General features: G+C 41.5%; 58 protein-coding genes and 2 pseudogenes (1 of these 60 running past the window's edge). 17 read left to right on the forward strand and 43 right to left on the reverse strand.

Annotation, left to right across the window (positions count from 1 at the left end; translation table 11 throughout):
• Window positions 1-317: 317 nt before the first annotated feature.
• The gene (locus D0463_RS00785) at window positions 318-1,796 is read left to right on the forward strand and encodes an aminotransferase class I/II-fold pyridoxal phosphate-dependent enzyme (RefSeq protein ID WP_117304023.1); all 1,479 of its coding nucleotides are present in this window, start codon (window positions 318-320) and stop codon (window positions 1,794-1,796) included.
• A 112-nt stretch (window positions 1,797-1,908) separates the two neighbouring features.
• On the opposite strand, the gene D0463_RS00790 is transcribed toward D0463_RS00785, so the two are convergent.
• Both D0463_RS00790 and D0463_RS00795 read right to left on the reverse strand, forming a co-directional pair.
• Window positions 1,909-2,025 (reverse strand): GapA-binding peptide SR1P, encoded by a 117-nt coding sequence (locus D0463_RS00790; RefSeq protein ID WP_117304025.1) that lies wholly within the window; start codon window positions 2,023-2,025, stop codon window positions 1,909-1,911.
• 302 nt (window positions 2,026-2,327) lie between these two features.
• On the reverse strand, window positions 2,328-2,624 hold the full coding sequence (locus D0463_RS00795; RefSeq protein WP_117304027.1) for a DUF3055 domain-containing protein: 297 nt from the start codon (window positions 2,622-2,624) through the stop codon (window positions 2,328-2,330).
• Window positions 2,625-2,783: 159 nt separating this feature from the next.
• Here D0463_RS00795 and D0463_RS00800 point away from each other — a divergent pair, with 159 nt between their 5' ends.
• On the forward strand, window positions 2,784-3,218 hold the full coding sequence (locus D0463_RS00800) for a DUF1885 family protein (RefSeq protein ID WP_117304029.1): 435 nt from the start codon (window positions 2,784-2,786) through the stop codon (window positions 3,216-3,218).
• Between the two features lie 77 nt (window positions 3,219-3,295).
• Here D0463_RS00800 and D0463_RS00805 read toward each other — a convergent pair whose 3' ends face one another.
• The 6 genes from D0463_RS00805 to D0463_RS00835 all read right to left on the reverse strand — a co-directional run bounded on the left by D0463_RS00805 (window position 3,296) and on the right by D0463_RS00835 (window position 10,830).
• Window positions 3,296-4,150 carry a polysaccharide deacetylase family protein gene (locus D0463_RS00805; RefSeq protein ID WP_254052677.1) on the reverse strand — a complete coding sequence of 285 codons (855 nt, stop codon included), beginning with the start codon at window positions 4,148-4,150 and terminating at the stop codon, window positions 3,296-3,298.
• Window positions 4,151-4,676: 526 nt separating this feature from the next.
• The gene (gene lpdA, locus D0463_RS00815; protein ID WP_117304033.1) at window positions 4,677-6,086 is read right to left on the reverse strand and encodes a dihydrolipoyl dehydrogenase; all 1,410 of its coding nucleotides are present in this window, start codon (window positions 6,084-6,086) and stop codon (window positions 4,677-4,679) included.
• A 4-nt stretch (window positions 6,087-6,090) separates the two neighbouring features.
• Complete coding sequence (locus D0463_RS00820) at window positions 6,091-7,440, reverse strand: dihydrolipoamide acetyltransferase family protein (protein WP_117304035.1); 1,350 nt, start codon at window positions 7,438-7,440, stop codon at window positions 6,091-6,093.
• Window positions 7,441-7,544: 104 nt separating this feature from the next.
• Window positions 7,545-8,522 carry an alpha-ketoacid dehydrogenase subunit beta gene (locus D0463_RS00825; protein WP_117304037.1) on the reverse strand — a complete coding sequence of 326 codons (978 nt, stop codon included), beginning with the start codon at window positions 8,520-8,522 and terminating at the stop codon, window positions 7,545-7,547.
• Window positions 8,523-8,525: 3 nt separating this feature from the next.
• The gene (gene pdhA / locus D0463_RS00830) at window positions 8,526-9,641 is read right to left on the reverse strand and encodes a pyruvate dehydrogenase (acetyl-transferring) E1 component subunit alpha (protein WP_117304039.1); all 1,116 of its coding nucleotides are present in this window, start codon (window positions 9,639-9,641) and stop codon (window positions 8,526-8,528) included.
• Between the two features lie 535 nt (window positions 9,642-10,176).
• Window positions 10,177-10,830 carry a YkyA family protein gene (locus tag D0463_RS00835; RefSeq protein ID WP_117304041.1) on the reverse strand — a complete coding sequence of 218 codons (654 nt, stop codon included), beginning with the start codon at window positions 10,828-10,830 and terminating at the stop codon, window positions 10,177-10,179.
• Window positions 10,831-11,163: 333 nt separating this feature from the next.
• Here D0463_RS00835 and D0463_RS00840 point away from each other — a divergent pair.
• Both D0463_RS00840 and def read left to right on the forward strand, forming a co-directional pair.
• Window positions 11,164-11,268, forward strand: a pseudogene (locus tag D0463_RS00840) (YjcZ family sporulation protein); the annotation flags it as partial.
• A 177-nt stretch (window positions 11,269-11,445) separates the two neighbouring features.
• Window positions 11,446-12,000, forward strand: coding sequence for a peptide deformylase (def, locus tag D0463_RS00845; protein ID WP_117304043.1), 555 nt, complete (start codon window positions 11,446-11,448; stop codon window positions 11,998-12,000).
• Between the two features lie 35 nt (window positions 12,001-12,035).
• On the opposite strand, the gene D0463_RS00850 is transcribed toward def, so the two are convergent.
• Window positions 12,036-12,812, reverse strand: coding sequence for a Cof-type HAD-IIB family hydrolase (locus tag D0463_RS00850; protein WP_117304045.1), 777 nt, complete (start codon window positions 12,810-12,812; stop codon window positions 12,036-12,038).
• Between the two features lie 519 nt (window positions 12,813-13,331).
• On the opposite strand from D0463_RS00850, the gene D0463_RS00855 reads away from it, so the two are divergent.
• Both D0463_RS00855 and rnjA read left to right on the forward strand, forming a co-directional pair.
• Entirely contained in the window at window positions 13,332-13,544 is a 213-nt protein-coding gene (locus D0463_RS00855) for a DNA-dependent RNA polymerase subunit epsilon (protein ID WP_117304048.1), read from the forward strand.
• A 3-nt stretch (window positions 13,545-13,547) separates the two neighbouring features.
• Complete coding sequence (gene rnjA / locus D0463_RS00860; protein WP_117304050.1) at window positions 13,548-15,215, forward strand: ribonuclease J1; 1,668 nt, start codon at window positions 13,548-13,550, stop codon at window positions 15,213-15,215.
• A 1,421-nt stretch (window positions 15,216-16,636) separates the two neighbouring features.
• On the opposite strand, the gene D0463_RS00865 is transcribed toward rnjA, so the two are convergent.
• From D0463_RS00865 to D0463_RS00890, 6 genes are all read right to left on the reverse strand, one after another.
• Window positions 16,637-17,296, reverse strand: a complete 660-nt coding sequence (locus D0463_RS00865; RefSeq protein ID WP_117304053.1) for a potassium channel family protein — start codon at window positions 17,294-17,296, stop codon at window positions 16,637-16,639.
• 312 nt (window positions 17,297-17,608) lie between these two features.
• Window positions 17,609-18,064 (reverse strand): TlpA disulfide reductase family protein, encoded by a 456-nt coding sequence (locus tag D0463_RS00870; RefSeq protein ID WP_117304056.1) that lies wholly within the window; start codon window positions 18,062-18,064, stop codon window positions 17,609-17,611.
• 170 nt (window positions 18,065-18,234) lie between these two features.
• Window positions 18,235-18,777, reverse strand: a complete 543-nt coding sequence (locus D0463_RS00875; RefSeq protein ID WP_117304059.1) for a peroxiredoxin — start codon at window positions 18,775-18,777, stop codon at window positions 18,235-18,237.
• A gap of 138 nt (window positions 18,778-18,915) precedes the next feature.
• Window positions 18,916-20,043 (reverse strand): N-acetyldiaminopimelate deacetylase, encoded by a 1,128-nt coding sequence (locus tag D0463_RS00880; RefSeq protein WP_117304062.1) that lies wholly within the window; start codon window positions 20,041-20,043, stop codon window positions 18,916-18,918.
• A 107-nt stretch (window positions 20,044-20,150) separates the two neighbouring features.
• Entirely contained in the window at window positions 20,151-20,861 is a 711-nt protein-coding gene (dapD, locus tag D0463_RS00885; protein ID WP_117304065.1) for a 2,3,4,5-tetrahydropyridine-2,6-dicarboxylate N-acetyltransferase, read from the reverse strand.
• A gap of 101 nt (window positions 20,862-20,962) precedes the next feature.
• Complete coding sequence (locus D0463_RS00890; RefSeq protein WP_117304067.1) at window positions 20,963-21,841, reverse strand: transcriptional regulator CcpC; 879 nt, start codon at window positions 21,839-21,841, stop codon at window positions 20,963-20,965.
• Window positions 21,842-21,951: 110 nt separating this feature from the next.
• Here D0463_RS00890 and D0463_RS00895 point away from each other — a divergent pair, with 110 nt between their 5' ends.
• Window positions 21,952-22,698 (forward strand): sulfite exporter TauE/SafE family protein, encoded by a 747-nt coding sequence (locus D0463_RS00895; protein ID WP_117304070.1) that lies wholly within the window; start codon window positions 21,952-21,954, stop codon window positions 22,696-22,698.
• A 130-nt stretch (window positions 22,699-22,828) separates the two neighbouring features.
• Here the strand turns inward: D0463_RS00895 and D0463_RS00900 are convergent, their stop codons facing one another.
• From D0463_RS00900 to D0463_RS00910, 4 genes are all read right to left on the reverse strand, one after another.
• On the reverse strand, window positions 22,829-24,334 hold the full coding sequence (locus tag D0463_RS00900; protein ID WP_117304072.1) for an MDR family MFS transporter: 1,506 nt from the start codon (window positions 24,332-24,334) through the stop codon (window positions 22,829-22,831).
• A 39-nt stretch (window positions 24,335-24,373) separates the two neighbouring features.
• Window positions 24,374-24,829, reverse strand: coding sequence for a cyclic-di-AMP-binding protein CbpB (cbpB, locus tag D0463_RS00905; RefSeq protein WP_117304075.1), 456 nt, complete (start codon window positions 24,827-24,829; stop codon window positions 24,374-24,376).
• Between the two features lie 143 nt (window positions 24,830-24,972).
• On the reverse strand, window positions 24,973-25,125 hold the full coding sequence (locus D0463_RS19255) for a hypothetical protein (protein WP_160118336.1): 153 nt from the start codon (window positions 25,123-25,125) through the stop codon (window positions 24,973-24,975).
• Window positions 25,126-25,250: 125 nt separating this feature from the next.
• A complete protein-coding gene (locus D0463_RS00910) occupies window positions 25,251-25,487 on the reverse strand; it encodes a DUF1797 family protein (RefSeq protein WP_117304078.1) in 237 nt (78 codons plus the stop codon).
• 271 nt (window positions 25,488-25,758) lie between these two features.
• Between D0463_RS00910 and D0463_RS00915 the strand changes: the two genes are divergently transcribed.
• Together D0463_RS00915 and D0463_RS00920 are read left to right on the forward strand one after the other, a co-directional pair.
• Window positions 25,759-26,709 carry an MBL fold metallo-hydrolase gene (locus D0463_RS00915; RefSeq protein WP_117304080.1) on the forward strand — a complete coding sequence of 317 codons (951 nt, stop codon included), beginning with the start codon at window positions 25,759-25,761 and terminating at the stop codon, window positions 26,707-26,709.
• An 87-nt stretch (window positions 26,710-26,796) separates the two neighbouring features.
• Window positions 26,797-27,036: a glutaredoxin family protein gene (locus D0463_RS00920; RefSeq protein ID WP_117304082.1), complete on the forward strand. Its 240-nt coding sequence runs from the start codon at window positions 26,797-26,799 to the stop codon at window positions 27,034-27,036.
• An 85-nt stretch (window positions 27,037-27,121) separates the two neighbouring features.
• Here the strand turns inward: D0463_RS00920 and D0463_RS00925 are convergent, their stop codons facing one another.
• The 5 genes from D0463_RS00925 to D0463_RS00945 form a co-directional block, all read right to left on the reverse strand.
• Entirely contained in the window at window positions 27,122-27,787 is a 666-nt protein-coding gene (locus D0463_RS00925) for a DUF3993 domain-containing protein (protein ID WP_160118337.1), read from the reverse strand.
• A gap of 220 nt (window positions 27,788-28,007) precedes the next feature.
• Complete coding sequence (locus D0463_RS00930) at window positions 28,008-28,238, reverse strand: hypothetical protein (protein WP_230129280.1); 231 nt, start codon at window positions 28,236-28,238, stop codon at window positions 28,008-28,010.
• A gap of 67 nt (window positions 28,239-28,305) precedes the next feature.
• The gene (locus tag D0463_RS00935; protein WP_117304087.1) at window positions 28,306-29,502 is read right to left on the reverse strand and encodes an EAL domain-containing protein; all 1,197 of its coding nucleotides are present in this window, start codon (window positions 29,500-29,502) and stop codon (window positions 28,306-28,308) included.
• Window positions 29,503-29,656: 154 nt separating this feature from the next.
• Window positions 29,657-29,860 carry a hypothetical protein gene (locus D0463_RS00940; RefSeq protein WP_117304089.1) on the reverse strand — a complete coding sequence of 68 codons (204 nt, stop codon included), beginning with the start codon at window positions 29,858-29,860 and terminating at the stop codon, window positions 29,657-29,659.
• Between the two features lie 68 nt (window positions 29,861-29,928).
• A complete protein-coding gene (locus D0463_RS00945) occupies window positions 29,929-31,791 on the reverse strand; it encodes an SLC13 family permease (protein WP_117304091.1) in 1,863 nt (620 codons plus the stop codon).
• A 171-nt stretch (window positions 31,792-31,962) separates the two neighbouring features.
• On the opposite strand from D0463_RS00945, the gene D0463_RS00950 reads away from it, so the two are divergent.
• Window positions 31,963-32,823: a metallophosphoesterase gene (locus D0463_RS00950; RefSeq protein WP_117304093.1), complete on the forward strand. Its 861-nt coding sequence runs from the start codon at window positions 31,963-31,965 to the stop codon at window positions 32,821-32,823.
• 145 nt (window positions 32,824-32,968) lie between these two features.
• Entirely contained in the window at window positions 32,969-33,460 is a 492-nt protein-coding gene (locus D0463_RS00955; RefSeq protein WP_117304095.1) for a YkyB family protein, read from the forward strand.
• 87 nt (window positions 33,461-33,547) lie between these two features.
• Here the strand turns inward: D0463_RS00955 and D0463_RS00960 are convergent, their stop codons facing one another.
• From D0463_RS00960 to D0463_RS00970, 3 genes are all read right to left on the reverse strand, one after another.
• On the reverse strand, window positions 33,548-34,453 hold the full coding sequence (locus tag D0463_RS00960; protein ID WP_117304098.1) for a chemotaxis protein: 906 nt from the start codon (window positions 34,451-34,453) through the stop codon (window positions 33,548-33,550).
• Window positions 34,454-34,596: 143 nt separating this feature from the next.
• Window positions 34,597-35,481 carry a sensor histidine kinase gene (locus D0463_RS00965; protein ID WP_254052679.1) on the reverse strand — a complete coding sequence of 295 codons (885 nt, stop codon included), beginning with the start codon at window positions 35,479-35,481 and terminating at the stop codon, window positions 34,597-34,599.
• A 534-nt stretch (window positions 35,482-36,015) separates the two neighbouring features.
• Window positions 36,016-36,516 (reverse strand): RDD family protein, encoded by a 501-nt coding sequence (locus tag D0463_RS00970; protein ID WP_117304102.1) that lies wholly within the window; start codon window positions 36,514-36,516, stop codon window positions 36,016-36,018.
• A gap of 183 nt (window positions 36,517-36,699) precedes the next feature.
• Between D0463_RS00970 and D0463_RS00975 the strand changes: the two genes are divergently transcribed.
• Window positions 36,700-37,842 carry an aminotransferase A gene (locus D0463_RS00975; RefSeq protein WP_117304104.1) on the forward strand — a complete coding sequence of 381 codons (1,143 nt, stop codon included), beginning with the start codon at window positions 36,700-36,702 and terminating at the stop codon, window positions 37,840-37,842.
• Window positions 37,843-37,892: 50 nt separating this feature from the next.
• On the opposite strand, the gene D0463_RS00980 is transcribed toward D0463_RS00975, so the two are convergent.
• The 13 genes and pseudogenes from D0463_RS00980 to D0463_RS01040 form a co-directional block, all read right to left on the reverse strand.
• Window positions 37,893-38,780, reverse strand: a complete 888-nt coding sequence (locus D0463_RS00980) for an NAD(P)-dependent oxidoreductase (protein WP_117304106.1) — start codon at window positions 38,778-38,780, stop codon at window positions 37,893-37,895.
• Window positions 38,781-38,799: 19 nt separating this feature from the next.
• Window positions 38,800-39,585: an SDR family oxidoreductase gene (locus tag D0463_RS00985; protein ID WP_117304108.1), complete on the reverse strand. Its 786-nt coding sequence runs from the start codon at window positions 39,583-39,585 to the stop codon at window positions 38,800-38,802.
• Window positions 39,586-39,848: 263 nt separating this feature from the next.
• Window positions 39,849-41,284, reverse strand: a pseudogene (locus tag D0463_RS00990) (glycoside hydrolase family 1 protein).
• A gap of 175 nt (window positions 41,285-41,459) precedes the next feature.
• Window positions 41,460-42,788 carry a 6-phospho-beta-glucosidase gene (locus D0463_RS00995; RefSeq protein WP_117304110.1) on the reverse strand — a complete coding sequence of 443 codons (1,329 nt, stop codon included), beginning with the start codon at window positions 42,786-42,788 and terminating at the stop codon, window positions 41,460-41,462.
• On the reverse strand, window positions 42,785-43,114 hold the full coding sequence (locus tag D0463_RS01000) for a PTS lactose/cellobiose transporter subunit IIA (protein WP_117304112.1): 330 nt from the start codon (window positions 43,112-43,114) through the stop codon (window positions 42,785-42,787). The genes D0463_RS00995 and D0463_RS01000 overlap by 4 nt, the downstream gene beginning before the upstream one ends.
• A gap of 13 nt (window positions 43,115-43,127) precedes the next feature.
• Window positions 43,128-43,886: a chitin disaccharide deacetylase gene (chbG, locus tag D0463_RS01005; RefSeq protein WP_117304113.1), complete on the reverse strand. Its 759-nt coding sequence runs from the start codon at window positions 43,884-43,886 to the stop codon at window positions 43,128-43,130.
• Window positions 43,887-43,896: 10 nt separating this feature from the next.
• Entirely contained in the window at window positions 43,897-45,246 is a 1,350-nt protein-coding gene (gene celB / locus D0463_RS01010) for a PTS cellobiose transporter subunit IIC (RefSeq protein WP_117304115.1), read from the reverse strand.
• A gap of 14 nt (window positions 45,247-45,260) precedes the next feature.
• Window positions 45,261-45,566, reverse strand: a complete 306-nt coding sequence (locus D0463_RS01015) for a PTS sugar transporter subunit IIB (protein WP_117304118.1) — start codon at window positions 45,564-45,566, stop codon at window positions 45,261-45,263.
• Between the two features lie 163 nt (window positions 45,567-45,729).
• A complete protein-coding gene (locus D0463_RS01020) occupies window positions 45,730-47,646 on the reverse strand; it encodes a BglG family transcription antiterminator (RefSeq protein WP_117304120.1) in 1,917 nt (638 codons plus the stop codon).
• 139 nt (window positions 47,647-47,785) lie between these two features.
• The gene (ptsP, locus tag D0463_RS01025; RefSeq protein ID WP_117304122.1) at window positions 47,786-49,501 is read right to left on the reverse strand and encodes a phosphoenolpyruvate--protein phosphotransferase; all 1,716 of its coding nucleotides are present in this window, start codon (window positions 49,499-49,501) and stop codon (window positions 47,786-47,788) included.
• Window positions 49,501-49,767 (reverse strand): phosphocarrier protein HPr, encoded by a 267-nt coding sequence (locus D0463_RS01030; RefSeq protein ID WP_117304124.1) that lies wholly within the window; start codon window positions 49,765-49,767, stop codon window positions 49,501-49,503. The genes ptsP and D0463_RS01030 overlap by 1 nt, the downstream gene beginning before the upstream one ends.
• 323 nt (window positions 49,768-50,090) lie before the next feature.
• Complete coding sequence (locus D0463_RS01035) at window positions 50,091-50,876, reverse strand: ABC transporter permease (RefSeq protein WP_117304126.1); 786 nt, start codon at window positions 50,874-50,876, stop codon at window positions 50,091-50,093.
• 225 nt (window positions 50,877-51,101) lie between these two features.
• Window positions 51,102-51,722, reverse strand: a complete 621-nt coding sequence (locus D0463_RS01040; RefSeq protein WP_254052680.1) for an ABC transporter ATP-binding protein — start codon at window positions 51,720-51,722, stop codon at window positions 51,102-51,104.
• Window positions 51,723-51,860: 138 nt separating this feature from the next.
• Between D0463_RS01040 and D0463_RS01045 the strand changes: the two genes are divergently transcribed.
• Window positions 51,861-52,700, forward strand: a complete 840-nt coding sequence (locus D0463_RS01045) for a thermonuclease family protein (RefSeq protein ID WP_254052681.1) — start codon at window positions 51,861-51,863, stop codon at window positions 52,698-52,700.
• Between the two features lie 41 nt (window positions 52,701-52,741).
• On the opposite strand, the gene D0463_RS01050 is transcribed toward D0463_RS01045, so the two are convergent.
• A complete protein-coding gene (locus D0463_RS01050; RefSeq protein ID WP_174234269.1) occupies window positions 52,742-53,479 on the reverse strand; it encodes an SDR family NAD(P)-dependent oxidoreductase in 738 nt (245 codons plus the stop codon).
• A 290-nt stretch (window positions 53,480-53,769) separates the two neighbouring features.
• On the opposite strand from D0463_RS01050, the gene D0463_RS01055 reads away from it, so the two are divergent.
• Window positions 53,770-54,264: a sigma-70 family RNA polymerase sigma factor gene (locus D0463_RS01055; protein WP_117304131.1), complete on the forward strand. Its 495-nt coding sequence runs from the start codon at window positions 53,770-53,772 to the stop codon at window positions 54,262-54,264.
• 65 nt (window positions 54,265-54,329) lie between these two features.
• Here D0463_RS01055 and D0463_RS01060 read toward each other — a convergent pair whose 3' ends face one another.
• On the reverse strand, window positions 54,330-54,524 hold the full coding sequence (locus D0463_RS01060; protein ID WP_117304133.1) for a hypothetical protein: 195 nt from the start codon (window positions 54,522-54,524) through the stop codon (window positions 54,330-54,332).
• Between the two features lie 265 nt (window positions 54,525-54,789).
• Between D0463_RS01060 and D0463_RS01065 the strand changes: the two genes are divergently transcribed.
• Window positions 54,790-54,966 carry a YkvS family protein gene (locus D0463_RS01065; protein WP_117304206.1) on the forward strand — a complete coding sequence of 59 codons (177 nt, stop codon included), beginning with the start codon at window positions 54,790-54,792 and terminating at the stop codon, window positions 54,964-54,966.
• 150 nt (window positions 54,967-55,116) lie between these two features.
• Window positions 55,117-55,788 carry a hypothetical protein gene (locus D0463_RS01070; RefSeq protein ID WP_117304135.1) on the forward strand — a complete coding sequence of 224 codons (672 nt, stop codon included), beginning with the start codon at window positions 55,117-55,119 and terminating at the stop codon, window positions 55,786-55,788.
• 87 nt (window positions 55,789-55,875) lie between these two features.
• Here the strand turns inward: D0463_RS01070 and D0463_RS01075 are convergent, their stop codons facing one another.
• Entirely contained in the window at window positions 55,876-56,922 is a 1,047-nt protein-coding gene (locus tag D0463_RS01075; protein ID WP_117304137.1) for a YkvI family membrane protein, read from the reverse strand.
• A gap of 196 nt (window positions 56,923-57,118) precedes the next feature.
• Here D0463_RS01075 and D0463_RS01080 point away from each other — a divergent pair, with 196 nt between their 5' ends.
• Window positions 57,119-57,671: the 5' portion of a PAS domain S-box protein gene (locus D0463_RS01080; protein WP_117304139.1), read on the forward strand. 230 nt of this gene lie beyond the right edge of the window; the window shows 553 of its 783 coding nt (coding positions 1-553); the start codon lies at window positions 57,119-57,121; its stop codon lies off the right edge, out of view.

Consider the following 57,671-nt stretch of genomic DNA (forward strand, 5'->3'; position numbering starts at 1 on the left):
GCCACGTCCTTATGTCTTACGTCGACGCCAACACATCCTGTGTAAGTCCCGGAGGCGTGCCCTTTTCCGAGGAGGCTTCCGGACTGCCCGCGGAAAGCGAGCGCCTGGAGCGGAAATCAACGGATAATCAAAGCTTAAACCACTTCTTTTGGTGAAGAACCTTCCTTTTTTAGTTTAAAGAAATTCACCCAAGAAAACCAGAACTATACTTTCACACATTTTTTAAAGTAGAATGTAATTTCTTTGCAAACACTATAATAGATGCTATAATTCATTTGTTTTATGCTAATTTTTTTCAGAAGAGGTGTTATGAAGAATTGTCACAATATGATACACCCTTATTCACAGGTTTAATTCAACACGCCCAAAAAAATCCAGTCCAATTTCATATACCCGGACATAAAAAAGGGGCGGGCATTGATCCGGATTTTCGCGAATTCATAGGTGAAAATGCACTATCGATCGACTTGATCAATATCGCTCCATTAGACGATCTCCATCAACCAAAAGGAATGATTAAGCAAGCCCAAGATCTGGCGGCAGAAGCCTTTGGAGCAGATCATACTTTTTTTTCCGTCCAAGGGACAAGCGGCGCGATCATGACGATGGTGATGGCGGTTTGCGGACCTGGAGACAAGATTATTGTTCCAAGAAACGTTCATAAATCCGTTATGTCCGCTATCGTTTTCTCGGGAGCCGTACCGATATTTATCCATCCGGAGATTGATAAAAATCTCGGAATCTCCCACGGAATTACGACTGAATCAGTGGAACACGCGCTAGAGCAGCATCCTGATGCAAAAGGATTGCTTGTCATAAACCCAACGTATTTCGGGATTTCAGCTGACTTAAAGAAAATCGTTGAAATTGCCCATTCTTATGACGTTCCCGTACTCGTGGACGAAGCCCACGGAGTCCATATCCATTTTCATGAAGATTTGCCACTGTCAGCTATGCAGGCGGGTGCGGATATGGCAGCCACGAGCGTTCATAAGCTCGGAGGCTCCATGACACAAAGCTCGATCTTGAACGTCCGGGAAGGCCTTGTTTCAGCAAATCGGGTGCAATCGATCCTGAGCATGCTTACAACAACATCTACGTCATATTTGCTGTTGGCTTCTCTGGATGTAGCCAGAAAGCAGCTCGCCACCAAAGGCAGGGAATTGATTTCTCAAACGATATCTCTTGCTGACTATATACGCGGGGAAATCAACAAAATTTCAGACCTGCATTGCATTGGCAAGGAAATTCTCGGCAGCAAAGCAACTTTTGACCTAGACCCTACCAAGCTGATTATATCGGTGAAAGATCTTGGCATCTCCGGTTATGATGTAGAGAAATGGCTTCGTGAAAAGCATAATATCGAGGTGGAGATGTCCGATTTATACAACATCCTCTGTATCATTACACCTGGGGATACGAAGAAAGAGGCAGACATATTAATCCATGCACTCAAGGATATTTCTGAAGAATTCCGTAAATATACCGCGAAGGAAGGCAAAACGGAAACCGAAGTGTTGCTGCCTAATATTCCCACCCTCACCGTAACGCCGCGGGACGCTTTTTATGCAGATACCGAAATCGTACCAATCGACGAGTCAATCGGCCGGACCAGTGCCGAGTTTATCATGGTATATCCCCCAGGAATTCCGATTTTTATTCCAGGGGAAATTATTACGAAGGAAAACGTCGAATACATTAAGAAAAATATCGAAGTCGGTTTACCTGTTCAGGGACCTGAAGACAGCGAGTTAAAATTCCTCCGGGTCATTAAGGAATTCAAAGCAATAAAATAATGAAACAATCATGATAAAGAAAACTCGCCTCTGCCTTCGCTTTTTAAAGCGGAAGCAGAGGCGTAGTTGTACTTATGCAGATTGGTAACCTTGTTTTTACTTCTTTTTATAATTATTCTTCCGTGTGATCCTCTGACCCGCAGCCGCAATTTGAGTAAAGCACGTTCACTTTTTCATCCTCATAATGATCCATTGTGTTATTGCATTGTTGACAAACGATTGTTCCCATTTTTTCAATCCCCTTCCTAATGATTAGTTTTATTAGAAATTAAATGAAAACGCTTTAACTTTATAAATCTATAATAATATAACACAATTACTTTTTCAAGCTTTAATTGTATGTCACATTAAATATTTTTGCTATTTATTTTGGATCTTTTCAAATTTAATCCAAATATAGTATATCAGAATGAATCTTTATGGCCATCATTTAAAGAAAACTCATCGATTGACGAGACGTAAGGCGTGGATTAGACGTAGTTCTCCTGATGCAGAAAGGCGAAAAAAGAGCCAATACGGCTCTTTTAATTATTATTCATATTGGGATTGAAACGGAATCTCCGGCAGGGTTTCTTTAAAAAATTCGGCTAATTCAACAGCATGCGCGCGCTCTATTTTAAAAGCAGCCTGTAGATATTCCAAGTCTTGACTGTCCTTTAATTCCAGGAGGGTAGAACGGCCTGTTTGCATACATATTACCAACGGCTTTCCAAAGAACATATTCGTATAGACGATTCCAAAATCAAATCTGGTTTCACTAGCGGTAAATCCAACAAACCTGACCTTGACAGTTTCGTTCTCATCATATAGTTTTTCGAACAGTTCCATATTTACCTCCTCTTAAATAGTTGTTAGAATATTATTATAATTCAAATAACTTTATCTTTCAAGTGGAAACCCTTGTGAATGCTATTGTATAAATCTTTAATATAATGCTAGAATGAAAGCGAATACATAGTTAAACTCATTTTTAAGGAGTGAATGAGAATGGTCGAAAATGCGTATATAAAACTGGTTCCCGGTTCAGATAGGGAAACGGTAACGCTTGACGAAGTAAAAGAACTATTTTTGTATTATAAGGAGATTACATCTAAGACTGGTGCTCAATTAGCATGGAACTATGAAAGCCAGGCTTTTCCATATGAAATGAAAGAAACGCCTGACTCAAAAGGGGAATGGATGTATCTGCAATCGGCTTCAGACCGCTATAATGTCATTTTACTTGGAATTGATCAAGAGAAAATCATCGATGATTCAGACCATGAAAGAATCCAATCTTACATACAAGTGACACTTCCTGAATCAGCAACATACGGGGATAAAGGAAAAGCAAATGAGTTTTGCAAATTTCTCGCAAAAAAACTGAAAGGTGAGCTTCACTTATTCAACAACAGGATCATGTATTATTATCCTCGAAAGTAGGGGAACACCTCGGACACAGCTTGTGTTAGCTGCACATCATGAGTTAAGACATCAGGAATAACCTGATGTCTTTCATTTTAAGGGGTTTCTATCAATTTAGGGTCGAGCATTTCATAACCTTTTGCCTGCAGACCGGTAATGATGCCGGAGATAGCCTCGCTCGTCCATTCTCTGTCATGCATAAGCAAATTGGCTCCGTTTATCAGGTATGGTGAGTTCACCATAATTTGTGTCAGTGCCTCTTTCGTTTGATACTCCTTCTCCCAGTCGTAGCCATACGTCCAATTCATGACCAGCATTTTTTCCTCGGTTGCAAGTTTTTTGGAAAAATCGGTATTCATGCCAAACGGTGCGCGGAAAAACTTCGGCCGCTCCCCTATGATCGCTTCAACCGCATCATTCAGTTTCACGATTTCATTTTTTTGCTCTGGTTCAGACAAGTCCTTTAATGTAGCATGACTCTGTGTGTGGTTTCCGATCGCAAAGCCCATCTCATGAATTTGTTTTAGAACTGCCTTTTCTTCTTCACTGTCTATGAAATGTCCATTTACAAAGAAAATCGCGTTCACATTATGTGATTTGAGTGTTTTTGCGATCTGCAGGGAATATTTATCCGGCGCATCATCAAAAGTTAAAAGGACGACCTTTGCGTTGGCGTTAGAAATAGGATTGACAGACGAATTAGCTGGATTAAGACGGTATTGCGGTGTTGCACTTTTTACCACCTGCTCCGTCTCTTCAGCTTCAAGGTTACCTTTCTCCTCGTTCTCCTGTTTAGATGGCTCTTTTTGTTCATTCTTAATTTCTTTCTGTTCTGTTTCAGTTTGCTGTTTTTCTTTGCTTTCTATTTCCGAGGAAGCTTGGTTCCCGCCGCACCCGTTTAAAAGAAAGCAAAAGAAAACCGTACTTAGAAGTAGTCGTTTTTTTCTCAATGATGTACCCCCGCTCGATTCAATATGGCAGAAATTCTTTAAGAAGAAGCTGTAAGAAAGCATAGCTAATTAAACTGGTGCATGTAATAAGAATCGTGCTTCTATTTGACTTCAGAATCGCTTTTCCGATATAGGAGGCGAGATAGCAAAACACTAAAAACATCAATACCTTGAAAAGCATTCGGTCGTGATCCGATAACCACTCTACTACAGTATAACCGCTCCAGACGATTATTTGAAAGAGGAATACAATGTAATTTTTCAAAGTATTCAGCCTCACTTTAGTAAAATCCTTTATTTTTTTATAACCTTTTCAGAGGTTTTCAAACATGCTTCCGCTCTTTTAAAGACAGAAACTTGTCCATTATATCCAATTATATGGCTGAAAAACAAAAAAAGCACACTTACCAATAGGTAAGTGTACTTTTTTAGCAGAAAGGGAAAGTATATACTTACCTTCCTGCATAAGGGCAACTACGTCTAATCTCCGCCTTACGGCTCATCAATCGACGAGTTTTCTTTATCGTTACTTCATAATATGGATGGGGTTGCCTAAGGCTACTTCAGCAGCTTCCATAGTGATTTCACCCAATGTCGGATGAGCGTGAATCGTCATGGCAATATCTTCAGCAGTCATGCCCGCTTCAATAGCCAGGCCTAGTTCTGCAATCATGTCACTTGCTCCAGGCCCTGCAATTTGGGCGCCGATTACCAGCCCGTCTTCCTTGCGTGTTACGAGCTTCATGAAACCATCTGCATTATTTAAAGAAAGAGCACGTCCGTTAGCTGCAAATGGGAATTTCGCACCTGTTGCTTCAATGCCTTCATCCTTCGCTTGCTTTTCCGTATACCCTACAGAAGCAAGTTCCGGTTCAGAGAAAACAACGGCAGGAATAGCAAGATAGTCAATTTCAGAAGCATGTCCGGCAATCGCCTCAGCAGCAATCTTGCCTTCATATGAAGCTTTATGGGCAAGTGGTGGTCCCTGTACAATGTCCCCGATTGCGTAGATATTGCTGACGCTTGTACGGGCTTGTTTGTCGATTTCAACAAGGCCTCTTTCAGTCAATTTGACTCCAATTTGCTCAAGGCCTAGTTCGTCAGTGTTTGGACGGCGTCCAACGGTTACTAAGACATAATCAGCTTCGACTTTCTTTTCTTCGCCTTTTGCTTCATACGTGACAACAACGCCGTTCTCTGTCTCTTCCACACCTTTTGCGGTCGCTTTCGTAACGATTTCAGCACCTTTTTTCTTTAGGTTTCTCGCTACAAGTGAAGACATTTGCTTTTCAAAGCCCATAAGGATTTCATCGAGGCCTTCCAAAATGGTCACCTTGGTTCCGAAGTTGGCAAAAGCGCCGCCAAGTTCTGTTCCAATGTAACCGCCGCCGATTACAACCATGGAAGCCGGTATTTCTTCCAGAGCAAGAGCGCCGGTAGAGTTAATGACGCGCTTAGAATATTTAAACGCAGGCAACTCGATAGGAGTTGAGCCTGTTGCAATGATCGCATTTTTGAATGTATACGTTTGAGCGGAAGTTTCACTCATAACGCGAAGGGTATTGGCATCAACAAAGTAAGCTTCTCCACTGACTGTTTCAACCTTGTTTCCTTTCAGAAGTCCGGCAACACCGCCAGTCAGTTTATTGACGACAGAGCCTTTCCAAGCCTGAACTTTAGAAAAATCCACCTTCACATTCTCAGCTGTAATTCCCATATCCTCTGAATGCTGGGCTTCATGAAATCTGTGTCCCGCAGAAATTAAGGCTTTAGATGGGATGCAGCCAACATTAAGGCAAACTCCGCCTACCGTCCCTTTTTCTACAACTGTAACCTTTTGTCCAAGCTGGGCGGCACGGATAGCAGCAACATAACCGCCGGGGCCTGCACCAATTACTATAGTATCTGTTTCAATTGGGAAATCTCCTACTACCATTTTATTACGCCTCCATTAACAATAGTTCTGGATCGTTAAGCAATCTCTTGATGTGGTTTAATGCATTTTGTGCTGTGGCACCGTCAATGATTCGGTGGTCAAAGCTTAAAGATAATGCCAATACTGGAGCGGCTACAATTTCACCGTCGCGAACGATTGGCTTCTCAGCGATGCGGCCGATTCCAAGGATGGCCACTTCAGGATGATTGATTACAGGTGTGAACCATTGACCACCTGCGGAACCGATATTTGTGATCGTACAAGAAGCGCCCTTCATTTCATCTGGAGCCAATTTGCCGTCACGTGCTTTGCCTGCAAGTTCATTGATCTCGTTAGAAATAGCAAAGGTGGATTTACGGTCTGCATCCTTAACAACCGGAACAAGTAGTCCTCTATCAGTATCTGCAGCGATACCAATGTTGTAATAATGCTTCTGGATGATCTCGCCTGCTTCATCATCAATCGAAGTGTTTAAAGCAGGGAATTCACGCAATGCGCTTGTCAAAGCTTTAACAACGTAAGGAAGGAATGTAAGCTTGATTTCTTTTTGCGCTGCAATTTCCTTGAACTTCTTACGGTGAGCCACCAATTTGGTTACATCGATTTCATCCATTAATGTAACATGCGGCGCTGTGTGCTTAGAATTTACCATTGCTTTTGCAATCATTTTTCTTATCCCGCTCATTTTCTCACGAGTTTCAGGATACTGTCCAGCAGGAATTGCGGCAGCCGTTTTTTCGGTTGCTTCTTCTGCAGGTTGTCCAGCCTTCGCTTCCCCGGCATTATCAGGAATTGCGGCACCTCCGTTAAGGAAGCCATCTATATCATCTTTCATGATCCGTCCGTTGTCTCCGGAGCCTGCTACCTGGCGGATTTCAACGCCTTTTTCCCGCGCGTATTTACGAACAGAAGGCATCGCGATAATGCGACGGTTAGGATCCACTTCAACTTGTGGCTGAGCACCTGCGCCTGTTGCACCGGTTGCTGCTTGTCCAGGAGCTTGTTCTTTTTTCACTTCCTGTCCTGCTTCTGCAGTTGACTGGACTTGTGCTTCTGTCTTGCTTTCATCTTTAGCTTCCTCTTCATGATCGCCTTTGAACTGCAGGTTTTCATATCCTGGAGCATCTAATGTAACGAGCACATCTCCAACTGTTGCCACAGTACCTTCTTCAACCAGAATTTCTTCGACAGTTCCTTCAACAGGTGACGGAATTTCCACAACGGCTTTGTCGTTTTGAACCTCACAAAGCACATCGTCTTCTTGGACTTTATCACCTGGTTTAATAAACCACTTTACAATTTCCCCCTCGTGAATACCTTCTCCGATATCAGGGAGTCTAAATTGAAATGCCACTGTATTCAACCTCCTATTAGTCAATCATGTCATTAGTCCGGGCAGTCATTCAAGTAATCTGCCTAAAGGGTTTGGGAGCCTTTAAGCAGATAGTTTATACATGTTTAGAAGTTCAATACTTTCTTCGCAGTTTCGATAATATCTTTAAAGTTCGGAAGCCAGACCCCTTCTGCTTGGGAGAATGGATAAACAGTATCAGCAGCCGTTACACGCAATACCGGAGCTTCCAAGCTTAAGATTGCACGTTCATTGATTTCAGCGACAACATTTGCCGCTACGCCAGCCTGTCTTTGAGCTTCCTGCACAACAACCACACGGCCTGTTTTTTCAACAGATGCAATAATTGTTTCAATATCAAGCGGCTGGATTGTCCGCAAATCGACTACCTCAACTGAATAGCCTTCTTTCTCGAGCTCTTCGGCAGCTTTTAATGATTCATGGACCATTGCTCCATAAGTGATAATTGATAAATCGGATCCCTCACGCTTAACATCCGCCTTGCCAATTTCAATTGTGTATTCTTCTTCAGGAACTTCTGCACGGAATGCCCGATATAATTTCAAGTGTTCAAGGAAAATAACCGGATCATTGTCCCGGATTGCTGAGATTAGTAATCCTTTGGCATCATAAGGAGTAGATGGAACGACAACTTTAAGGCCAGGTGATTGAGTCATAAGTCCTTCTAAGCTATCTGAGTGCATTTCCGGAGTATGAACTCCTCCCCCAAATGGAGAGCGTACCGTAATGGGTTGGCTGTAACGGCCACCTGAACGATAGCGGGTACGCGCCATTTGGCCAACGATGGAATCCATTACTTCGAACACAAATCCGAAGAATTGGATTTCCATTACTGGACGGAAGCCTTGAAGCCCTAATCCAATAGCTAACCCACCTATACCGGACTCAGCAAGCGGAGTATCAAAAACACGGTCTTCGCCAAATTCTTTTTGCAATCCTTCTGTTGCACGGAAAACACCGCCGTTTGCGCCAATGTCTTCCCCGAACAGTAGCACGTTTTCGTTATTGCGAAGCTCTGTACGTAACGCATCCGTGATTGCTTGTATCATTGTCATTTGAGCCATAGCTTACTTCGACTCCTTTTCTTTGTATATTTCAAATTGTTCTTTTAAGTTATGAGGCATGTCCTCATACATATTTTCAATTAAATCAGTTACTTTTTGTTTTGGTGTTTCATCAGCAATTTTGATTGCTTCCTTAATATCTTCTTTCGCTTTTTCAATTGTGGAGTTTTCCAGCTCTTCGTTCCAGATTCCTTTCTTTTCAAGGAACTTGCGGAAACGCACAAGCGGATCTTTCTGCTCCCACTCGTTATCAAGGTCAGATGTGCGATACCGTGTCGGATCGTCACCTGCCATCGTATGCGGGCCATATCGGTATGTCAATGTTTCAATAAGCGTAAGGCCTTCGCCATTTATAGCCCGTTCACGCGCTTGCTTAACCGCTGCATAAACAGCTAACGGATCCATTCCATCCACTTGAATTCCCGGAATACCGGCTGCGACTGCTTTCTGGGCAATGGTCTGTGCTGCTGACTGTTTTTCAACAGGCGTCGAGATAGCAAAACGATTGTTTTGGACAACAAAGATCGCAGGAGCTTTGAAAGCGCCCGCAAAGTTCATGCCTTCATAGAAGTCACCCTGGGAAGCTCCTCCATCGCCTGTATAAGTAATGGCGACTGATTTAGCGCCTCTCTTCTTCATACCCAGCGCAACACCGGCAGCTTGTACATATTGCGCACCGATGATGATTTGTGGAGAAATAACATTTACGCCTTCTGGAATTTGATTCCCTTTAAAATGTCCTCTTGAAAATAAGAAAGCCTGTGATAACGGAAGACCGTGCCAAATCAATTGTGGTACATCCCGGTATCCAGGAAGAATAAAGTCTTCTTTTTCCAGGGCGAATTGAGAAGCCAATTGTGAAGCTTCCTGCCCAGCTGTAGGAGCATAGAACCCCAGTCTCCCCTGACGGTTCAAAGAGATGGATCGTTGGTCAAGAATACGCGTATATACCATCCTTCTCATCAATTCTTGTAATTGATCATTGCTTAAATCAGGCATTGCCGCTTCGTTAACAATTTCACCTTGTTCATTTAAAATCTGTAACGTTTGAAACTGCTCTGCAACTGCTTCAATCTGTGTTTTTATATCAAATTGAGCTTTTTTTGTTTTAGAAGCCATTTAAATCACCCCATCCTTCCATATATAAGGTTTCATATTTACCATAAAGCATTTTTTCATGTTGTCGATGTGCCCCCATGTTCATATCAGTGTTTATTTTCCACAATAAACAGCAGTGAAACATTCCTATACCAATGATAAACTGTACCAATCAAAATGACAAACAATATAATACAATGCTTTATTTAGTTTTAATTTTACATAACAACTTTTAATTCGTCAATTAGTTAGAACTACAACTTTACACCATTGATAGCGTTTTTATATGACTTATTACACATCACCTTTTTTGAAACTGTTATACAATAATTTTTAAGTCTGTATTATATAAAAATGTTTCTTCAGGCTTCCAGGCCTGCAAAGAATTAAGTTTATATAATTTTCAACTCTCGTCATAAAGGGTGTCCAATCGGATTTTGGTTTAATCATTATCTTTTTAACACGTCATATTATTATAGTGGAAAAGAATTTTTTCGCTTTTAATAATAACTGAGCGCCTACTAATAAAAAAGCAAGCTCATCTGAGCCTGCTTTTTTATTTAATATCTTTGGTTTCAATTCCGGCGTTTTCATAAAAAGCCTTCTTCTCTTGATTGTACTGCTCCGTTTCAGTATTGAACTTTTCGCTTGCTTCCAAGACCTTTTGATAGGCTACATTGATTTTATCAATTTGCGCCTGGAGCTCGTCCATCTTCAAGTCTTCTTTTTTGAATAGCCCATAAAGCTCTTTATCAAGAGCAATACTTTCTTTATAGGACTTGTACACGTCCTCGTGAGCTGCATAGCGGCTTTCCATGGTCGCTTTAAGCTCTTCAGCCTGCTCCTTGAGTTTTTGATCGTCGATATCTTTAATTTCATCAGCTATTTTACTGAACTCTTCCTTAGAATCTTTAATGCTAGTATGCTCTTTTTCTATCAGCTTCTCGCGTTCTTGAATATTTTTCAACGCCTCATCGGACAATTTGACAATTTGGTCGAATTCCTTCATGCCCAGTTTGATAATTTGATCATATAATTGCTTTTCCTTTTTTTCTGATTCTGTAATTGGCATTTGCTGCTCTTCAAATCCCCTCTCTTTTTCCACCGCTTCCTCAAGGATGGAATGGATTTGTTCTTCCGGTGCGCTGCATCCGGAAATTAAAACAGTTGAAAACAATATCACAGCGATACTACTAAAGCCCTTTAACACTACTAATCCCCCCAATTGATCACATTTTCTACTATACTGGATATCCGAAGGCTTTGACAATAGTAGACTATCCTCTGCCGTCTGGATAAATTTTCAAATAACCCGCGAAATTACCTTTTTAAGGGATACCAGACCATTATATGCCTTTGGAATTTATTTATGTACTAGGCTTTGGCCTATACAGAATCCAGCCGGGAGCATAGGCTGTAGTACATCGTTCCAAAAGGGATGATTAACAAAAAAATTCAGGAGGAATCCCGTATGTATCATGGAAGTCAAGGAAATGACATGTATAATGTATCACCTTATTCCGGCCAAGACTGTTGCTACCCTGTTGCCGGATATGGCTATGGCGACAATGGATGCGGCAATCATTTCGCCTTAATCGTCGTCTTGTTCATTTTGCTTATTATAGTAGGTGCATTCTGTAAATTTTAATCCTGGACCATCCCTAATATTTACCCATGATTAAGAATGATAAGCAAGTTATCCTGAGGTGATTGGATAGTGATTAAGTTCAATCACCTCTTTTAATCGGCATTGATTAACTTTTGCAACCTGTTTTGGTAGACTACATATTATATATAGATACTTAATTTAAATTGAGGTGCAATCATGATTACAATGAAAGATATTATTAAAGAGGGGCATCCTACTCTCCGCAAGACAGCCGAAGAGGTTACTCTCCCCGCTTCAAAGGAAGAGAAAGAAACCCTTGCCAGCTTGCTTGAGTATGTCAAAAACAGCCAGAATCCCGATATGGTTGAAGAATACGGGCTAAGACCCGGGATTGGCCTCGCTGCTCCGCAAATCAATGTTTCTAAACGGATGCTCGCCGTCCATCTTGCCGATGACGATGAGAAACCATTCAGTTATGCCTTATTTAATCCTAAAATCATCAGCCATTCCATCGAGAAAGCCTATTTAACCTCAGGTGAGGGATGCCTTTCTGTCGATCGGCAGGTCCCAGGGTTTGTTCCGCGTTACGCAAGAATTACCGTGACCGGAACAACGTTGGAAGGAGAAAAAATTACCATACGTCTAAAAGGTCTTCCTGCCATCGTTTTTCAGCACGAAATTGATCATTTAAACGGTATCATGTTTTACGATCATATCAATGAAGATGACCCCTTTGAAATCTTAGAGGAAGCAAAAGCAATTGAAAGATGAAAAACAGGAGCCCGGCTTGTGCCGGGCTCCTGTTTTTAGATTAAATTAAAATGCTTTAACCCCTTATAAATCCCATCATCGCTTACATCATCGGTTACATAATCGGCAAACGTCTTCACCTCATCCAAGGCGTTTCCCATCGCAATGCCATGGCCGACTGTCTCAAGCATTTCGACATCATTTAACCCATCGCCAAAAGCATAGACATCCTCAAGCTTAAATCCTGCCCTATCGATGAGAATCTTAATTCCTTGTGCCTTAGAACCGCCATTTGGCAAAACATCCAAGGAATATTCGTGCCAGCGGATGAAACGGAACTGTTCATATTTTCCTTCATACAGTTTTTGCTCTACATCCGTACAGAATAATAAGGATTGATAAATCTCCCTGTTCCGATAAAACGTATCATCCTTTTCCGGATGTGGGAAATGGAGGCTTCCCATTGCTTCTTCTATTCTTTTATGATGATCTACACTTGCTTTCATGGTCTTTTCGGTCATGAAAATCATCGGTGTGTTATTATTAGCCGCATCTTTATGGAGTTGCTCCAGCTGAGTCTCAGATAACGGATTTTTATAAATGACCTCGTTTTCAAATACAACATACTGCCCGTTATAGCTAACATATGTATCAATGTCTAGTTCATCCCGTAAATATTCAAACATAAAAGGAGCCCTGCCTGTTGAAATCGCAACGAAAGTTCCATTTTCCTGCAATGCCTTGATGCCCTCTTTCGTGGACGATGGAAGCTTTTTATCATCATCTAGCAATGTTCCATCTATATCAAAAAATACAATTTTCAATCTTTCCACATCCTTACTTTCAATACTGCTTTTATTTTACTGCCAAAAAAGCACAGAATATGTACCCATTTAACCCTTCACCACGACTTCTGTCAAGGCTTAGCTTCTCTGAAAACATTTTTCCAATATAAGTAACGGAATAATTTCTCCTAAATACATATGCTTATACTAAAATCACTAAATTTCCCGAAAATCAGCTTGTGTCTGCAAAACACGTATTTACTTTATTTTATATTCCTTTACAATAAAGATAAGGGGAGTGTGATCCACCATGTTAAAAAGACTGCGTAAGAGACTGCAAAAACAGTGGAACGGACTATTACGAAAAAAAACAATCGCATGATTTTGTTTATCGGGCCCTTCAAAACTTGCGAAGGGCTTCTTCCTTATTGTAAAGTCTTTTCATGCTACCTTTTACTAACATAAGAAATACATACTTCATTTAGCATGATCAGGTAACACATGAAAAAATTGTTGTTTTTATATATAATGAAAAAAGCAATTAAAAAGATGATAGGAGGAATAATAGTGATTTTTAAGGTATACTACCAGGGAGATGCATCAGAAGTAGCTGTTCGAGAGCATACTAAAACTATGTATGTTGAGGGAGAAACGGAGCGGGATATCCGTTTAAAGATTAAACATGAGCCTTTTAATATTGAATACATCCAACCTGTGACCGGGGCATATTTGGATTACGAAAAAGAACAAAATGAAGACTTTAAAGTATTGGAGCTATAGAATATGAAATTTGTTAAAAATGATCAAACAGCGGTTTTCGCTTTGGGCGGTTTAGGCGAAATCGGAAAAAACACCTATGCCGTACAATTCCAGGATGAAATCATTGTCATCGATGCTGGAATTAAATTTCCAGAGGATGAGCTTCTCGGGATCGATTATGTCATTCCTGATTACAGCTATTTAGCAAAAAATGTAGAAAAAATTAAAGGCCTGTTCATCACCCATGGCCATGAAGACCATATTGGTGGAATTCCTTACCTTTTAAGAGAAGTGAATATTCCTGTTTACGGTGGAAAGCTTGCCCTTGGATTATTAAGAAACAAACTCGAGGAGCATGGCCTACTTCGTCAGACTAAAATGATCGAATTTCAGGAAGATGATGTCATTAAGTTCAGAAAAACATCTGTATCCTTTTTCAGGACAACCCATAGTATTCCTGATTCCTATGGCATCGTGGTAAAGACACCTCCTGGCCAAATAGTCCACACCGGAGATTTCAAATTCGACTTTACTCCTGTCGGAGAACCGGCAAACCTGACTAAAATGGCTGAAATCGGCAAAGAAGGAGTGCTTTGCCTTCTATCCGATAGTACGAATAGTGAAGTGCCGCACTTTACAATGTCGGAAAGGCGGGTCGGCGACACTATCGACGATATTTTCCGCAAGGTGGATGGACGTATCATATTTGCCACTTTCGCATCAAATATCCACAGGCTGCAGCAGGTTGTTGAAGCAGCCGTAGTCAATGGACGTAAAGTTGCTGTTTTCGGCAGAAGCATGGAAGCTGCAATTAATATCGGTCTTGATCTCGGGTACATTAATGCACCAAAGGATACTTTCATAGAGGCAAATCAAATCAATAAACTGCCTGCTAACCGGGTGACGATCCTTTGTACCGGTAGCCAGGGAGAACCTATGGCCGCTTTATCAAGGATCGCCAACGGTACACATCGACAAATTCAAATTATTCCTGGAGACACGGTTGTCTTTTCTTCCTCTCCAATCCCTGGGAATACGATAAGTGTATCAAGAACAATCAATATGCTGTATCGTGCAGGGGCGGAAGTTATTGCAGGCAAATTAAGTGATATCCATACATCCGGTCACGGTGGACAGGAAGAACAAAAACTCATGCTTCGCCTGATAAAACCAAAATTTTTCATGCCTATACACGGGGAATACCGCATGCAGAAAATGCATACGAAGCATGCTATCGATTGCGGAGTCCCTGAAGAAAACTGCTTCATTATGGACAACGGAGAAGTTCTTGCACTAAGCGAGGATGCCGCGCAGGTTGCAGGAAAGATACCTTCTGGATCCGTTTATATCGATGGAAGCGGAATCGGCGATATCGGGAATATCGTTTTACGCGACCGCCGCATCCTCTCAGAAGAAGGGCTTGTCGTTGTCGTGGTCAGCATCAATATGAAGGATTTCAAAATTTCAGCGGGTCCTGACCTTATCTCCCGAGGCTTTGTTTATATGAGGGAGTCAGGCGACCTTATCAATGATGCCCAGACTTTAATTACAAAACATTTGAACAAAGTGATGGAAAGAAAAACGACACAATGGGCCGAAATCAAAAATGAAATTACAGACACGTTGGCGCCGTTCCTTTATGAGAAAACGAAACGCCGCCCAATGATTTTACCAATCATTATGGAAGTGTAAATAATAAAACCCGCTCCGGTTTCGGAGCGGGTTTTGTGTTTGTTTATAAAAAAATATCCTTTAGTAGCTTTGAAGTTTGGAGCATCAACTTACCATAGACCGTGCGTTCTTAGTCGGCCAGACACCCAAACTCATGAGCGGTGTTCTGAATTTATGAGCGATTATCCGAATATATGAGCGATCGCCTGAATTAACGAACAATTAACCGAATATATGAGCGGTGTCCTGAATTTATGAGAGATTATCCAAATATATGAGCGATCGTCCGAATTTACGAGCGATTATCCGATTATATGAGCGATGTCCTGAATTTACGAGCGATTATCCAAATATATGAGCGATCGCCGAATTTACGAGCGATTATCCGATTATATGAGCGATCGCCCGAATTTACGAGCGATTATCCAATTATATGAGCGATCGCCCGAATTTGCGAGCGATTATCCAAATATATGAGCGATCGCCCGAATTTATGAGCGATTATCCAATTATATGAGCGATCGCCAGAATTTACGAGCGATTATCCGATTATATGAGCGGTGTCCCGAATTTATGAGCGATTATCCAAATACATGAGCGATCGCCGAATTTACGAGCGATTATCCAATTATATGAGCGATCGCCCGAATTTACGAGCGATTATCCGATTATATGAGCGGTGTCCTGAATTTATGAGTGATTATCCAAATATATGAGCGATCGCCCGAATTTACGAGCGATTATCCAATTATATGAGCGATCGCCGAATTTACAAGCGATTATCTAAATATATGAGCGGTCGCCCAAATTTGCGAGCGATTATCCAAATATATGAGCGATCGCCCGAATTTATGAGCGATTATCCAATTATATGAGCGATCGCCAGAATTTACGAGCGATTATCCGATTATATGAGCGGTGTCCCGAATTTATGAGCGATTATCCAAATACATGAGCGATCGCCGAATTTACGAGCGATTATCCAATTATATGAGCGATCGCCCGAATTTACGAGCGATTATCCGATTATATGAGCGGTGTCCTGAATTTATGAGTGATTATCCAATTATATGAGCGATCGCCCGAATTTACGAGCGATTATCCAAATATATGAGCGATCGCCCGAATTTACGAACGATTATCCGATTATATGAGTGATGTCCTGAATTTACGAGCGATTATCCAAATATATGAGCGATCGCCCGAATTTACGAACGATTATCCGAATATACTGAGCGGTGTCCTGAATTTATGAGCGATTATCCAATTATATGAGCGATCGCCCGAATTTACGAGCGATTATCCGATTATATGAGCGGTGTCCTGAATTTATGAGCGATTATCCAAATATATGAGCGATCGCCCGAATTTACGAGCGATTATCCGATTATATGAGCGATAGCCGTAGGGTTAGCCAATGCACACTTCTTTAGCTATGATACTTATTCAATAACTTTTCTCTCAAAACGGGTAATATCGGTATCAGCCCCGATCACGATCAGGATGTCGCCTTTTATGATCTGGTCATTCGCCTGAGGAGAGACAATGATTTCATTTCCTCTTTTAATCGCTACTATATTAATGCCGTAACGGGCACGAACATCCATATCGATGATAGAGTTTCCATCAATTTTATCATTGGCTACGATCTCCACGATAGAATGCTCATCCGACAGTTCCAAATAATCAAGCACATTATTGGAGACTATACTATGTGCTATGCGCCGTCCCATGTCACGTTCAGGGTGGACAACATGGTCCGCGCCAATTTTACGAAGCACTTTTTCATGATAGTCATTTTGGGCTTTAGCGGTAATATTATTAACTCCAAGCTCTTTTAACATAAGTGTGGTTAAAATACTTGCCTGGATATTGTCACCGATTGCGACGATGACATGATCAAAATTCCGGATCCCAAGGCTTCTTAATACGGACTCATCCGTTGTATCGCCCACTACAGCATGTGAAGCAATCATCGCGAATTCGCTTACCCTGTCTTCATCCATATCAATTGCCAAAACTTCCATACCCTCTTCAGCCAGAGTCTTGCAAATGCTTCCGCCAAAACGGCCCAGTCCAATAACAGCAAACTCCTTTTTCACTGCAATACCTCCAGATTAGTTGAACTAACGCATTAATAAAATTGTATATTCTTGGATCATTCATGTGAAACTTTTGTTTCACATGCCTTTCAGCAAAGCTGAAAGGTTGCTCCAATTGCATAGGCTGAGGGGAAAGCTCGCTTTCCCCTCAGCCTATGCAATTGGGACTAATGATCCAAAAATATATTGCTGAACCAGCTTTATACTGATAAATTCAACTTTATATAATAAGTCATGCTCCTATTTTATCACAAAGCGATTATTTTTTTCATTATCGAAAAGAGCTGATGAAATCTTCATCAGCTCATCCGCTTATTCTGACTTTTCATTTTCGTCCAGCACACGATTTACGCGCTTTTCAAGCATTTTCATACCGCTGCCGCCCGCTTGGAAGTGACGGAGCTTTCCTTCCTTATCAAATACGTAATAAGCAGGTACGTATTGATTTTCGAAGGCATCGTTTAATTTTAATTCACTGTCAACAAAAATCGGCTGGATGATGCCATGTTCCTCCGCTACCTTTTTGATGTCATCGAGATTCAAATCGTCTTCAGAACGCGGCATATGAACGGCTACTACGTTTAACTTATCTTTGTAATTGTCTCTGAATTCATTGACCTGCGGCATAGCTTCCTTGCATAAATGGCAGCTAACAGACCAGAAATGAATCAAGGTAGGTTTTTCACCGACCAATTGATCTTTGGTAACTTGTTCGTTTATCCACGCAGTTTCACCAGTTAATTCCGGCATTAATTCACGTAATTTCACAGCTTATTCCTCCAAAGTTATTCAGGTTTTTAACTATTAGTAAAGAAAACTCGCCCATTGGCGAGCAGGCGTAGTTGTACCTATCTGATGAAAAAGTATATACTTTCCTATTTGCCAAAAAAGGCCTAACATGGAGTTAGGCCTTTTATTTAATTGCTTCTAAAATTAAATTAAAGAGTCTCTTGTCCAGGTCTCCAGTTAGCAGGGCAAAGTCCGCCTGTTTGAAGAGCTTGAAGTACACGAAGCGTTTCATCTACATCACGGCCAATGTTGTTGTGGTTAACAACGGAGTATTGCATTTCTCCTTCAGGATTGATGATGAATAATCCGCGAAGCGCAACTCCTTCTTCTTCAATTAACACGCCGTATTCACGGGAAACAACATGATTGGTATCAGCAGCTAATGGATAGTTAAGATCGCCAAGGCCGTTTTCCTTGCGGTCTGTATGTATCCAAGCTAAGTGCGTATGAATCGTATCGGTTGATACACCGATTACTTCCGCATCCAGATCATCGAACTCATCAAAGCGGTCGCTCATTGCAGTGATTTCTGTTGGACAAACGAAAGTGAAGTCCATTGGATAGAAAAATAAAACGGTCCATTTGTCGTTCTTCATGTTTTCTTCTAAGCTAACTTTACCAAACTCTTTGTTTGCCATAACAGCATCCATTTCAAAACGGGGTGCTTGTTTCCCTACCATACGCTCTGGCATGAAGTGATCCCTCCGATTGCATAATTTAATTGAGAATATTTGTCGAATCCTCAATCATTTTTTCAACACAATTCTCATTATAGACAAGCCTGAAAATGAAGTCAAACTATAATGAAACCTTATATAATGAAGGATTGATTATTGTTTAGCCGCGCTCTTAAATGTGAAATAATCCGACATGAGGGAAATAGCCGTTTCGATCGCCAACTCATCGGGGGTAAGCTTTGCATGATGTAAGCCATATTCGGAATCGACACCCAGCCAGAACATAAAGCCCGGAATTTCTTTCAGCATATAGCCGAAATCTTCCCCTGTCATCGCTTCGGTACATTCATGAACGGTTATTCCCTCTGTAGCTACGGCAAAGTCCATGAATTCGCGGGTGAGTGTTTCTTCGTTCTGTACCTGATGATACATGCTGCCGTAATCTATGGCTGCCTCACACTGGTAACCGATTCGGATTCCTTCGACAAGCTGTTCGATCCGCTGCTTCACTTTTTCCATGGATGTAACCGACAAGGTGCGGATGGTTCCTTCGAGCCGTGCATTTTCGGCAATGACATTTTGAACCGTCCCGCCGGTGATTTTCCCGATTGTGATCACAGCCGAGTCGAGCGGATTAACATTTCGGGAAACGATTGTCTGAAGCTGGCTAACCAGTGAGCACGCCGCAACGACCATATCTTTGGTTTCATGCGGGTATGCGGCATGGCCGCCTTTCCCCTTCAAGTCAATGAACAGCTCAGACGTATTGGCGAACAGCAGCCCTTCCTTAACGGCAATCGTTCCGACAGGATATTCCGGCGCGATATGCAGCGCAGTAATGATGTCAGGCTTCCATTCCTTCATGATATCAGTTTGCAGCATAAGCTCTGCTCCACCTGGTCCTTCCTCCGCCGGCTGGAAAATAAATAGCAAATGATCATCTATTGGGTTGTCGGTGAAATGGGTCAGTATTCCAAGGGCTATGCTCATATGAAAGTCATGGCCACATGCGTGCATAAACTGCTCATGCTCGGAGATAAATGGCAGACCGGTCTCCTCTTGGATCGGAAGGCCATCGATATCCGCCCGGTAACCGATTGTTTTTGTTGGATTTTCCCCATGGATTTTCACAAAAATACCGGTCCTCCACGTTTTGATTTCCAAACGATCAGCCGGAAGTGCATACAGATAGTCCAATAAATACTTCTGTGTCTTAAATTCCTGAAAACCGGGTTCGGGAATCTTATGCAAATCTCTTCTTATTGCCGCAAATTTCGCCATGCTTTGTTTCCCCCTATAGACAAGGCGTGGATCAGGAATCCACGCCTTGTCCAAAGTCTATAAAATTTGTAGCCCGCTCACTATAAAACACATCTAAATGCTGTTCTTTATAATTGGCGAAGCTCTTGTTTGATTTCTGTTTTGGACTTCGTTTTTTCATCAATTTCCTTGATAACTCTTGCAGGTGTTCCCGCAACGACTGTATATGGAGGTACATCATCAATGACAATTGCGCCTGCGGCAACGACTGCCCCTTTCCCGATTGTGACACCTTCCAGGACAACCGCATTCGCACCAACCATAACGTCGTCTTCTACAACTACCGGTTTTGCGGATGGCGGCTCGATGACTCCTGCCAAAACTGCGCCTGCACCGATGTGACAGTTCTTGCCTACCGTCGCTCTTCCGCCAAGGATTGCGTTCATATCAATCATCGTGCCTTCACCTATGACCGAACCAATATTAATAGACGCTCCCATCATAATAACGGCATTGTCGCCGATTTCCACTTGGTCACGGATAATTGCGCCAGGCTCGATTCTGGCCTTAATTCCTTTTAAGTCAAGCAACGGAATCGCGGAATTTCTGCGGTCGTTTTCTACGACATGGTCTTCGATTTTTGATTCATTGGCAGCAATGGCTTCGCTGATTTCAGCCCATTCACCAAATAGAACCCCTGTATTTCCTGTAATAAAGGTCTTCGTGTTTTCGCCAAAATTAATCCCTTCCAGCTGACCTTTCACATAAACTTTGACAGGCGTTGATTTTTTACTGTTTTGTATAAATGAGATAATTTCATTTGCATCCATCATTTTCATGAGTAGTTCCCCCTGCTATGTATAATTTGCTAGTCTTAAATTTACCAAACTAAAGGATGTAAAATCAAGTGAGAATCATCATTTTTTCTCTTCACTTGAACTTATGCCTTTTTATGGATATGTTCTTGGATCACTTCGGTAAAAGCCTGTACCTGCTTTAATTGGAACGATGATTCATAACCGCACAACCATGTATCTCTTTCGAGGGAATGATTATGTTCGTCATGTAACGGAATCTTAAAGATATTTTGATCTTTGTCATGCAGGGTGATTCCCGGTAAAATCGCATAGCCAATTCCGTTGAAGACCATCTGCTTGCAGGTTTCAATCTGGTCCACGACAATCGTATTCTTCGGCGAGGTTTTAAACTGGCGGAACCACCAATCCTGAATTGCCTGATAATAATTGGAATCGCTTTTAAATTGGATGAACGGTCGGTCTGTTTCGAGAATTTGTTCTAATTGGTTCATTTCCGTGTCGACTAAATAGAGCATATCTCTGAACAAATGCTTTTTAATTCCCTTCCAATCAGGAGCCCCTCTGATAATACCGATATGGACCTGACCATCATAAAGAGACTTCAATATCTCACTGCTCCATCCGGTTATCAAAGAGATTTTCGCATATGGATATTTCTGCACGAATTTTTTCAACACCTGAGGGAGCCAGTTTTGGCCAACGATCGAGGCGCAGGCAATTTTGAGTGTTCCATATACTTCATGCTCCATTGCCTGGATGCTTTCCCTCACCTTTTCTTCTTTTTGCAGCATTTCATTGGCAAACCTGATAACCGCTTCCCCCGCAGGGGTTAAAGAAAGTCCTTTTTGCGAGCGGAGGAACAGCTTTGTCCCCCATTCCTTTTCGATAGATTGCAGCCTTTGAGATAGGGCAGGCTGTGAAACAAACAATCTTTCCGCTGCCTTTCTCATATTCATTTCCTGAGCAAGCACTGATAAAAGCTGATATTCTGAGAACGACATTTACATCACGCCTTGATAATTTATTCTTATCGTAAAAGTTAGTTATTTACTCATTTAATTATCACCATATTCTTCGTATAATACAAGTGCAAAGAACAGGAGTGATGATGATGACAGCGCTATTGTTAATTCTCATTGGATTTACGGCTACATTTATCGGGACGCTGGCGGGTAGCGGCGGATTAATCGGAATGCCTTCGATGCTATTGATCGGGATCCCGATTCATAGTGTCATCGCAACTGCAAAGTTTTCAAATATGTTTTCATCCTTCTCAAGCTTCTATACTCTCTTGAAGCAAAAAGAATTAACGTGGAGAAACGTCTCGACATTAATTCCATTTGCATTATTCGGGGGACTTTCCGGTGGTTTTTTGGCAAATGCCTTTACGGAAAATACAATGAACATTGTGGCCATCATTCTACTCGGCACCGCATTTATGATCAGCTTCCTCAAAAAACCGAAGCCGTCCGCTGATGGAATCTGGAAGCTGCCGAAAAAAACGTATCCTTCACTTTTTGGGATTAGCGTATACGATGGCATGTTTGGTCCCGGGCAAGGGACTTTACTGATGTATACATACCTGCACCACGGGGCTTCTTATTTACAAGCTTTAGCTTTTACCAGATTCCAAACCTTTATCAGCTGTGCCGCTGCATTTGTCACGTATTTGTACGCAGGTCATTTCCAATGGGACACCGCTATTTATTATGCGATTGGTTCATTGGCCGGAGCCCAAACCGCCGTAAGAGCGGCCAGGCACATTTCCTCGAAGCATTTGAAGTATATCTTGCATGCAGTCACCGTAGCATTAATTCTTCAGCTGCTTTACAGGGTCTTGAAAGAAAACATCTTTTAGTTTAAGAAATTGGAACATTTTTTCTGCGACTCTTATGAATTTCAAGTTAAATCATTTTTGAAATTTTCAGCTGCGAAATCCGGAACTAGCTGCATAATGAGCACCCGCTACAAAAAACTTATAAACTAATTCATGCTTCCTTTTCTTTTTTCGGCAGCAGCAAAAGGAGCAGCAAGCTTACTACCGCAAATAGCAAAACGATCAGATAAACATTCTGGAGTGAGTAGCTGAGCCCATCCTGCAAGACTTCCACCGCTTCGGCAGGCATCCTGGCTCGCTCTTCACTGTTTAACAGTTGATTTGCTGAATCGATTGTTAGTTTTGTTCCTGAGTGATTATTCTCATCTAGATATGACTGAAGCCCCAAATTCATGATTCCGCCTAAAAGGGCAGCCCCGACGGTCGTGCCGAAGTTCCTCATGAACATATTTGAAGCAGTAGCGATACCTCTTCGTTCCCAGCTCACCGTGCTTTGGATCAATACGATGAACGATGTCGAGGTGAGCCCCATTCCGACACCGACAAAGAATGAACCAGCGGCGGCTGCCAGAGGTCCTGCTTCCGGTGGAAGAAACACTAAAATAAGACTGCCGGCAATCAGAGAGAGCCCTCCTAAAATAGAAGTAGCTTTAAAGCCGATTTTTGCTAACAGCCGCCCTGAAACGGCAGAGGCGATTGGCCAACCGATGGACATGGCTGTCAACGTGAATCCGGCAACCGTTGGAGAACGTTCCATCACTCCTTGGACAAAGGTCGGAAGAAAGGTGGATAGCCCGATCAGCATCACTCCAGTAGTCAGTGAAACGATATTGGCTATAAGAATCGACCGTTCCTGCCAAATTTCAAACGGCATCATCGGTTCAGCCGTTTTCTTTTCCTGTCTGATGAATAGGAACAGAGCTATTAAAGCAAACAGAACAAGTCCGATCACCTGCACCGAAGCCCACGGCCAATAAACTCCTCCTTCGACGAGGATTAGCATGATGGATGAGATTGCAAGCGTTAACAATATAGCACCCGGATAATCAATCTCTCGTTTTTTCTTTTCGATATTTTCATATAGAAAAAACCAGATTCCCGCTATGGACAACAGGCCAAGGGGAATGTTGATCCAGAATACAAGCTTCCATGTTACGGACTGGACGAGGATTCCGCCGAGAGCCGGTCCCAATACCGCGGAAATCCCCCATACGCTTGATAGATAACCTTGAATGCGGGCCCGTTCATGTTTTTCATAAATATCGCCGACAATGGTTGTAGCGACCGGTGCAATGGCGCCGGCACCGAATCCCTGAATAAAGCGATAGATGATCAGCTCATTCATAGTTTCAGCAAAGCCGCACAAAAGCGATCCTATTAAAAAAATAATGATCCCAATAATTAGGATCGGCTTGCGGCCAAATATGTCTGACAGCTTACCATAAATCAAAACGGTGACCGCGTTCATTAGTAAATAGCCTGAAAATACCCAGCTGTATAGGGAGAAGCCGCCGAGCTCGCTTACGATCGCCGGCATCGCTGTCGCGACAATCGTCCCCTCTATCGCCCCCATAAACATGGCGAGTATAATCGCAGCCAGGACAAAAGGCCGCTTTAAATTTTTGTTTTTAGGAATGTATTCACTCATTGTCCCCATTGCAACACACCACTCTTACTTTAAAACAAGACCGGAGGCTTATTTTGCAGATTTCTTTTCTCTTTCCACTCCGCCGTTGTATACCTCTTTCAAGATAGCCCTTCTTGTCAGGATCCCTTCAAAAACACCCTCTTCGTTTTCCACACAAACAAACGGATGATCAATCAATAGCTCAAGAGCCTTATTAAGCTTATCTTCGGTGTAGAGTCTAGGGATATTTATATTCATAATTTCTGATACTTTTTTATGTTTAAGCATTTCGAATTCTATTCTTTGCAATCCTAAAATGGAGTCAAGAATTACCGGCGTACTGATCAATCCATGAAGCTTATACATCGGATCCAATACAGGTATCGCCGTATAACCGCTTTTTGTCAATACAAGAAGCGCGTGCTCTAGATTATTGGTGACTTGAACATGCGCTACTCGCTCGGATGGTATTAAAAGATCTTTCACGCTTGTTTCCATTAAATCTCCGTCTCGTGTACCAATCATTTTAAAACTCCTTACCCTATGTTACATGTTTTTTTGTACCTTTCTAGTTTATCACAGGAAGGGCAAACTTGCTTCTTCGAGATAACCTATGGTTAACAAAAAAATGGGTTTCAGCGAACGTACTTAACCGAATCGGCTGTAACTTACCCTTTGCTCGTTTCAATATTTCTTTGTTGATACCCGCAATTCCGACAATCAAAAATAACATTTTGATTGGATTGTGATGTGAGTACAGAATTTAATGCATGCTCCGCCTTACAGCCCGGGCAAATCACAATAGGCATTTCCACATTCATTTCGCATCCCTCCATTCTTAGAATGCGTATGTACCCGGAATTCATGCAGTATCCATGAAACAGAGAATCATTCATTATTTAAAAAACCGCCTTACCAAAGATGGCAAGGCGGTCACACTTTCCTGTTATTGTAGCAGATCAAAAATCTCAATGGTAACCATATCAATGTTATCAAATTGATATTTTGAAGACTTGCCTTTATCACTAAACACTTCCAACTCGAACATATCCGTCTTGCTAAAATATGTAACCTGGCATTTCTTGATTCCATCTATTTCAAAAAAACGCTCCGCTGATTCCGCTTCTTTTGATTGTTCTTGTAGATTTTTCAACCTGGTAAGGATGCCTTGTAATTGAGACACACTACCTCCCCTTTCTAATTAAACCTATATCGATAGGTTTCACTATATCATATATTTCTATCCAATAACTACAATGAATTAATTTCAGAATCTTTTATACGTTTTCTTTACACAGATGAGATAACAGAATAGAATAATAATAATTTGAATGAAGAAAACTTGTGGAGCGGCGAGCCTTTTAAGCCGAAGATAGGTGTAGTCGTGCTCATGCAGACAGGCAAGTGTAACATGTCCTGTCTGCCAGGAATTAGTCAATAGAGGAGGGGTATTTTTGGGGAGTATCATTGAAATCGATAAGAGAATTTCATTAATTGACGGGAACGATCTACAGCGTAAGCTCCGAACTGGAACTTATGTGATAAAAGAGGAAGAAATCACGATTGTCGAGACATCGGCAAGTCCTTCGATTCCTTATGTACTTGAGGGCTTATCAGAAGCAGGAATTCAGCTTGAGGATATCAAATATATCATTTTGACCCATATTCACCTGGACCATGCCGGCGGGGCAGGATTGCTTCTGCAAAAATGTCCGAATGCCAAAGTAATCGTACATAAAAAAGGAGCAAGACATCTTGAGGATCCCACAAGGCTTATAGCCGGAGCCAAAGCTGTGTACGGGGATGACTTTGACAGACTATTTGATCCGATCCTTCCGATTCCTTCTGAAAGGATCATTATAAAGGAAGATCGGGAAATTCTCGCGATCTCAGACACATGCACCCTTACCTTTTACGATACACCGGGTCACGCCAACCACCACCTAAGCATTCATGACGATGTTTCTAACGGAATGTTTTCCGGTGACACAGTCGGCATTTATTATCGCGAGCTGGATCAGGATAACATTGAATTTTACCTGCCATCTACTTCACCGAACCAATTTAATCCTGAAGCAATGCTTGCATCGGCAGACCTATATGAGAGCTTGGGAATCGATCGGGTGTATTTCGGTCATTTTGGTGCTTCACACAATCCTCATCAGGTCTATCAGCAATTAAAATACTGGCTGCCGATTTTTGTGGAAACCGCCAAGAATGCCCATGCATGTAATCCAACCTTTGAAGAAAAGCTGTCTGCCCTATCCTCTGACTTGTATAAAACCGTTCGAGAGTACTTAGCACAAAAAGGAGTGCCCGACAATCACCCGGTGTATGAGATTTTAGCCCTGGATTTGCGGGTTTGCGCCATGGGGCTAATCGATTACTTAATGAAACAGGAGTAAAAGTAAACATTTCAAAGCAGCATTTATCCCTGTGATTGTTTTTTGAGGTATAATGCATAGGAACAATCAATGATCTGGAGGCCCGATATGCAGCAAATTACCGTATATACACAGCCGGATTGCCCACCATGCAAAATAGTCAAAATGTTTTTGCAGGAGTACAATCTCGAGTTCAATGAAAAAGATATTAAAGCTGACCATACAGCAAGAAAAGAATTGACGAATAAGTATGGTTCTTATTCAACTCCGACGGTTGTGATTGACGGAGAAGTTATCATCGGTTTCGATCAGGAGAAACTGATGAAGACCCTTCAAATAGAACACTAAAAAACAGGTCTTCCCCAGCGGAAGACCTGTTTGAATTTGGACTTATGGCGAAATGTATCTTGGAAACATAAGCATGGATTTTCTCCTATATATCGTACTTTTTCTCCTCTTGGACAGGTAGATCGTAAATATGTTCTATAAGCAAGATCCCAATACTGAATAAAGCCTGTTTCGGATTTTCTATAAATTCAACTGAAACCGGCTTATATGGCTGGTCATCGGCTGCTGATTGAGAAATATCCGCTGTCTCTGAAACTGTGCTTCCCTCTGCTTTTTCGTCATCATATAACACATCCGCTATTTTCCACGTTCCATCTTCCTTTACTAACACCACTGTTTCATAATGACTTTCGCTATTAACAGGCCCTTCCACTGAGCCCGGGAAATTTTCCTGGACAAACAACGTATCTGTATCTGATTCGTAAATCACTTCAGTGTTTTCGGAATAACTGAAGAACGGTATATAATAAAAAGCAAAATCCGTTCCTGCTGTCGCATAGCCTCCATCGGTTTTCACCACATTTTCATGGATAAACGTTTTTTTAAATGAATCAGTGAAATGGGTGTCCAATACCTCGTTTATCTCTTCAAGGGATCTGGATTCTTCACTGAGGGAAACCTGCTTTTGGAAAGCTTCCTCCAATAATCCATAAATCTGGCCTCTATGTAGGTCTTGTGCATCAACTTCAGATCCATAAGAAAATAGCAATAGTGAAAGTGTTCCTAGCATAGCTGTTATATATTTTTTCACTTTCATCTCTCCTCACTGTTGTAATGTTCCCCTTTACCCGAGGTTACACCGACAAATGATAGTGTGTACTTCTCTAGTACCCTTCCACAATTCAATAAAAACACAAATTACAACTGGTAAATAAAGGTTTATTGCGAGTGGACCCTACTTTCTTTTCCACAAATATGTTTAATCTAGCCCATAAAAAAGAGACTCCACTGTTTGGAATCTCACGAAATAATCATCGAAATGACAAGTATAAAATATATCCGACAACAAAAACAAAAAAAAAACCGATTGCCAGAAAAATAGGATTTCGTAAATAAGGATGATTTTGGACGTTTTCATTCAATTGCGAATCGAACTCGCCCTTCATCGCCTTTTGGGTTCTTCCTGCACTGATAGTATAGATTAGAGAAACGAGAATAATTCCAATGACGATAAGCATTAGAATCCAGATAAACGTGCTCAAGCTACTTCCCTCCAAGCCCTGTTTTGCTTAGCGTAACTCAAGCCGTATCGATTTATTCGGGGAAGCTTTAAAGAAGCTCGTCATGCTCATAAAGATAAGAATAAGAAAGATCCAAAAATAAATATTCTTCACTATTTAATGGATAGGAGAACGTACGGATTGATTCACCTGTATCAATATCACTGTATAAATCCGATAAAATCCCCTTTTTCTCATATTTCATCTTAATAATATTTTCCAAGAAATAAGGTCGCCAACTCCAGTTTTTATGTAGATATTCCTGTTGGGTGATCCATTCACCGTTTTGCTTCAGCACATTCGGCGATTTTTGGAAGCCCTCTTCGTCACAGATATACAAGCGAAAACACATAGATTCGAACGATTTTCCCAGAGCGCCAAGTAATGCTTCATACGTATCAAGCTTTTTATGCTTATTGAGGAAAGCGTGTATTTCATCATTAAATTGGACTGTTTTTTGATAGACTGTTTCCAACTTTTTCTTTTCATAGGAAATAAAATTGCGGGATTCACTCTGGAATTTCTCACGCAATAGATCTTTATCAATGAAATCCAGTTTAGGAGCCGCTAAATAAAACCCTTGATAATAACGTGCTCCGTTTTTCCAGGCGAATCTTAACTGATAATCCTGTTCGATATGCTCGAATAACAAATTGGCCCCTATTTTTCTGGCCAGCATGCCGAGCGAGAAAAGAATAACCTGGAAAGCATCTCCGCCGGTTTTTCTAAGTTTGTCCAAGTTAATCTTCAGTATATGCGGTGACATCTGCGCGATCCGGTCTAAATGACTTTCCTCACCGAGGTGATCAATCGCGATTTTAATTCCATAGGTTTTATAGTAAGCAAGCAGATGCTGCAATCGCTCAAGATTATGTGAGTAATCCGTGTCGGATAATTCCAGGACGACTCGCCCTATTTCACTCGGTTTCAAATATTTATGGATCATTTCCAAAAAGCTTTCACCCTGGTCAAAAAGCAAAAGATTCGGGTCACGGTTAATAAAAATCAAGAAATTTTCATCATTCTTGACGATTTGCTGCAACGCCTTCTCTAACAAAAGGTTATCCACATCAATCCTGTATTCTTCCGGTATTGTTTGGTCATGAAAAAAAGGGCCAAGACTTATGTCATGCTGAAACCGGCCAAGAATTTCATACCCGATAACACGATGTTCATCCGCGCTGAATATTGGTTGAAAAACCGGTTGAACCTTTTCCGGATTTGTTAAAATCTCCATCGCATCCATGAGTATATCCTCCTATCATGAAGCACTCCATGAAAGAATTATACCATTGCCTCATAAGCAGTGAAATGAAAACAGCCTGTCCCCCTATTTTTTGAAGACCGACGGCATTCCTGTGAAAGAATGCAAATAGTCTATTAGGGAACAGGCTGTTCTACTACTCAGCTATCATTTTATTAAGTTTGATAAACGTGTTGAGGATCATCCTTCTTTTGAAATAGCCTCTTTTTTTGACGACAAGGTCATTTAAAACGGCCACAACCTCCCCGGAATCTTCCAATGATTCAAATCCGGAAATATGAATCCTGATTAATCCCAGATTGGAAGGGATAAACAGTTTTTCACACGTACGGTTCTTCATGATGCCATTCCCTCACTTCTTTAAAGATGGCAGGGATGCTCTCCTAAGGTCCATCATGAGAAGCAAAATTAGAATGGGAAAAACAAAGGTATAACAACAATCATGATCAAACCGATGAATATTTGCAATAAAATTCCAATTAAGGCAAAGTCCTTATATTTATATTCGCCCGCTGTCATGACCAGTGCGTTCGTTGGCGAAGCAACGGGAGTCGAAAAGGCCATCGAGGCAGCAACAGCAACGCATAATAGAAATGGATAAGGACTGTGGTGCATCGTAACGGCGCTTAAGAAAGCGATGGGCGCTATTAAGAAAGCGGTGGCCGCATTCGAAATAAATTGGGCGAGTATCATCGTCAGTAAATAGAACCCCGAAAGAAGAGCGTATGGCCCGAACCCGCCAAGGACTTCGTTTATTCCATTGCTTATCAGCTTCGCTCCTCCTGTATTATTAAGAGCAATCGCCAGAGGAACCATCGCCGCAAGCAGGACAACAGACTCCCAATTTATTTGCTGATAGGCCTCTTCAATCGATCTGATGCATCCGGTTACGATCATCAAAAATGCCGCAGTTAAAACGGACAGGACCGGTGGCATGATATCGACAGCCAGTAGAATAAGCATGATTCCTATGATCCCAGCCGCAATCGGTGCTTTGCCTAATGGATCAGTGTGTTCCTTTTCTTCTGATTCACTGCCGATAACAATGACATCCTGCAGATCCGCGGATATCCTGTTTATATTGTCCCATTCACCATGAATTAAGAGAGCATCTCCAGACTGTAACTGTTCTGTACCCACATCTGCCTGAATGTATTCCCCTTTTCGATTGATCGCCAGCACATTGCACTGATATTTTTCCCGAAAATGGACATCTTTCAGTGTTTGGTTTTCATAATCGGAATGAGGAACGATAAGGATTTCAGTCAGGCCGAATTTGCTGCCAAGGAAATGCTTCTTTATCGCATCAGCATTAAACTTCTTCAGCTCCAGGTCATAATCCTCAGCCAATCTTTTTACGTACTCCTCTTCACCAAAAACAAGAATGATGTCATCCGGATGCAGAATTTCATCTGCTTTAGCAGAGAACGTTTGACTTTTTTGGCGCAACGATTTTTCTTTTATTTTTCTTGTAATTTCTATGACTGTAATTTCATACTTAATCGGCAAAATTAGACCGGAGAGCCTTTCACCGACTATATCTGATTCCTCGGGAATATTTAGATAAAACAATCGGTCATACACTTTGTACATGCCGGCCAGCTCCGAGGCAGAAATATCCTTCCCGCTGTTCCTAGTGGTTACCGCTTCATTCGGAAGCAGCTTCCTGCCTGCCGTAAGCATAAAGATGAGACCCGCCCCCAAAACGACAAGGCCAATCGGCGTAAAATCAAAAACATCAAATGTATCAAATTCATTCTTTCGCAATACATCATTGACAATCATATTAGGCGAATTAGAAATTAACATCAGAACTCCGCCAAGGCTGCTGGCATAGGCAAGCGGAAGCAGGAATCTCGATGGGCTTGTTTTCTGCTTAAGCGCCATGCTGGTCACGATCGGAAGCAACACAGCTACAGTCGCCGTCCCGCTGAACAGGCCGCTGAACAGGCCGCTGAACAGGCCGGCCGTAAGCATGACAATCACAAAAAGCTTCCGCTCACTATTGCCACTCAGGCTAAGAAAATAACTCCCGAGCCTTTCCGCAAGACCGCTGCCAAATGCCCCAGCGCTTACAATATATAATCCGGCAATCATGATCACGACTGGATTCGAGAAGCCTGAAAGGGCCTCTTCCATAGTAAGAATTCCCGTTATACTAAGCACTAATAGTGCGGTTAGGGCAACTAAATCAGCTCGGAATTTCCCTTGAATAAAGGTGGCTATCGTCACAACAATGATAATAAATGTAAAAAGCATGGACTGCGTCATTCGGTACCCCCAGGTAGATGTTCGCTCTTGAAGGATATTTGTCTCTATATTTTTTAATATCCTAATTCTTTTAAAAGCAATGAATAAAAGTATAATATATTCTTCTTTTTATGTATATTGTTTGTTAGTATGAGAAAGTAACACTTATTAGAACTAGATAGGTTGATCATAATGAAAAATAAGATAACCCGCAGATCGTTTCTAAAAAGATCACTTGCGGCCATTCTCGCTTTGTCCGGTCTTAGCGTAAGCGGCAAGTACTACACTCATGAAATTGAACCTAAATGGCTTGATATTAATACTATTTCCATAAATAATCCACTAATCCCGAAAGGATTTAACGGGTTTAGGATCGTTCAGTTCAGCGATACGCATTTAGGATTCCAATTCCAGCTTGCTGACCTGGAATCGATTATCGGAAAAATCAATGATTTGAAACCCGATTTGATCATTTTCACGGGTGACTTGATGGATCATCCCAATCAATACCCCTTTCAAAAGGAGACCATTCCGCTTTTACGGAAATTGCAAGCTCCGCATGGAAAGTTCTGTATATATGGCAACCATGACCATGGCGGGTATGGTTCAAAAATATACGATCATATTATGCGCCAGTCTGACTTTCACGTTCTGCTCAATGCCAATACCTCGATTTCTCTCTTAAATGGAGATGAATTGTTCATTGCAGGCCTTGATGATCCCGTGCTTGGAAATCCTGATTTTGCCGCAGCAACAGCAGGCATCCCGAAAAACAGCTACACGATTCTGCTCTCACATGCTCCCGATCTCGCTGATACAGCGGCAACATACGATATTCAACTGCAGCTGAGCGGCCATAGCCACGGCGGCCAAGTGCAAATCCCATTTGCCGGGGCTCTTATTACACCGCCTTTTGCAGAGAAGTATAAAGAAGGCACTTTTGATATAGACCAATTAAAACTTCATGTGAACAGAGGACTTGGAACAACCCGCCTTCCGTATCGCTTCTTGTCCAGACCGGAGATTACCGTGTTCGATTTAAAGTCTCACTAAATTATTATATCATTAGAGAGGACATGAAAAAACAGCTTTCAGAAATTACCTCTTATGTACGAACAGGCGCTTACTTCTTCTTACAAACAAATCCTAGAATGATATAATAAAAATAGACGGAAAGGTCTATGAAAGGAGTTACCATATGCGTCAAACAGAAGGACAGAGTTCCAGTGAAGATCATTCAGTAAATTTTCTTGCGCAATCACTCTTTGTGGTTAATAAACATGCAAAAACAGCACCAGAACCAAAGTACCTTTATAATTTAAAACGCGCCGCTATAAACAAAATGCTCACAGAAGGCAAAGCCGAGAAAAAAGGATTGCATTTCTCGGACAATCCTAGATTTTCTGCGCAACAATCAGATGTCATCATCGAATGTGGCGATTTTATTTTTCACTTACCCCCAACAAGGGATGATTTAAAAAATTTACCTCACCTAGGAAGCCGCACCGCTCATGTTCGGAATCCAAAGGCAACACTTTCCCTTTCCAAAGCAAAGCAAGTCCTGCAAGACTATGTGGGCAATCTCGAGGAATTAAATAAGGACAAGCCTAAAGGATCCAAGCAACATCAGAAAAATAATTTCCAAAATACGTTCCCGTCCTCATTTCTTGGTAAAGGATTTAAATATTGATTGAGCGCCTTTCTTAGGTGACGATATATACCATTCTATCTAAAAAACGGGTGCCAAAGCATTAGCTTTGGCACCCGTTTTCATTTGCTATAAAATATGCTGGTCTATCAACTGGATCAGCTCTGCAATTTCAGGTTTGCTGACCTGTGCATCAGCGCCTACTATCTGGCCTTTATGACGAAGGTCGTCAGTAATCAGCGAAGAGAAAATGATAACCGGCAATATTCCCAGACCTGCATCCCCTTTAATTCTTTTCGTTAAATGATGCCCATCCATTTGCGGCATTTCCACATCAGTAATGACCATTTGAATTTCTGAGCCAATATCTTTCCCGGAAGCAAGCAGCCCTTCCAGATATTGCAGGGCATCGAGGCCGTTCTCAAAAAATTCAAGGTTCTGAAAACCGGCTTCATTCAATGTATCATGCAGGAGCTTTCTTAAAAGAGGAGAATCTTCTGCGACAACAATCCTTTTATTGGAGCGCTCGCGCTTACCTAATTTCTTAACCTGCTGAATATTGATCCCTGACTCAGGGTTAATATCCACAACAATCTTTTCAAAATCAAGCAATAAAATCATCTCGCTGTTCAATTTAACAACGCCAATAATCTGGCTGTCAATTCCTTGATAGCTTTCAGAAGGCTTCTCAATCTCTCCCCAGGAAATCCGGTGGATTTGCGAAACATTATGAACATGGAAAACTATTTTTAATTGGTTAAATTCAGCAACGATGAATTTATCCAATGCCGGGTTCTCCGCAGGTGGGAAACCTAATGCCTGAGCAACATTGATTACTGGAAGCACTTCCCCGCGCAATTCAATAATGCCTTCCACATTTTGATGGGCGTGAGGCACCAGCGTAACTGGTATAGGATTAATGATTTCCTTAACCTTTATTACATTAATCCCGAATTTATTCTCTCCGATGCCGAACTCGACAATTTCCAATTCATTTGTGCCGCTTTCAAGCAGTATTCCTTTAACATTCTCCATTTAATTCGCCCTTCCTTCGTCTCCAAATCGATAATTAGTCGGACATATTGCAGTAAAAAATAGATATCCTCACAGATTTTTTCGGCAAATTAAATGAATTCTTAATAACAAAGCGATAATTAGATCAGGTTTAATTGCTTTTTTTAGTCTGTCTGCTCTTTATAGAGTGGAAGAGTCATGAATATCTCCGTGCCCTTGCCAGGTTCACTTTCATATTCAATCCCTCCATGATGACTTTCAATGATTGATTTCGTGACCATTACGCCTAAGCCCGTTCCGGTATCCTTTAGTGTAAAAAAGGGTTCACCTATTCTTTCAAGCTGCTGCTGATCCATTCCTATGCCATTATCGGTAATCGCGATCAACGCTTTCCCGTCATGCTTTGTTACATTGATCATCACCCTGCCATTTGTATGATTGATCGATTCTACCGAGTTTTTAATCAAATTATAGAAAACCTGCTTAAGCTTGCCCAAATCGCCGATCAATTTATAATCGTGATGAATGTAATAACTCAAGTCCACACCATTCATATTTGAATACGATTTCATGACATTCATAACATCTTTTATGAGGCTGGAAACTTGGAAGATCTCACGCTTTTCGGAATTTTGCTTCGCAAGATCCAAATAATCAGCAATGATGGACTCTGCCCTTGCCAATTCAGACAATACTAGCTGCATGTATTCTTTGTTCATCGCCGATTCATCATCCTTCATCAGTTGTATAAAGCCTCTAACGACGGTCAACGGGTTTCTAATCTCATGCGCCACACTGGCAGCCAATTCACTGACAACGTTCATCTTTTCTGAATTAATAATTTGTATTCTGAGCAAGTCGTTCTCTTCCATATATTCCTCATAGAAAACCATGGTCAACAGAACTACAGTATAACAAAGGCCACCCATTAGAACGGCCTGGAAAAAGGCATCCGTATAGAAGACGCTTTCGTTATCGCCTGCATTGAAAATAAGCATTGCACCATAAAATGTGAGCACGGATGCCGTGCCGGCCAAAAGCGCATACATATATTTTCGCTTCTTGGAAAACCCGCTCCAAAAATATGAAAAAATAAGAGGAAGTGCATATAAGAAAGGGATCATAATGAACGATGCCAACAATCCTTTGCTACCGAGAAAAATACGTAATAGACTTGTCAGAAGGATAAGTAGAAAAGCATAATTCCTTCCGCAATAAAAAAAGGCGAATATAATGACTAAAGAACGAAAATCATAGGAAACCCCGTTAACACCTGCTATAGGAAAAATCATACTTAATATCGCGGATATGGCCAAAAGCAAAAATCGATGAAATTGATTTCGTCTATTATTCGGGAAGTAATTCATTTTCCCCACAAAACCATGATAAAGAAATACCGGTAAAATAATGATTAATAAATGCAAAAAAACATTTTCCAAGTTTAACATTTTATCATTCCTTAAAAATGTTATAAAAGATAACTATACAACTCCCTTATCATCGGACGTTTAACAAGAAATTTTTACTGTTTAAAAAAACCGGATTCCACTTAACGAAACCCAGTAATAAGACGTCAGCTCTTATTATTTTTTCACAACCAATGTGCTGGCAATCATATCATGCAATCCCTGCTTTTTCTCCGTGAATGCAGCCATAATATAACCGATATAGAAAATTCCAGATAAATACATTGCCATTAATCTTCCAAAAGCTCTCCAAAAGGAAATACGTTCCCCATTTAGATCGGTCACTTTGATTCCAACCAGCTTTTTTCCTACCGTTGCCTGCCATTTTGATGAATGAAGCAAGGTAGAGTAAAGAACGGTTATGATTAACGTTATAACCATCATGACAAGAAAGAAAAACAAAAGTCTCAAGTCTTCTTCCGGTGAAGTATATCCTGTGTCGTTCACGGTTCCTTCAACATAGCCGGAGGTTCCGATAAGGAAAAATCCAATTAGATATAAAATAAAAGCAGGAATCCCTATAATTAACGAATCAATGAGATATGCACCAAAGCGAATCCAAAATCCCGCATATTCCTTCCTTTCTGTCTGAAAATCATTTGATATTACTTGCTCCATTATGTATGCCTCCCAAATATTACAATCAAATTACATTAACATTATAACAAGTTCTCTTATATCTCACCATTATCTGACATAATTCTTAGAACTGCCTTCAAAATTATGAAACATGGGAGGTTAGGTTTTTCCCTGGCACCCGATGTAGTGTAAAATAGATAACAGAAAGGGAGGAACACTGGAATGGAACATTTGCTTAACCCCCGGGTTAAAGATATTGAAATATCCGGAATCAGGAAATTTTATAATATGGTCGCCCATATAGACGATACCATTTCGCTTACGATCGGGCAGCCTGATTTTCCAACGCCGACTCATATTAAGGACTATGCTAAACAAGCAGTTGACGAAAATTTTACCGTTTACACACACAACGCTGGTTTCATCGAGCTTAGGGAAGCGGCGTCATCGTATTTTAACGAAAAGTACGGCTTGGATTATCAAGCGGAAGATGAAATTATCGTTACCGCAGGCGCCAGTGAAGCAATTGACATTATCTTTCGTACGATTTTAACGGCTGATACAGAAGTCATCCTTCCAGGACCTGTCTATCCCGGCTACGAACCGATTATCACGCTTTGCGGGGCGAAACCGGTATACGCGGACACAACCGGTAACGGATTCAAGCTTACGGCTGAGATTTTGGAAACGTACATAACCGAAAAAACAAGATGTATCGTACTGCCCTACCCTTCCAATCCTACGGGTGTATCCCTTACAGCCAAAGAGCTCATGGATATTGCGGAACTGGTAAAGGATAAAGATATATTTGTTCTTGCCGATGAGATATACAGTGAGTTGGTATACGATCAAAAACATATCTCTATTGCTTCTTTTATCAAGGAACAGACCATCGTGATTAACGGACTTTCGAAATCCCATTCGATGACCGGTTGGAGAATTGGATTCATTCTTGCTCCGGCAGCCATTTGTAAACATATCCTCAAAGTCCATCAATATAACGTAACCTGCGCTGCCTCCGTATCACAAAAGGCGGCTTATGCAGCCCTGACGGAAGGCATTGATGACGCAAGACCAATGAAAGAGGAATATGCAAAAAGAAGGGAGTATGTATATTATCGGCTGAATCAGATGAATTTACAGGTTGTTAAACCGGACGGGGCTTTTTATTTTTTCGTCAAGCTGCCGGATGGCTATAAAAGTTCACTGGATTTTTGCCTGGAGCTCGTGGAAAAAGCCAAGGTTGCCGTGGTGCCGGGTGATGCATTTTCACAGCTTGGCGAAGGGTATTTCCGTCTTTCCTATGCCTATTCAATGGACACACTTGCAACCGCCATGGACCGAATAGAAACATTTTTAAAGTGAACACTGAAAAAGCATATCCTCCTAATAAAGGGGGATATGCTTTTTCGAATTCATTCATTTCCTTGCCAGTATTTATAAAGCGCCTGGGTGCCGCTGTCTTCTTCTCCGGCTTCAGCCAGCCGGTCGTACAGCGCTTTTGCGAGCGAAAGGCCGGGCGCTTCCATTCCCAGCTTCTCCGCTTCCTGCAGGGCAATATTCATGTCTTTAATAAAATGCTTGATAAAAAAACCTGGTTCAAAATCACCCTCTACCATTTTCGGTGCAAGATTAGATAGAGACCAGCTCCCAGCGGCTCCTGATGAGATTGTTTGTAACACCTTTTCAGGATTCAAGCCTGCTTTTTTTGCATATACAACCGCTTCACTGACACCGATCATATTAGATGCGATCGCAATCTGGTTGCACATTTTCGTATGCTGTCCCGAACCGGCCGGACCCTGATAGACAATGTTGGTGCCGATTATTTTAAAAAGTGGCTTAACCGCCTCGAAATCGGTTTCATCCCCTCCGGCCATAATCGCCAGCCTCGCTTCTTTTGCGCCAATGTCTCCGCCGGAAACCGGAGCATCGATGGCATGCATGCCTTTATTCTTCGCCTCTGAAAAAATTTTGCCGGCAAGCGTCGGAGTGGATGTTGTCATATCTATTAAATACGTATTTTCACGTCCGTTTTTGATAATGCCCTCATCTCCCAGATAAATCTCTTCCACATCATGCGGATAGCCGACAATGGAAATGATCACATTCGCTTGCAGCGCCATTTCCTTTGGAGAATCAGCCCACTCTGCTCCATTTTCCAGCAATTCTTTCGCTTTTTCCTTCGTTCGGGTATATACGATCAGCCTGTAGCCTGCTTCAAGCAGATGGCCCGCCATGCTTTTTCCCATGACGCCAGTGCCGATGAAACCAATCGTTGTATCGTCCTTATTTAAAACCATTTGTTTCACTCCTACCTGATTATATCGACTTTATCATTCCGCCATCGACCAAAAAGGCGCTACCGGTCATGTACGTATTTGCGTCAGACACAAGGAAAGTGACCACCCTTGCAAACTCCTCCGGCTCCCCATATCTGCCCAGCGGAATATTACTTTTCACGTTTTTTTCCACTTCCTCAACCGAAATACCCTTTTTCTCCGCGTTCACCTCATCAAGGTGGCGGACGCGATCGGTTGCAATTCTGCCCGGCGCAACTGTATTTATAATAATTCCATTCGGAGCGAACTCTTCGGCGAGCGTTTTTGACAATCCGACGATCGCGGTCCGAAACGTGTTTGAAAGAATCAGCCCGGGAATCGGCTCTTTAATCGAAGAAGAGGCAATATTGATGATCTTTCCGCCTCGTTCTTTTAAGTAAGGCAGACATTCACGGATTGTTCGTATGTAGCTTAATAGATTGAGTTCAAAGGAATTTTGCCATTCATTATCCGTCATTTGCTCAAATGATCCTGCAGGGGGCCCCCCGGCATTATTAACGAGAATATCAATCCCACCAAATTCAGATGCCGCTTTCTCGACCATCTCTTTTATTTCTTCATAGTTCCTAACATCTGCCTGAGAATAGATAATCCTGCCTTCGCCTAATTCGGAAAGCTCGCTTTGAACGGCGGCTAGCTTATTTTCATCCCTGCTGACAATGAGCACATTCGCTCCCTCTTTCAGCAATTCCGCAGCGATTGCTTTACCTAGCCCTTTGCTGGATGCGACGACAATCGCATTTTTACCATGTAATTGATAATCCATTTTCCTCACTCCCTTTCTTCTTTCGAATGGTCATACATGTTTTCAGAAAATTGTTTCAATATCTTCATTATACATTTTTGAAGAGAAAACTGTATGAACTAGGCCTGAGAAAATTTAAACATAAAAAGGCCGGCTGAGCGAACTCAGACCGGCTTCAAAAGGGGGAAATGAGAATGTCAGCTGCTTTAATCGAGCTAAACCAACTGTACTTAGTAAACATATACCCGCCATAAAAGTTGATAAACCTCTTTTTTAAAAAAATTTCAAAGATTTTTCCCGTTTGTTTCGATCACCTGTTTATACCAGAAATAACTATCCTTCTTAATCCTGCGAAGATCGTGTTGTCCTTCTTCATGCTGATTCACGTATACAAAACCATAACGTTTTTGGAAGCCGTTCAACCAGCTCAGCAGATCCGTAAATGACCATGTACAATACCCCATCATTTCAACGCCATCTGTAATCGCTTCTTGAATCGCTTGAAGATGTGTACGAAGGTATTCAATTCGGTAATCATCATGTATGACATCATTTTCTTCCAGCTTGTCATATTCTCCAAGACCGTTTTCGCTGATCAGGATTGGAAGGCCATAGCGGCTTGTAATCCGCCGCAAACCAATGCGTAAACCGGTCGGATCAATATTCCAATCCCAGTTTGTTGTATCTAAATGAGGATTCTTGATCGTTTTATAAACACCAGGTATTCCTCTATCCTCTGATGCCCTTTCTTTCCGGAAGTATTAAAATGTCCCTCGGTTATTCCTTCCAACGGATTTAGTTCATATGTAGTTGTTTGATAGTAATTGACTCCCATAAAATCTGGTTTGCCTTCTTGCAATAACGCAAAATCGCCCGCTTCCACCTTAGGGGCAATTCCTTTGGACTCTAAATAATTCCACGCTGCTTTTGGATACTTGCCCCATGCATATACATCCATCCACCAATGATTCGTAAACTCCTCTGCATTTTCAGCTGCTAGGATATCGATTGGTTTCGAGGAAAATGTATAGGCAGGTGAGTAAGCAAAGCTTGGCCCGATTTTTCCATCGCTGACGTACTTTCTGAATTCCTTTATTGCGTTTGCATTAGCAAGGCTCGCATGATGGTTCACTTGATAAAAAAGTTTATCTTCCTTAACGCCTGGTGGATGGGCTGCCCATTGATAGCCAAGCATGGGGAAAATATTTTGTTCGTTTAAGCTGACCCAGTATTTCACCCGAGCCCCAAACCGCTTAAACAAAGTTATGCTATAGTTCGTAAAATCCTCAACGATTTGCCTTGATTCCCATCCGCCATACTCATCTTGCAGCACTTGTGGTAAATCCCAATGATAAAGCGTCAGTACAGGCTCGATATTATACTTAATTAATTGGTTAATTAAATCATCATAGAACGCTAACCCTTTTTCGTTGATTTCTCCTTTTCCTTTCGGGTAAATACGTGACCAGGCAACTGAAAAACGATAAGCCTTCATACCCATTTCTGCCATCAAGCGCACATCTTCCTCGTAGCGATGGTAATGGTCAACAGCCACATCCCCAGTCGTGCCTTTAAAGGTTTTACCAGGAATCCGGACAAAATTATCCCAAATGGAAGACCCTTTTCCATCTTCGTTCCAGGCCCCTTCAACTTGATAAGCAGCAGAGGCTGCACCCCATAAGAATTTTTCGGGAAATGGCTTTAACTCTTTATGTATCATCTTATTCACTCCTTAAGTCAGAACGCTTAAGTGATTTTTAGTTTCGTTTAAGTGGAGGAAGTTTTCGTTTAAATGGATCTGTTTCATGCTTACATCCTTTTATCCCTTTTCATAATGAATTCAAAAAAAACGATGGTCCTGGTGCATTGGCGGCACCAGAACCTATCATTCGTTATCATGCTTCTATCTTAGAAAAAAATTGTGGCAAATGTTCTTTATGCGCTTCCATCATTTCATCAAGAATTTGTTTACCAATCGTATCGGACGGTGTAAGTGGGTTAATGGTCATGGCAAGTAGTGCCGTGTTATAGTCACCCGTTACAGCCGCTTCTGCAGTCACTCTTTCAAATGATTTGATTTGCTGTACGAGACCGCGGACCGGGACAGGAAGGTCGCCCATCACAATCGGCTTAGGTCCATCTTTAGTAATGACACAGCTTACTTCAACAGCCGAATCGGCAGGAATGCTGGCGATTGCACCGTTGTTCATCGTATTAACCGGCTGAATATCACGCTTGTCATTATAAATGGAAGTGATTAAACGAACCGCTGCATCCGAATAGTATGCCCCTCCGCGTTGTTCTAATTGAGACGGCTTGATATCTAGATTTGGATCCTTATAAAGTTCGAATAGTTCTTTTTCTAATTTTTGGACCACTTCGGCACGAGTCCCGTCTTTATCAGCATTCTCCAGATCTTTATCAATCATTTCTTTCGTTTTGTAGTAGTACATATGATATGGGCAGGTAAGCACATTTAATGCTTTGACGAAGCCAGGCTCCCAGCCTAGTCCCTGAATGTTTTTAACAAAACTGCTGCTGTTTCGGTCTGTTAGCAGGTCGATCACTTTATCCTTCACACTTTCCCCGTCCACATAAACGTCCAATCCATAGACCATATGGTTAAGTCCGGCGAAATCGATACGTATCCGTGAGTGATCAACATCCAATAGCTTGGCGATGCCCATTTCCATCCCAATTGGAACATTGCATAAGCCAACTACTTTTTTAATAGAAGAGTAGCGTAATACCGCTTCAGTTACCATCCCTGCCGGATTTGTGAAATTAATGAGCCAGGCGTTTGGACATAATTCTTCCATATCCCGGCAAATATCCAAAATGACAGGGATCGTACGCAAACCTTTAAATAATCCACCTGGGCCGTTCGTTTCCTGGCCGAGAACCCCGTATTTTAACGGGATTCTTTCGTCCTTTGCACGGGCATCAAGAAAACCAACCCGGAATTGGGTGGTCACAAAGTCAGCATTTTTCAAGGCGGCCCTGCGATCAAGTGTCAGATTTACTTCAATCGGAACTCCAGCCTTTTCAATCATCCGTTTAGCAAGATTTCCTACAATCTCTAACTTTTCCTTTCCTGCCTCAATATCTACCAGCCATAGTTCACTTACTGGAAACTCTTCATATCTTTTAATAAATCCTTCAACAAGCTCTGGAGTATAACTGGATCCTCCGCCTATTGTAGCGATTTTGATGCCTTTTTTCATAATCTTATACCTCCTGATTGTTTGATACTTTCATATAAATCTACAAATTCAGTGGCTAGATCCTTCATTGTAATAGCGTTCATCAGGTGGTCTTGGGCATGAATCATTAAAAGGGATACCTCGTTTCTTTCACCTTTGACTTCTCTCTGAATCAAGGATGTCTGGATACGGTGGGCCTCGTTTAATGCATCTGCGGATTCTTTTAGCTTTTCTCTTGCCACTGCAAAGTTACCCTGTTTAGCCGCTGCAATTGCTTCCATAGCAGAGCTTTTTCCATTTCCCCCATGGAGGATAATTTGAAAAACAATTTGCTCTTGATTGTCCATTTGTCTCTCTCCTTTAAACAAAAAATTGATTGGCTACCTCCGTATATGTGACCAATTCAATTTTCTTGTCTGCAATTGCCTCTTGAACCCGTTTGTCAGTCAATATCGCGAGCTCTCTTACACGCTGAAGCGCATAGGAACTTCCGGTGAGAAGCGGCTCATCTATATAAGCTGGATGAGTCATAATTTCCGCCGTTTCATAAGGCAAAACGGTATCTAATAATCCAATGAAATACTCCAATGTTAACTCATCGCCGTAAAAATCATGATTAAAATATTGTGCGGTTTGCAATTTCACATTGCTCATATGTTGAGGATTAGCAGATACCTTGCGGATTGGAATACGATATTTTTCAGCTAGCCTTTCCACGGTTGGATAGATTTTTTGATGGCCATGAAGATGATGATGGCTATCGATATGTGTCGGCTTTAAGCCTAGTGCAAAAAAGCGTTCGATCTGAGAAGCATATTCATTTTCGATATCAGCAAGCTCGGCGAACTGTTCAATCCCGGCCATTTTGTGAAAGACTCCTTTTTCATTAACAAGAGAAGGAACATGATCACAAACCGGGGCTCCACAATCCAATACAAGATGGATACCTACCCCAAGGCCAGGATTTTCAAGTGCCAGAGCTGCAGCATGTGCAGCTCTTGGCATATTCGTCATCATGGTTGCCGAGGTTACCACTCCGTTTTGGTACGCTTCAATGATGCCCAGATTAACTCCTTTGGAATAACCAAAATCGTCTGCGTTAATGATTAGTTTTGTCACTTAAACCACCTCAGGCCGGAATTTCGTTATTTTTGTTGGCATCGACCGATGAAGTTCCACGTTCTTCCGCAAATTTTTGCTTATCCCATATTTTAAAGAAAGGATAATAGATCGCGAAGGCGACAGCAAAATTGACTAATTGCAGCACGGCACCGGAGATTTTTCCGCCTGTGGCAAGATAGCCTCCGATAATCGGCGGCATCGTCCAAGGGACAGCGATGCCTGCAGGCTTGGCAACCAAGCCGGTTTGCATGGCAAGATACGTTATGATAACCGTTACAAGTGGTGTTAATATGAATGGAACGATCATAATTGGATTCATGACAATCGGCATCCCGAACGTAATCGGTTCGTTAATATTAAAGATTCCGGGACCAATTGCCAATCTTCCCAATTGTTTCATCTGTTGGCTCTTCGCCAGGAACATCATCGTGAATACAAGCGCGAATGTCGCTCCGCTTCCCCCCATATGGATAAAGATTTCAAAAAATTGGGATGTGAAAATATTGGGCACTTCCTCCCCGGCCTGGAAGGCTATCCGGTTTTCATCCATCGCTGATAACCAAATCGGGCTCATAATGCCCCCTACGATTGTGGCACCATGTAACCCGGTAGACCATAGCAGGTGGATAAGAAACGCGGCCACTAAACTCCCGATCAGGCTGCTGCCCAATAAACCAAGCGGTTTCCCTAAAATTTCCCCGACAATGTTATGCAAGCTGGCGAAATCCGTCTGTTCTACAAGTAATCGCAATACCCATATTAATGTTATGATAAAAAATCCTGGAATCAGGGCAATAAATGATTTACTTACAGCAGGCGGAACCCCATCCGGCATTCTGATGACAATGTTCTTTTGGATGATGAAACGGTAAATCTCAGTAGAGAGTATAGCGATAAGCATCGCCACGAATAAACCTTTACTTCCCATCAATGCGGAAGGAATGACTCCTCCCACGATAACTTCTTCCGTTGCTCCTGCAGGCAAGAATGGAACTTGGTACGGAGTTGCCAGCAAGAAAGCCGCAACCGAAATAGCACCTGCCGATAATGCGTCCACATCATACTTTTCCGCTAACCGATAAGCAATCCCGAAGGCTGCGATCAGTGCCATAATATCAAAGGTTGCTCCGACTGGATAGGTTAGTTTCGATAGCCAGGCATCCCCAAACATACTGGCCATAAATTCTTCATAACCGGGAATTGGCAGGAAGCCTAGGATGAGGAATACGGAACCAACTATGATTAAAGGCATCGTTAAGATAATTCCATCGCGCAGAGCTTGTAAATGCCTTTGGCCGGCTATCCGGGCCGCTGCCGGCATTACTTTGTTTTCAAGGATATCGTTAAACCTGCTCATACCGTTCACTCCCCCTATTTAGCTGCTAATTGTTTAGCGAATTTTAATACCTCTGGACCATTGCACGTTCCGTAATGCACCGTATTGATGACATCAACCGGGATTCCTTTTTCGTCCCCTATCTTTTTTAACTGTGGCAGCATGTACCTGACCTGCGGACCAACAAGCAATACATCTGCTTGACCAATATGATTTCGCACCGCATCCCCGGGGACTGCCCAAATCTTACAATCCAACCCTTCCTCTTGCGCACTTTTTTCCATTTTTGTGACTAGTAGACTTGTTGACATTCCGGCTGCGCAGCATAGTAGAATATTCACTTAATCTCCCCCTTGCAAATTTAGTAGATATGATGCTTTATCTGATTTAATTTTATTATGAAAACGCTTTCATCTACACTCATTCTTTTTCCGTTGCTTAACGGAAAACTATATGTAAGGACGGTTTTAAAAAAAAACTATCTTCAGTATTGAGGTTCTCCTCTTACATAAAGGCTTTGATAAATTCTTTATAGGTTTTGCATTTCAATAATCTTTGTATCTTATTGGTATCATCAATCACGTTTCCTAATAATCTATACATCTTATTAAGATCAGCTGTACTATTTCTTTCCACGCTCAGTAAACAGACAAATTGAACAGGCTTATCTTCCCAGGTTACAGGTTTTTGCAAGGTACATATCGTCCAAAAAGTAGTATCTGTCTGTGGGATATGCGGATGGGGGATCGCTACCAGGTTTCCGAAACTGGTCGGCGATAAGGCTTCTCTTTCTAATACTGAGTCAATGAACGTTTCACTCACTAAGCCCAGTACGTGTAACTGATGCGTTAAGAAGTATAATACTTCTTCTCTTGTATCGAATTTCTTTTGAAGGAATACCAGTTCCTCCTTTGTGTATGTTATGGTTTGTTCTGGGCTTTCAGTCATGGCCATTTCAATCTTTTCAAAATCGCTTCCGCCAAGGAACGTATTTACTATAATAATCGGTATCGGCAATGAGTCACTTATTGGAATGGTACTAACGATAAAATCCATTCCATCCAAAGCTGTTTCGCTCAGCTTATAATATTCGGTTATTGCGGCAATCTCCAGTTTCGTACCAAACTTTGACTGAAGCTTGTATTTTAAAAGCTGGGCGCTCCCAATTCCTGAAGCACACACAATGATACAACGCTTTAATTGTCTATCAATTCTTCTCCTTTCCATTGCGGCCCCAATATGAAGGGCCAGATACCCAATTTCATTTTCATTGATGTCTATTTCCATTTCCTGTTTTAATACAGCTCTCGCAAGGATTCCTGCTTCAAATGCAACCGGATAGTTCGTCTTGATGGCTGCAAGCAGGGGATTTCTTATATTCATTCCAAAACGGTAGCGATTAATCGCAGGCTTTAAGTGCAGACTTATTGCAACTGCCAGTTCTCTGTCGTTAACGATGTCCAACTGTAATTTATTTTCAATGTTCTCCAGAATCTTAATGGTAAGATTATGAATCTCCTCATCAATCAGGTTCGGAATTTCTTCATCACCAATGTTTAAGTGGGTAATCATTTTAGTGCCTAACAAATGAATCGCAATATAGGCTATTTCCTCTTGAGGAAAAATAAGCTCCAAACCGCTCTCGATTTTCCCAACTATTTCGCTCGCCACTTTATATTCTTTTTGACTAATCACGTCTTCAATCTCATTGGGGCGTAACATCACATAGTTTTGATCTTGAATACGCCTGCAAGCAATGGCGATATGGATAACAAGATTATTAAGTCCAATATCGGATAATGTAATGTCATTTTCCTTTATTTGTTCCAGGACAACGGATCGGATTGCTGTCATTTGTCCTTTAGGGAGTATCGAATAATTCTCTTTCCGGGTTCCTATTTGGTTGAAGATATATTCCGACATACAATACCGGACTTTCATTTCGTCGCCCTTTAACTCCACACCATAATTTGGGCGCTTATGTAACACTAATTCATAATGGTTTAATACTTTTTTAACATCCCGCAAGTCATTTTGAATGGTTGATTTACTGACATATAATTCATCGGCCAAATCATCTAATTTAACGTATTTATCTATGAGCAGCAGCCGCTTAATTAAGTATTGTACGCGCTCTTCAGGGGAAGTCGGTCTGATTCCCTGTGTTGATGATTGATGATTCGAAACATCGAGTAGAAACTTACGAAAAAGCTGATCATCATGGATGATCAGCTTATACCCTGTGCCCCTTATCGATTTAATCGCAGCACCATATTTGGCGACCAAAGAAGTCAGCTCTTTCATATCATTGCGAACAGTCCGGGATGTAACTTGAATAACATTTGCCAAATATTCACTTGTTATCATTGTCTCAGCAGACATCAGCTCTCGTAAAATAGCAATCATTCGGCCATTCAGCATATAAATCCCTGCTTTCCCAAAATACTGTACAAAACGTTCTCATTTCCTCAATAAAGCAACTTCGACAAGCTTCATTCATTTCCCTTTGCTGATGAATACAAAAATGGCTGATTACTTTAAAAGTAATCAGCCATTTTTCTTATTTTATTGCTTTATTCACAGCTTCCATGACCGCTTCGTTTGTATCTAAATCTAAAACAGATTCAGCAAGCTTCTCCATGTCTGCTTTTGATAATTTACTGATGAGTGAACGTGCTTTTAATATCGATGTAGCACTCATTGAGAATTCATCCAGACCCAGCCCCAACAATACAGGAATAGCTGTCTCGTCACCGGCCATTTCTCCGCACATTCCGGCCCATTTGCCATGTCTATGCGCGGCATCGATAACCATTTTCACAAGACGCAGGATCGCCGGATTATATGGTTGATACAAATATGAAATCCGTTCGTTCATCCGGTCAGCGGCCATTGTATATTGAATTAAGTCATTTGTCCCGATGCTGAAGAAATCCACTTCTTTAGCAAATGTATCGGCCATTACTGCGGTAGACGGAATTTCAACCATGATGCCGACTTCAATTCCGTCGGCAACAGAGGTGCCGGAAGCAACAAGCTTTTGCTTTTCTTCTTCAAGAATCGCTTTGGCCTGACGGAATTCCCCTAGTGTCGCGATCATGGGGAACATGATTTTCAGATTCCCATATGTGCTTGCACGAAGCAGCGCGCGCAGCTGCGTCCGGAAAATATCCTGCTGATCCAAGCACAGGCGAATGGCACGGTAACCAAGGAACGGGTTCATTTCCTTAGGAAGATCCAGATAAGGCAATTCCTTATCCCCGCCGATATCAAGCGTACGGACGACAACCGGTTTTCCTTTCATGCCTTCCAAAACGGCTTTATAAGATTCAAACTGTTCGTCTTCAGTAGGGAGCTGGTCTCGTCCCATATACAGGAATTCTGTACGGTAGAGGCCTATCGCTTCCCCACCATTGTTCACTACACCTTCTAAATCCTTAGGTGTGCCAATGTTTGCTGCAAGCTCAACATGATGTCCGTCAGCAGAAACAGTTTTTTCATTCACAAGCTTAGCCCATTCAGCCTTTTGCTGTTCATATGCTGCTGCTTGTTCTTCATATTTTTTGATTAGTTCAGGTGTCGGGTTGATATGGACTTCACCATTGATGCCATCCACGATGACCATGTCCCCATTTTGAATTGAGGTAGTCGCCGCTTTCGTTCCTACAACCGCGGGAATTTCCATAGAGCGGGCCATAATTGCGGAATGGGAAGTGCGCCCTCCAATATCAGTTGTGAAACCTAAAACAAATTGACGATTCAATTGAGCTGTATCTGATGGTGTTAAATCCTCAGCGATGATAACCACTTCATCCTGGATCATACTCGGATTGGGTATTTGAACACCAAGCAGGTGGGAAAGGATTCGCTTCGTCACATCGCGAATGTCGGCAGCGCGTTCTTTCATGTATTCGTTGTCCATCTGTTCAAACATTGCGATAAACATATCTGCTGTATCTTTTAAAGCAAACTCCGCGTTAATGTTTTCGGATTTTATTTTTTCTTCAATCGGTCCCAGCATTTCAGGATCGCTTACAACTAATAAATGTGCGTCGAAAATGGCTGCTTTATCTGCTCCCAAATCCGTTTCAGCCTTGTCGCGAATCTTCTGAAGCTCGGATTTTGAAGTTTCGACGGCCTTTTGAAATCTTGATAGTTCTTCTTCAACTGATTCAATGGTTTGTTTCGATACCGATAAATCGGGTTCGATCAATCGATAAGCCTTTGCAATCGCAATGCCGTTTGAAGCGGCAATGCCGTTTAATAATGTAGACATTATTCAGCTAAACCTTCTTTTGTCAAAGTTTCTTCAAGCGTGTTCAATGCGTCTTGCTCATCGCTTCCCTCAGCTGAAATCGTAATCTCCGCATCTTTACCGACACCAAGTGACATGACGCCCATAATCGATTTAAGGTTAACTTTCTTTCCTTTATGCTCAAGGTTAATTTCGGAGTCGAATTTTCCTGCAGCCTGTACAAGCAATGTTGCCGGGCGAGCGTGAATACCTGTTTCTGCAATAACTTTAAACGTTTTCTCTACCATCGTGATCATTCTCCTTAAACGATTGATTTGATGAAGCCTGTCTTACCTTTTCTTTTACACGTATAGAATTTTTATATGTTCATGTTTCCCAGCTTGGGATAATTCTATTTTATAAAAATGAGAAAAAAGCTTTTGGAAATGAAAGCATTTTCAAAAATGATATGTCCCAAAACAGCTATCTTTCCTTTGTCAGACAATGCATACATCATTTATTCTTACTATTACAATTTACATAATAATCACATGTAAATCAAATAAAAAACGCAAGATTCGAAGGAGGGTCATCCCGTGATTCACATTCTGTTCAAAAATAAATGGCTGCATTAAATATCCAGTTGGGCTTCCTTTGTAAAAAAGACCCGGTAAGCAAGCAATATAAACAAAATAACCGCCAAAGAAACGCTGCCTAATATCCCCAATAAAATCGCAATTTGATATTCAATCGCCACCATCGGGCTTATGCCGGCCAATATCTGTCCTGTCATCATTCCAGGCAGGAAAATAATACCCATTCCGAGCATGTTGTTTAATGTTGGCAGGACTGCTGAATCAAAAGCACGATCCGTATATCTCTTCACCGCTTTGGAAGGAGTAGCCCCTAACATGAGCGCTCCTTCGATCCGATCCCTTTCATTCGTCAATCCTTCAAGCAACGTTTTCATTCCCAAGGTAATCCCCGTCATCGCGTTTCCGATAATCATCCCGGCAATCGGGATGAAATACCTTGGTTCATACCATGGCTGAAAATGGATGACCACCCCATTAAAGTATAATAAAGCGGCCAGCGGACCGACTACCATCGAAATGACAATAGCCAGCTTGATTTTTTTATTAAGCTTGCGATCCAGCTGCTTAAAAATGGTTCTGATCGCAAGTATCTCCATGAGAGAAAGAAAACCAATCGATAACAGCGGGTGCGGATTATCAAATATATAAGTCAGAACATATCCCGCCAGCACGAGCTGTAGAGTCATCCTCACTGTAGCGATAATAATCCTTCTCTCGCGTGAAATCCCTCTCCATTTCACGATCAGCAGCAAAATAATAACAAACAGATATGCAGCGCCAAGCCTCCATAATTCGATATCAATAATTCCTTTAGAATCCATTTAACGCTCCTATCTATGATACATAGTATCGTTACTTTTTGGCACATTTTATCTCCAACTGCATAGGCCAAGAGAAAGCGCGCTTTCTCCTTTGACTATGCAGTTGGGGCAACCTTTCAGCTTTGCTGAAAGGCCTGTGAAACTTTAGTTTCACATGAATGAGCCAAAAATATAATGTCAACAGCTTTTAAATTGTAATTTCTACTTATTATCTTGTTATTGTTTTTACAAATTGATGACTTCATCCGCATATCCTTCCGCCAGCATTTTCGAATGTGTAATCATAATAATCGTTCCTTGATTGTTCTTGGCTTCCTCGATGAATCGGTTCATCATCGCCATTTCCGATTCTTCATCCAAAGCAGAAGTTGGCTCATCGAGTAGATAAACTTCCGGTTTCAAAAGCAACATTCGCGCCATCGCCAAGCGTTGTTTTTCTCCACCTGAAAGCTTTTCGGCATCATCATCCAACCGCTTGTCCAGCATAACAGTATGTAACACTCTCTTAAACTCTTCCTTTGTGCCTGCGGTTTTTTCAGAGAAATCTAATCCAATCTGTAAATTCTCCTCAATGCTCCCTGGGAATATAAGGGGAGTCTGTGAAAGCATCATTACTTTTCTTCGATGGACAACCGGTTCGATTGTCTCGAGTAATTCTCCCTTATAAAAGATCTGTCCCCCGTTTGGATTGTTCATCCTGTTTAACAGTCTGAGGAGAGATGTTTTCCCAACTCCGCTTTGTCCAACTATACATGTTACGATTCCTTCACCAATCTTCAATTCCTCTAGCTGGATTATATCCTTGTAACTTACATCCTTGAGATAAAACATATCGGCTTTTTTCATCAGCTAAACCCTCGATTTCTATGTACTGTATGCAGACGCAGATTTTTTCATTTTCTTTCCTATATCCGTAAGGTACTATAATCATATAACATTTTGCCAGCCAAGCACATCTGATTCACCAAGAATGGAGACATGAAAATGCAGAATGCCTTATCAATTTCTAAACATGCGGTTTGGTTGATCCTGATGATTTTTTTGCTGACAGGCTGTCAGCAGCAAGAACAGAAACCTGTGCCGGAACAAGAAAGTACCCCGGCTGTTAACACTGAGGACAAACAACCAACGGATTCAGGAACCGGCACGGAGTTAAATGAGAAAGAGCCAAAAGAAGCAAAAGGGAAAACCTTTCTCGCAACAGTAGTTAAAGTCGTTGATGGCGACACAGTAAAGATAAAAATGGATAATGGCCAGGAAGAGACGGTAAGGCTATTGTTAATTGATACACCTGAAACAGTCCACCCCTCAAAGCCGGTGCAGCCTTACGGGAAGGAAGCGAGCCAATTTGCAAAAAAACTGATGCCGGCCGGTTCACATATAGAGGTCGAACCCGGCATTGGCGAGCGCGATAAGTATGGGCGACTGCTTGCTTATTTCTATGTAAACGGTGAAAGTGTTAATAAAAAATTGCTCGAAAACGGATTGGCGAGAGTCGCTTATGTATACGCTCCAAATACGAAATACATCGATGAATTCAGAGAGCTTCAAGAACAAGCCAGGCAAAAAGAGCTCGGGATATGGTCGCTAGAAAATTATGCGACAGCCCAGGGCTTCGATGATTCGTCCGCTAGCACGGTTGCAGAAGCAGATGAGGCTATAAGTGAATCCTCTTCGTGTGAAATTAAAGGGAATATCAACTCCAGAGGCGAAAAAATTTATCACGTTCCATCAGGTCAATATTATGGCATAACAAAACCGGAAGAAATGTTCTGTACGGAGGCCGAGGCGGAGGAAGCAGGCTTTCGGAAATCGCAGCGATAATCTTTTAAAGGGTCCCCCGGCAATGGGGGACCCTTTTCGTTTTATTTATAGATCATTTTTCTTGTCATTCCGCCGTCAACGGTTATATTCTCCCCGTTGACAAAGTCGTTTTCATCATCGCATAAATACACGCATGCCTTTGCAATATCAATAGGCTTTCCTACCCTTTTCGACCAGTGCTGGTTATGGTCTTCCTCTGATAATTCCTCATAATCCCCAGTTTCAATCCAGCCGGGACTGATCGAGTTGACACGTATTCGGTGCTCACTTAATGAAGCCGCAAGAGCATGGGTGATCGCGATGATCCCGCCTTTTGAAGCAGAATATGCCTCGGTACCTTGTTCCGACATAAATGCTCTTGAGGAGGACATATTCACGATCGATGATCCCGGTTTCATGATTTTTGCCGCTTCCTTTGAGGCAATGAAAACACTGCGCAGGTTAATCGCGAGAATGTCATCCCACTCGCTAACACTTAAATCAAATAAAGGCTTGAATTTGGACACGCCCGCGTTATTGATTAAAATATCCAGACTGCCAAAATGGCGGATTGTTTCATCAATGGCATGCTTAATCTCTTTCTCATCTATTACGTCCGTCCTGACAAAAATAGCTTGACTTCCCAAGGCATGTATTTCTTCTGCCGTCCTTAATCCTGTTTGTTCATCTTGTTCCGCAATAACCACCTTGGCTTCCTTCCTAGCAAAGTGTAAGGCAATTTCCTTCCCAATCCCGCTGCCGGCTCCTGTAACCAATACTGTTTTATTTACAAAGCTCATCATTTCATCTCCTTATTAATCGCATACCTATTATTCACATTATGTACCCCAACATGTCTTCAAGGAAAACCAGAAGCAACATGCCAGAAAGTTCTGATAAATTCACAAAAAGTCTTTTTTTGTATTTTCACCTCTACAAATCTTCATTTTCTCCTAGGAAAAGTGATTAAATTCATCGTTTTATCTGTAATAAACCTCACTTTCTTATTTCGCAGGTATTGAAAAATCCCGCTACATTGTAGACACCCGGGAATAAGTGAAAAGCGCGCTTTTCAAAAGGTGCAAACTAAATGGAGGATTTTTCAAAGCTTGCCGACCAATACTCTCCGATGATTCACAAAATCATTAGAACTTTATCCATTTACAAAAACAAAGAGGAATTTTTTCAGATTGGTCTGATTGCGTTGTGGGAAGCTCAAACCAAGTTTGATCTGACGAAAGGAAGCTTTCATAATTTTGCCTATCTAATTGTGAAAGGAAGAATGTTGAATGAGTTAAGAAAGGAGAATCGCTATGACGGCAGGAATAAACCGTTTGATATAGAGTCGATTGATATCAGCAAAAAGCTTATGGTAAAAGATGAACCATTTTTGATCGAAAATTTGCAGTTTTATTGTGATGGGTTAACGAGAAACCAGGCACACTGGCTTATCCTGACTTTTCAAGAAGAAAGATCACAGTCCGAAATCGCCGAACAACTCGGTGTAAGTGTGCCAGCAGTGAAATCATGGCGACAATCGGCACTAAAAAAGCTAAGAAAAAACTCAGCCGAATTCCTCGTCTAGTTCTTAATTAGAAAAACCTATTAGAAAAAGCCATCTTCATGGATTATCCATGAGATGGCTCCCTTTCAGCTTCTCGGTTCATCGAGATATTGATAGACTACTTCTCCACCATGCTGTGCGATCCCTCTAAAATGCTTGAAATCTTCTCTTTGTAAAAGAAAATGGCGAAAGGCCAAAAACTCTTCTTTACTGATCGTATATTCTTCCAATTCTCTGCTCGCAAGCTTATCGAGAATTTCTTTAGCTTCATTTTCTTGCAAAACGCTTCCTCCTTGAAAAGCAAAACGATATACCATTTGCCCATACGTAGTTTTTTTAGTTTCCCACGATGCAGCGAAAACTTCAACAGGGAATCTTGATGTTTTTTTGGAAATGGAATGAAAGAACTAATTTCTTTACGAGCTGAGTAAAATAGTGCAAACTGTATATTATCTCCAATTTTGATACACTCTCTGGCATGTTGAACAGCAGCAGAAACCTCACCTATGGGAAACGCTTTAATAGGAATCGCAAAGGATGGTCGCAATGAAAATAGCTGAAGTAGGCAATGTAATCGAGTTTCGTGATGGACTTAGAGGAATTGTAGAAAAAGTAAATGAAAATTCAGTGATTGTCGATGTTACTTACATGGAGAATTATCGCGATCTAGAGCTGGAACAAAAAACAGTCGTTAACCATAAAAACTATCAGATCATTGAATGAGTATAATTACCCAAGAAAACTCTAACCTTCGAGTTTTCTTTTTTTGTAACTTTTAATGGAGAAACTCGTCTATTTTAATAGCAACACATTTCTAAGGCTCATTCCTGGAAAATTGCTGAAAATACGAATACATAGACAGGAGGCAAAAGCATGGGTAAATTAAAATTCATGTTACTTGGATTTTCGATTATCGGTCTACTATTAAGCGGATGTGGAACAGAGGCAAATGAAAATGCCAAGGAAGAGAAAAAAGAAGTTAATACAGAAGAAAAGGAAGACACTTCCAGCAATAATCAAAATGAGGAAACTACTGAAGAGAACAACGAACAAGAGCCAAATAAAGATGAATCAACTGCTGTCCGGCTCATGGAGCAAAACCTGCGGTATCAGGTAAATGGCGGAGAACAACAAGAAACAGCTTTTCTTGTAAACAGCAGCAACCAAAACTTTAGCTTATATGTACTTCCCAACTACGAATTAACTGCTGAGGAACCAGGGAAGGACATCCTAAAATTTAAAAGCGATGCGGGTGTAAATGCTCGAATTGAATTGCTGCCTGACAATGTGAACTGGGCTGAAACCGAAGAAAATACACGGAACCAGCTTAAGGCGATTGGTGACGATGTTAAGCCTGTAACTGAACCTGGCCTTAAAATGGATAACGCTATTCTAGAGGAAGTCACGGTTGGAGATGAAAAAGTGACGTCTGTATTAATAAAAAATCCAAAAGCCCCTGTAAGGATGACGATCTTCACTACAAGCAGCGCCGATCATCGCAAGGCCTTTATAGAAATGGGCAAAACGATTTTAAAAACAAAATAAGAACAGTCAATATCCCTAAAAAGAATGCGGAACAAACGCCGCATTCTTTTTTTCGCCTTAAAAGGCTCAACACTCGGCGAATGGTCTTTATATGTCTTCTTTTAACTTCTTTTTCCAGACAAGGAATAAAAATAGCATGCTGATATAACCAAATGAAGGATATAGAAACCCGAGAAGTCTGCCATATTCGATTCGTCCGACTATGTATGTGATAAAAAAGATGGATAGCACGATGACGATGTTCGGAATATGAGTGAATGTACGGCTGATTTGCCTTTGCAATCCGAAAATATTACCGATTAATGATGTGAAGATTTCCCCGTAAACCACTAAAATAAAAATCCAATAAAAATTCGCTGCCCCATTTTTTATCAATTCAGCAGTAGGTATTTCATAAATGGACGCATCAGGCAAAGAAATCAGCGCACAATGCCCTGACAGCAAAATCGTTGTCAGAAAAATCCCGCCCAATATTCCCCCGTTCCTAATGGTTTGTTCATCACCGATTTCGTGTGCAACCGGTACAAGTACAGCCTGGGAAAGTCCAAGATTAAACGCAATATAAGCAAACGGCGAAAGGAACATCTTCCAGTTCAAATTTTCTTCCGGCAATTTTAAAAAGGAATCGACAAATCCTCCACCTTTGATGGCAAAAAAACAAAGCATAAGACTAAAGAAAATCATCACCGGTACTACGAATGAGTTAACGGCAAATAATCCTTTTATCCCCAGAATAAGTACAATGGATGCCAGTATGATCGTTATAACAATCCCTGTATTTTTCGATGCCCCCAGCTGCTCCTCAAAAACAGCTCCCGCACCTGAGATCATCACCGACGTAACACCCAGGAGCATAAGTAAAAAAATAACGTTCACGATAGGAGCGATTTTTTTCCCGAATAAGTATCGATTAAAATCTTCATACGTAGCGGCACCAGCCCTTGAGGAAAGAAGCATCATCTTTGTACCGGTAAAAATAAACATGTACCCCGCTATTAATACTCCAATAAAGCCATAAAATCCGTATTGAGTGAAAAACTCCAAAATTTCTTTGCCAGTTGCGAATCCTGCACCAACGACAGTCCCGACATAAACGGCCGCAATCTGGAACGAGCCTGACCACCTTGACAGCATGCTTCCCCCTCCTCTCCACATTTATATGTAGAGGTAGGCTTATTTAGACAAGCCATTTAATAATGAAGTTTTGTTGTTGTTAGACTCAGGCGAATCTTTTGTTTCCTTCTTCAACGGGCGTTGGTTGGGTTTTCCTAGTCTTCTCCTTGTTGTATCCTGTTAGATGAATTACACTTTAAGGAAGGGAGTGAATCATATGGAAAAAGATATTTTTAGTAATATGAATCAATCAGTCATAGAAAAAGAGTTAATGTATAGACAAATTGTTGAATATTCTGTAGAGACAATCGTCATACACTCCGATCATAAAATCTTGTATGTGAATCAATCAGGCGCACAAAATTTAAAAGGGACTAAAGAAGAAATTATTGGTTCCTGTTTACTGGACCGGTACCGGGAGGCCAGCAAACCTGCGATAAAGGAAAGAATACATAAGTCGATGACAGAAAATGTATCGGGTGAACTTATGGAAGAAAAAATATTTAGACTAGATGGTAAGCTGGTCGATGTTGAATTGTACTGTCATCCCGTAGTATTTGGAAATCAAAGAGCGATTCAGACCACCCTTAGAGATATAACAAAACGTAAAGAAGAAGAGAAACAACACAAGAGGGAAATTTATGAGGTTTCTACTCCGTTAGTACCTGTTTTGGATGGTATTTCCGTCCTTCCCATAGTAGGCTCAATAGATATTGATCGAGCCCATCATTTGCTTGAATCCATTCCATCTAAAATTAAAAAAGAAGAGG

Origin of the sequence: Bacillus sp. V59.32b (assembly GCF_003429085.1) — a bacterium.
GTDB lineage: Bacteria > Bacillota > Bacilli > Bacillales > DSM-1321 > Peribacillus.

Excerpts from the sequence above, each read along its gene's own strand:
- D0463_RS00790 (WP_117304025.1), bottom strand. The coding sequence starts at position 2,025 with ATGGGAACAATCGTTTGTCAACAATGCAATAACACAATGGATCATTAT.
- D0463_RS00795 (WP_117304027.1), bottom strand. The coding sequence starts at position 2,624 with ATGGAACTGTTCGAAAAACTATATGATGAGAACGAAACTGTCAAGGTC.
- D0463_RS00800 (WP_117304029.1), top strand. The coding sequence starts at position 2,784 with ATGGTCGAAAATGCGTATATAAAACTGGTTCCCGGTTCAGATAGGGAA.
- lpdA (WP_117304033.1), bottom strand. The coding sequence starts at position 6,086 with ATGGTAGTAGGAGATTTCCCAATTGAAACAGATACTATAGTAATTGGT.
- D0463_RS00825 (WP_117304037.1), bottom strand. The coding sequence starts at position 8,522 with ATGGCTCAAATGACAATGATACAAGCAATCACGGATGCGTTACGTACA.
- pdhA (WP_117304039.1), bottom strand. The coding sequence starts at position 9,641 with ATGGCTTCTAAAACAAAAAAAGCTCAATTTGATATAAAAACACAGATT.
- def (WP_117304043.1), top strand. The coding sequence starts at position 11,446 with ATGATTACAATGAAAGATATTATTAAAGAGGGGCATCCTACTCTCCGC.
- rnjA (WP_117304050.1), top strand. The coding sequence starts at position 13,548 with ATGAAATTTGTTAAAAATGATCAAACAGCGGTTTTCGCTTTGGGCGGT.
- D0463_RS00875 (WP_117304059.1), bottom strand. The coding sequence starts at position 18,777 with ATGCCAGAGCGTATGGTAGGGAAACAAGCACCCCGTTTTGAAATGGAT.
- D0463_RS00880 (WP_117304062.1), bottom strand. The coding sequence starts at position 20,043 with ATGGCGAAATTTGCGGCAATAAGAAGAGATTTGCATAAGATTCCCGAA.
- dapD (WP_117304065.1), bottom strand. The coding sequence starts at position 20,861 with ATGAAAATGATGGATGCAAATGAAATTATCTCATTTATACAAAACAGT.
- D0463_RS00890 (WP_117304067.1), bottom strand. The coding sequence starts at position 21,841 with ATGTCGTTCTCAGAATATCAGCTTTTATCAGTGCTTGCTCAGGAAATG.
- D0463_RS00895 (WP_117304070.1), top strand. The coding sequence starts at position 21,952 with ATGACAGCGCTATTGTTAATTCTCATTGGATTTACGGCTACATTTATC.
- D0463_RS00900 (WP_117304072.1), bottom strand. The coding sequence starts at position 24,334 with ATGGGGACAATGAGTGAATACATTCCTAAAAACAAAAATTTAAAGCGG.
- cbpB (WP_117304075.1), bottom strand. The coding sequence starts at position 24,829 with ATGATTGGTACACGAGACGGAGATTTAATGGAAACAAGCGTGAAAGAT.
- D0463_RS19255 (WP_160118336.1), bottom strand. The coding sequence starts at position 25,125 with ATGAATGTGGAAATGCCTATTGTGATTTGCCCGGGCTGTAAGGCGGAG.
- D0463_RS00920 (WP_117304082.1), top strand. The coding sequence starts at position 26,797 with ATGCAGCAAATTACCGTATATACACAGCCGGATTGCCCACCATGCAAA.
- D0463_RS00935 (WP_117304087.1), bottom strand. The coding sequence starts at position 29,502 with ATGGATGCGATGGAGATTTTAACAAATCCGGAAAAGGTTCAACCGGTT.
- D0463_RS00940 (WP_117304089.1), bottom strand. The coding sequence starts at position 29,860 with ATGAAGAACCGTACGTGTGAAAAACTGTTTATCCCTTCCAATCTGGGA.
- D0463_RS00945 (WP_117304091.1), bottom strand. The coding sequence starts at position 31,791 with ATGACGCAGTCCATGCTTTTTACATTTATTATCATTGTTGTGACGATA.
- D0463_RS00950 (WP_117304093.1), top strand. The coding sequence starts at position 31,963 with ATGAAAAATAAGATAACCCGCAGATCGTTTCTAAAAAGATCACTTGCG.
- D0463_RS00955 (WP_117304095.1), top strand. The coding sequence starts at position 32,969 with ATGCGTCAAACAGAAGGACAGAGTTCCAGTGAAGATCATTCAGTAAAT.
- D0463_RS00960 (WP_117304098.1), bottom strand. The coding sequence starts at position 34,453 with ATGGAGAATGTTAAAGGAATACTGCTTGAAAGCGGCACAAATGAATTG.
- D0463_RS00965 (WP_254052679.1), bottom strand. The coding sequence starts at position 35,481 with ATGTATGCGCTTTTGGCCGGCACGGCATCCGTGCTCACATTTTATGGT.
- D0463_RS00970 (WP_117304102.1), bottom strand. The coding sequence starts at position 36,516 with ATGGAGCAAGTAATATCAAATGATTTTCAGACAGAAAGGAAGGAATAT.
- D0463_RS00975 (WP_117304104.1), top strand. The coding sequence starts at position 36,700 with ATGGAACATTTGCTTAACCCCCGGGTTAAAGATATTGAAATATCCGGA.
- D0463_RS00980 (WP_117304106.1), bottom strand. The coding sequence starts at position 38,780 with ATGGTTTTAAATAAGGACGATACAACGATTGGTTTCATCGGCACTGGC.
- D0463_RS00985 (WP_117304108.1), bottom strand. The coding sequence starts at position 39,585 with ATGGATTATCAATTACATGGTAAAAATGCGATTGTCGTCGCATCCAGC.
- D0463_RS00995 (WP_117304110.1), bottom strand. The coding sequence starts at position 42,788 with ATGAAAAAAGGCATCAAAATCGCTACAATAGGCGGAGGATCCAGTTAT.
- D0463_RS01000 (WP_117304112.1), bottom strand. The coding sequence starts at position 43,114 with ATGGACAATCAAGAGCAAATTGTTTTTCAAATTATCCTCCATGGGGGA.
- celB (WP_117304115.1), bottom strand. The coding sequence starts at position 45,246 with ATGAGCAGGTTTAACGATATCCTTGAAAACAAAGTAATGCCGGCAGCG.
- D0463_RS01020 (WP_117304120.1), bottom strand. The coding sequence starts at position 47,646 with ATGCTGAATGGCCGAATGATTGCTATTTTACGAGAGCTGATGTCTGCT.
- ptsP (WP_117304122.1), bottom strand. The coding sequence starts at position 49,501 with ATGTCTACATTATTAAACGGCATTGCCGCTTCAAACGGCATTGCGATT.
- D0463_RS01030 (WP_117304124.1), bottom strand. The coding sequence starts at position 49,767 with ATGGTAGAGAAAACGTTTAAAGTTATTGCAGAAACAGGTATTCACGCT.
- D0463_RS01035 (WP_117304126.1), bottom strand. The coding sequence starts at position 50,876 with ATGGATTCTAAAGGAATTATTGATATCGAATTATGGAGGCTTGGCGCT.
- D0463_RS01040 (WP_254052680.1), bottom strand. The coding sequence starts at position 51,722 with ATGAAAAAAGCCGATATGTTTTATCTCAAGGATGTAAGTTACAAGGAT.
- D0463_RS01045 (WP_254052681.1), top strand. The coding sequence starts at position 51,861 with ATGCAGAATGCCTTATCAATTTCTAAACATGCGGTTTGGTTGATCCTG.
- D0463_RS01050 (WP_174234269.1), bottom strand. The coding sequence starts at position 53,479 with ATGAGCTTTGTAAATAAAACAGTATTGGTTACAGGAGCCGGCAGCGGG.
- D0463_RS01055 (WP_117304131.1), top strand. The coding sequence starts at position 53,770 with ATGGAGGATTTTTCAAAGCTTGCCGACCAATACTCTCCGATGATTCAC.
- D0463_RS01065 (WP_117304206.1), top strand. The coding sequence starts at position 54,790 with ATGAAAATAGCTGAAGTAGGCAATGTAATCGAGTTTCGTGATGGACTT.
- D0463_RS01070 (WP_117304135.1), top strand. The coding sequence starts at position 55,117 with ATGGGTAAATTAAAATTCATGTTACTTGGATTTTCGATTATCGGTCTA.
- D0463_RS01075 (WP_117304137.1), bottom strand. The coding sequence starts at position 56,922 with ATGCTGTCAAGGTGGTCAGGCTCGTTCCAGATTGCGGCCGTTTATGTC.